The following is a 57,671-nucleotide window of genomic DNA, read 5'->3' as shown; positions in this document are numbered from 1 at the left end:
CGTGATAAGTCGACTCGACGTCGCATCACCAGATGGTCAGGCGCCCCGGACCGAGATTCAGAAGACACTTGGTTGTGGCGGGGCCCGAGCGGCGCGCCTCGCCGGCCTGGCTCGTCAGCCGGCGGCCGAACAGCCGCGCGCGTAGCTGGCACCACGGCCGAGTCACCCACGCATCCCCACATGCCGCCGACGCTGCGGGGGCGAAGGGATTTTGGGAGGCACCCGAGCCGAATAGCCCATCGTTTTGCCGCGTGACACCACCATCCGGGACGGTTCCATGCCCCGGACGCGGCCGCTCCTGCCGAGCACACCGATCGCCGACGCGTCGCCACACAGCGGCGTTCGTAGCAAGTACGAATCCCTCTCCGGGCGGTCATGAGGACTCCAGTTCTCCACCGGCCTCAGAGCTCAGATCATGTGGCCAATCGATTCACGAGGAGCGGTAACGATGAGTAAGCCGAGTGCGGAACGCAGGAGCGTCGCGGACGAGTTCGCAGCGGACATCACCGACACCGATGCCGCGGTCGTCATCGATCCGGCCACCGAGAAGGCGGTTGCCGCATACCGGATCGCGACGGAGGCCGACGTGGACTCTGCCGTGCGGCGGGCGTCAGCGGCCGCTGCCGGGTGGGCAAACACCCCGCCGGGCGAGCGGGCGGAGATCCTCCTCAAGATCGCTGACGCGGTGCAGAAGCGGGCCGAGGAGTTCGCGCAGCTGGAGAGTGTGAACGTCGGCAAGCCCATCGCCCACGCGCGCGAGGACATGGCCTGGGTGTGGGACGTCATCCGCTTCAACGCCGGTGCGGCCCGCGCCTCGGTGGTGCCCGCTGCCGGCGAGTACGCCAACGGCAGCACGTCGTGGGTGCGCCGGGAGCCGCTCGGAGTCGTCGGCCTGATCACGCCGTGGAACTACCCCCTCCTGATGGGAGCCTGGAAGATCGCCCCGGCGATCGCGGCCGGAAACACGGTCGTCATCAAGCCTTCGGAACTGACCCCGAGCAGCACGATTCTGCTCGCCGACATCGCCAACCAGTTCCTGCCCGAAGGTGTACTCAACGTCGTCCTCGGCGACTCCAGCACTGGCAGGGCGCTTGTCGCGCACCCCACGATCAGGATGATCGCGCTCACGGGAGATGTCTCGACCGGCAAGGCGGTCGCCGCATCGGCGGCCCAGACGCTCAAGCGGCTGAGTCTCGAACTCGGCGGCAAGGCACCGGTGTTGGTCTTCGCGGACAGCCCTGTGCGGGAGACGGCGCGTGACCTGGTGGCGTTCGGCTACTCCGCCACCGGCCAGGACTGCACCGCCGCCTGTCGCATCATCGTCGAGGACGGGGCGTACGAAGAGTTCGTCGAGGCCTACTGCGACGAGGTGGCGAAGCTCCGCGTGGGCGACCCGAGCGACCCCGAGACCACGGTCGGCCCGCTGATCTCCGAACGACAGCTGGACCGGGTCGCCGGCTTCGTGGATCGCGCGCGGAAGAACGGTGCCAACGTCCGCGTCGGCGGCAAGCGGCTCGACCGGCCGGGCTGGTTCTACGCTCCGACGGTCATCACCGACGCCGACCAGTCGGACGAGATCATCCAGCGCGAGGTGTTCGGGCCGGTCGTCACGATCCAGCGCGGTAGCAGCGACGACGAGATGCTTGCCATGGCGAACGGGGTCGACTACGGCCTGTCGGCGAGCGTGTGGACCACCGACCTCGCCCGGACCATGCGCTTCACCAGAGAGCTGGACTTCGGGACGGTCTGGGTGAACCAACAGATCTTCGTCGCCTCTGAGATGCCCTTCGGCGGCTTCCGTGATTCCGGGTACGGCAAGGAGCTGTCCGCACACGGCATCGACGAGTACTCCAAGTTCAAGCACGTCATGGTCAACCCCGAACTCTCCAACTAGCCGACCGCACAAGCCCCGCAAGGTGACTTCGCCTTGCGGGGCTTGTGCATAGGGACAGGACAGGTGGAACAGCTCAATGATTTTCATGGACAACGACGCTCAGAGGACCTCCCCGTCCGCACCGGCCGATCCGGTGCCGGCGAACATGCGCGCCATGGTCCTGACCGGACACGGCGGTATCGACAAGCTCGTCTTCCGTGACGACCTCCCCACCCCGGCTCCGACCGACGGTGAGGTGCTGGTTCGGGTCGGCGCCTGCGGCATGAACAACACGGACATCAACACGCGCACGGGCTGGTACGACGAGGTCGTCGAGTCCAGCGTCTCCGAAGAGCTGGGGATGCGGGGACGCACAGACGGCGCCGCGTCCTCATGGAATCGCTCCACTGTCGCCTTTCCGCGCATTCAGGGTGCCGCGGTAGTCGGTCACATCGTCGGCGTGGGCCGGGGCGTGGAGGCCGCGCGCATCGGCGAGCGGGTGATCGTCGACCCCTCTGTACGTGACACCTCCTTGCCGCTCCACGCGCAGCTGGTGCAGTACCTGGGCAGCGAGCGGGACGGCGGGTACGCGGACTACGTCGCGGTGCCCGCAGTCAATGCCCATTGGGTCGAATCACCTTTCTCCGACGCGGAGTTGGCTACTTTTCCGTGCTCTTACGACACGGCCGAGGAGATGCTTCAGCGCACCCGGCTCGCGGAGGGCGAGACCCTCGTCATCACCGGAGCCGCAGGCGGCGTCGGGACGGCGCTCGTACAGCTGGCGACCCTTCGAGGCGCCCGTATCGTCGCGGTCGCAAGTGCGGCCAAAGAGGAGCGGCTCCGCTCGCTCGGCGTCCACGAGTTCGTCGCCCGCGAAAGCGACGACGTTCAGCGGGAGATCGAGCGTCTCATCGGTGAGCGCGGCGCTCACGTCGCCGCGGACGTCGTCGGTGGCCCGATGTTCGACAGCCTGCTGAAGGTTCTCCGGCGTGGCGGTCGGTACGCGACCGCAGGCGCGATCGCGGGTCCGGTGACGAGGATCGACCTGCGCGACCTGATCTACAAGGACCTCGAGATGCACGGGATCACCAACCCCACGGCGGCGACCTTCGCCCGCCTGGTGGAGCTGATCGAGACCGGCCGGCTGCGCCCCCTGCTCGAAGAGACGTACCCCCTGCGGGACCTGCCCCGCGGGCAGGCACAGCTGCTGAAGCGTCGGCACATCGGCAAGCTCGTCGTCGTGACGTGAGCCGACGACGGTCAGGTCTTCCGGCCTGACCTCAACGCACGCAGACGGCCCGCCAGTTCGACTGGCGGGCCGTCGCTACCTGTCCACGCGCTTCGGCGCCGGCGGTGTCACCAGCGGATCACACCGTCGGCACCCTGGCTGAGCGCCTCGCGGCCCAGCGCCATGTCATCGATCGGCAGGCTGAGTTCCTCCCCGGAAATTAGCTCGGCCACGAGCTTCCCGGTGATCGGCCCGGCGAGGTTCCCGTACACGTGGCCGGTCGCGAGGACCAGGCCGGGTGCCTCGTCGACCTCGTCCACGATGGGAAGGGAGTCGGCGGTGGCCGGGAGGAGGCCTGCCCAGACACCTTCGATCCCGAGCCCCCGGTACTGCGGGAAGGAGTCGAGAAGGGCGTCGATCGTCATCTTGAGCCCTCCGGCCGGCATACGGTCGTCGAGCTGATCGGGGTAGTCCATCGGGCATCCGACGAACAGGTTTCCGTCCTCGGTCTTGGCGACGCACTCCAGGTGCTCGATCCCGAGGCTCGAGTCCTCGTACGGGGCCGTGAAGTACTCGTCGCGATAGCTCGGCAGGCTGCGGATGTGCCCGTACTGCTTCGCCGCCAGGGGGCCGTTGAGGATCTTGTCCAAGTGCTCCTCAACAGGTGCGAACAGCACGGCGCCCAGCCGCTCCGGCTTGATCGGGACACGGATGCCCTCCGCCTCCAGCGTCTGCGACCAGACGCCCGTGCACCAGACCACCCGGTCCGCGGGGACGTGGCCGCCGAGGGCCCGGACGCCGGTGACCTGCGCGCCGTCTCGCGTCAGTCCGAGTACGGGGGTGTGCTCATGGATGCGCACGCCGAGGCGTCGGCACTCCTGAGCGAGGGCGCGGACGAACTTGGGGGTGCGGATCTGGCCGTCCTCGGGACAGTACGTGGCGCCGATGACATCGCGTGGCAGGATCGGCGCGGCCTCGCGGGCCGCCTGTCCGTCCAGCAGTTCCATGGCGAAGCCGTGCTCGTTGCGGTCCTCGACGAACTCCTTGAAGACCTGGCGCTGGTCATCGGTGAAGAAGTACGTCATCGCGCCGTTGCCGCGATACTCGAATGACGGGCCGAGCAATTCGGAGAAATCGTCGTAGAGTGCGCGGCCGGCCCGGGAGAGCGCCAGCGAGAAATCGCCGTTCCTGTTGTGCATGTGGAGAAAGCCCATATTTCGGCCCGAGGCGCCGTAGGCGATTTCGCGCTGCTCCAGCAGAACAACGTCGTGCCCCTTGACCGCCAGGAAGTAGGCCGTCGACATGCCGACGATTCCGCCACCGACGACGACCACATCGGCCTGGTCGAGTTTCACGTTGCAGTCTCCTTGACGTCGTTCCTTCGGCTGGCATGGATCGCTTTTCCTGACCTTCCCTCGGAACTATCGCGCTGCTGACAACACGCGCACATTGGAACTTCCCAGAGGCTCGGCGAAGTCCGTCAGAAACCCCACAGTTGATGGCTGCCCGTGGGGGCCACGCTGAACGGTGCAGTTACGGGTGACCGGCGCGGCGCTACGGGCCCCGGCAGGCCTCGGAGGCGCCGGAGTATCTACGACACGGGACCTCGACGGCAGTGAGAACTCCCAATTTCCCAGCCGCCGGGCAAGGCCTACGTTATGGCCGGTCAACCACCGAGCGACCACTCGTGCAGGGGGCTCCCGCACGGCCTCTCCGCATCCAGGAACTGGAGCATTTGGATGGAGTTCTCTCCGGCTACGGTACGTGGCGACTGCGTGTCGGCCTTCGAGCGCATCGCTCATGAGCATCCGGACCGCACTGCCGTGATCGACAACGGTGCCGAGTTCAGCTTCCGAGACCTGCAGGCAGCGGTCGAACTCCGCACACGGAGCCTGCTCGAGGCCGGCCTGGCCCCCGGTCACCGGGTGGCGCTGGTCGCCGAGAGTTCGGCGGAGTACCTGATGACGGCCCTTGCCGTCTGGCGCGCATGCGGCGTCCTCGTCACCATCTATCCGTCATCGGGCGCGGGGGATCTCAGCTATGCGGTCGAGACCAGTGACCCCGCATTGATCGTGGTCTCCGACGGGGGCGATCGCCACGCCATCGAGGCCGGGGCGCCCGGCACCCCTGTCGTGGACATCGTGTCGTTCCGCGTCAGCAAGGTCCGGGCGGACTGTTCCCCCAACCCCGACGGTCTGCGGGAGCCGTTGTCGCTGATCTGCTTCTCGTCCGGCACGACGAGCCGCCCGAAGGCGATCATGCTGTCCGCGACCGCGGTCTTCAACTGCGCGGACACCTATGGGGAGGTCTGGCACCTGTCTCCAGAGGACAGGGCGATCGTCTGCCTGCCCATGGCCTGGATGTACGGCCTGGCGAGCACATCGCTCGCGGTTCTGCTCCGCGGCGGCACGGTGATCGTCGTACGGCGGGCCCGTCCCGAGCTCATCGCGCCGGCCATCGAGGAACACGGCGCGACGTTCCTGGCCGGTGTCACGGCCACGTTCGCCAAGCTCGTCCAGCACCTGGGCGAGCCCGGCCCCGGTGAGCGCGTGTTCGCCTCGCTGCGCCTCTGCATCACCGGCGGCGAGCCGCGCAACGAAGCGGTGTTCGACCGGTGGACGGCTCTGACCGGGGTCTCGGTGCTCGACGCGTACTGCGCCTCGGAGTGTCTCCCCCTCGTCACATACGACCCCTTCGCCGACCCGGTTCCCAAGCCGGGCTCGGCCGGCAAGCTCGTGCCCCGGGCGCGGCTCAAAATACTCGGGGCCGATGCGGCCGAGGTCCCGCCGGGTCAGGTCGGCGAAGCATACTCCGGCGGACCGGGACTCATGCTCGGGTACTGGCGGGACGAGGAGCAGACGCGCGAGGCACTGACCGAGGACGGCTGGTACCGGACCAAGGATCTGGTGCGGGTGGACGAGGATGGATACGTGTACGTCGTCGGGCGGTTGTCCGACCTCATCATCCGCGGCGGCACCAACATCTCTCCCTCCGAGGTCGAGCGCGTTCTCAACGACCACCCGGCCATCGTGCAGGCCGCCGTCGTCGGCCTGCCTGACGAGATCTACGGCCAGCGCGTGATCGCCGCCGTCGTCCCCACCTCTCATGCGGCCGTCAGCCAGGCTGACCTGCGGGCGTTCTGCTCGGCGAAACTCTCCGCGTACAAGGTGCCCAGCGCCTTCGTCGTGGTGGACGCCCTCCCCGTCAACTCCACCACCGGCAAGCTCAACCGCAAAGAGGTCGCGTCGCTGCTCGAGAACCTGAGCTGACAGGGCGCCCTCCCCGCATGCCTCCAGGTCCAGACACAACAGCCTCACAAGGAGGACGTCACATGAAGCACGAGAGCTACGACTACATCATCGTTGGCGGTGGTTCGGCCGGCTGTGTCCTCGCCAACCGGCTGACGGCGGACGGGCGCAGCCGAGTCCTGGTCCTGGAAGCCGGTAGACGCCACTCCAGGCTCGACTTCCCCGTCCGCGTACCGGCGGCCTTCCTGTTCGTCATGGGGCACAAGCTCTATGACTGGCAGTACACGTCCGAACCGGAACCCATGCTGGGCAACCGGAGGATCGCGCACTACCGCGGCAAGCTCATGGGCGGCTGCAGCTCCATGAACGGAATGTTCTTCCAGCGCGCCAACCCTCTCGTCTACGAACGCTGGGCCGAGGCACCGGGCATGGAGCACTGGAGCCACGCCCACACCCTGCCCTACTTCAAGCGCCTTGAGCGATTCGTCGGCAGCGATACGACCGGTCAGTACCGCGGTCGCTCCGGCCCCATCCCGGTCCACCGGCACAAGGCGGACAACCCGTTGTTCGGCGCGCTCTTCGAAGCCGCGCGGCAGGCCGGCCACCAGGTCGTGGATGACGTCAACGGCTACCGGCAGGAGGGGTTCGCGCCCTTCGACAGCAACATCGAGAACGGTGAGCGCCACGACGCGGCACGCACGTACGTCGCCCCGATCCGGGCCCGTAAGAACCTGGAGGTCATGACCGGCGCCCTGGTCAGCCGCGTCGTCTTCCAGGGCTCGCGGGCGGTGGGCGTCGAGCTCGCCTCGCGGCGCGACGGCAGGACCGTCGTCCGCGGCAAGGAGATCATCCTCTGCGGCGGCGCGTTCAACTCGCCCCAGCTGCTTCAGCTCTCCGGCGTGGGCAACGGCAAGGAACTGGGCCGACTGGGGATCGGGGTGGTCCAGGACCTGCCGGGTGTCGGCGAGAACATGCAGGACCATCTCGAGGCCTTCGTCATGTACGGCTGTACGCAGCCTGTCTCCATGGCAGGCATTCTCAAGCCGCGGAGCTGGCCGGGCATCGGCGCGAACTGGCTCTTCAAGCGTCAAGGCCCCGCCGCCTCGAACCACTTCGAGGCCGGCGGGTTCGTCCGCTCCAACGACGACGTTCCGATGCCGAACCAGATGCTGACGATGCTCGCCCTGGGCGTGCGCAACGACGGAACTCCGGCGCCTACGGAGCACGCGTACCAGATCAATCTCGGCCCCCAGACACCCCAGTCGAAGGGGCATGTGAAGCTGCGGGCCAACGACCCGTTCCGGGCCCCGGCGCTCACGTTCAACTACCTGTCGACCGAACAGGACCGTCAGGAGTGGATCGAGGGCGTGCACGTCACTCGCGACCTACTCAATCAGCCGGCCTTCGCACCGTTCAACGGCGGTGAGCTGTCGCCGGGTCGCGACGTCCGGACGGACGAGGAAATCCTCGCCTGGGTGGCCAGGGACGCCGAGACCACGTACCACCCCTGCGGCACATGCAAGATGGGCACCGACGACGAGGCCGTCGTCGACCCGCGGACCATGCGCGTGCACGGCCTGGACGGAATTCGCGTCGTGGACGCCTCGGTGATGCCCACCATTCCGAACGCGAATCTCTACGCGCCGGTCATGATGATCGCGGAGAAGGCCGCGGACATGATCCTCGGCAATGAACCGCTGGCTCCCGAGCATGCCGACTTCTACCGGAGCGAGAAGGTTTCCTGACACGGCAAGCCCGGCCGCATGCTGCGGACGAAGTACGTCGATGCCTGGCAAGCGGCCGATGCCCCGGCACCGCTCTCCTGGCCGATGCAGTCGATCCTCAACGGCTATTCGTACAAGCGGGCCGAACAGGCCCGTGACTTGGACTACTGGACGTATGCGGCCAGGTGGTCGGCGACATGAAGGGCCACACCACGGTCAAGTCCGAGATCACACGGCTGCTCACCGAGTACGTGGACGCGCTCGAACGCCTCCAGACGGTCACCGACCTCGACTGACGGGACAGCGGGCGCGTTCCACAACCCCTGTGTACGGCAGCAGTCGGGTCGGGTTCGAGCTGCTTCAGCTCGGACCCGGCCCGGGCGGTCGTCGGCGCAGTTCTCAACCCTCGTTCTCGGAGGCCTCCAACAGGGTGGGCGGCCGTGTGGTCACGGATACCTCCGGGACCGCGTCCAGCCACTTCTCCACCTCCACCAGGGCGTGTTGTGCCGTCGTGGCCTGCGAGAGACGCGAGGCCGGCCGGTCCGCCGTCAGCACGTTCGGGTTGCCGTGACGGCAGAAGGACGGGTCGTCGGGATCCGGGTCGTACCAGGCCCCCGCCGAGAGCTGTACGACGCCCTGCCGGACCGCGTCCGACACCACGAGACCTGCCAAGCAACTCCCCCGTTCGTTGTGGACCCGCACGACGTCGCCGTCTTCCAGGCCACGAGCGGCCGCATCGTCGGGATGCATACGCAGCGGCTCCCGGCCCGCGGTCTTCGCGCTCTGACTCGTCGCACCGACATCGAGTTGGCTGTGCAGCCGGGTCCTGGGCTGGTTCGCGATCAGATGCAGGCCGTGGGCACCGGCCCGGCCCTTCCATTCGTCGGGCTCGATCCAGACGGGGTGGCCGGGGCAGTCGTCGTATCCGAACCCGGCGATCGTCGAACAGTGAATCTCGATCTTTCCGCTGGCTGTGGTCAGCGGATTCTGCCCCGGGTCCTGACGGAACTCCGAGAACAGCACCTGATCCTTGTCGATGACGGGGATCGATATGTTCTCACTGCTCCAGAAGGTGTCGAAGTCGACGACGTCGATCGCACGTTCCGCCAGCCGGGTGCGCCACGCCGCGTACAGATGGCGCAGCCATCCGGCGGTGTCCCGGCCTTCGGTAAAGGTGTCCTCCAGGCCGAGCCGCGTTGCGAGGGCAGCGAAAATGTCGTAGTCGTCGCGGGCTTCGCCGGCGGGCTCCGTGAGGGCGGGCATCGGGAAGAAGGCAGGATCGTTGCGTCCTGCGCCGTAGTCGTCGCGCTCTATGGACATCGTGGCGGGGAGCACGATGTCGGCGTGGCGGGCCGTGCTCGTCCAGAACTGCTCGTGGACAACGACCGTGGCGGGCTTTGTGAACGCCCTGCGCAGACGTGCGAGGTCCTGGTGATGGTGGAAAGGGTTCCCTCCCGCCCAGTAGACGAGCTCGATGTCGGGAAGGGTGATACGGCGACCATCGAAGTCGATCTCGCGGCCCGGCGTCAGGAGCATGTCCGAGATCCTCGCCACCGGGATCCCGGCCGTCTCGGCGTTGCGTCCCTGCGGAAGCGAAGGGGCGCTCGCTACCCGTTTGGGGAGACCCACGTCGGCTGTGGCGCCGTAGCCGTGCTGGAATCCGCCGCCCGGCAGCCCGATCTGGCCGAGCATTGCCGCCAGGGTGACGCCCAGCCACACCGGCTGCTCGCCGTGCTGCTGACGCTGGAGGGACCAGCTCAGATTGATCATCGTGCGTGCGGACGCCATCTCCCGTGCCAGCCGGACGATCCGGTCGGCGGGAACAGTGGTGAGTCGCTCCGCCCAGGCGGGGTTCTTCGGGACGCCGTCGACCGTGCCGCGCAGGTACGGAAGGAAGCGGTCGTACCCGACGCAGTGAGTGGTGAGGAAGGACCTGTCGGCGAGCCCTTCGGCATCCAGTACGAAAGCGAGGGCCAGCATCAAGGCGGCGTCAGTGCCGGGCAGCGGTGCGATCCACTCGGCATTCGCGTCCGCGTACGTATCGTCCGCGAGCGGCGAGATGTCGATGAAGCGGCATCCATTGGCCACCGCGCGCCGGATCGCGGCCCTCGCGGGGTGACGGCCGATGCCGCCGGGGCCGACCCCACTGTTCTTCTCGGACAGACCACCGAAGGCGAGGAACAGCTCGGTGGTCCGGCTGACCACCTCCCAGGAGGTGGCGCCCGCCATGATCGCGTCGGCGCTGCCCACCACGTGCGGCAGCAGGATCCCGGAGGCGCCGTAGCTGTAGTCGCTCCATCCGGCGACGTACCCGCCGAGGGTGTTGAGGAATCGGTGAATCTGGCTCTGCACGTGATGGAAACGCCCCGCACTGGCCCAGCCGTACGAGCCGCCGTACACGGCCGAGGGGCCGAACCCGCTGTACACACGGTCGAGTTCGCCACTCACCAGGTCGAGGGCGTGGTCCCACGACACCTCGACGAAGGGTTCGGCACCGCGGCCCGCCCCGCTGCCGGGGCCATGCTCCAGCCACCCCTGCCGGACGGCCGGCCTGAGCACCCGTGTCGGATGGTGCTGGGCCGTGGACACGTTATGGATGAGGTCACGCGGATCGGGATCGCCGGCCCACGGCCGGACGGATGTCAATGTTCTCCCGTCACTCTCGGCTTCCAAAGCTCCCCAATGTGTCAGATGCGTCGGCATGATCACGCTCCGTTGTCACGGCCTCTGGCCGTTCAGGCTAGGTCTGCCCGCTGGGCGGCAGGCATTGGTCAGATACCGAGTGATCGGCTCACGGCTCGTGCGTCTTCCGAGGGTTCTGGCGGACGGTGCTCTGTAGCGTGCGGGCGAATGACTCGCATGCGGTCGGTCGTGCAACGACCAGCCACACCGCTGCCCAGGAGAAAGGACGGTCTCCCCGTGCTTGACCCGATGGACGTCTTGTCGAGGATCGAGGCGGCCGGCGTGCCGGTGGAGACCTCCGGGCCCCGCCTCGCCGCGTACGCCTACGACGCTTCCAATTACCGAGTTCCCCCCATGGCTGTCGTCTTCCCTACGAGGGCCGATGACGTCATCGCGGTCGTGAAGACATGTGTCGCCACCGGGACTCCCCTGGTGAGCCGGGGCGGCGGCACCTCCATGGCGGGGAACGCGATCGGCCCCGGCGTCGTGCTGGACTTCTCCCGGCACATGAACCGCATCCATACGATCGACGAGACCGCGGGCGTCGCCGACGTCGACGCGGGAGTTGTGCTCGCCGTGCTGAGCCGCGAGGCGGAGCGGGTCACGGAAGGCGTCCTGACTTTCGCGCCGGACCCCTCGTCGAAGACCCGGGCCACCGTCGGGGGCGCGATCGGCAACGACGCCTGCGGCAATCACTCCGTGCGGTACGGGCGTACGTCCGACCACGTCATCGAGCTCGACATCGTCACCTCCGACGCCGCGCGGCTGACCGCGTTCGCCGGTGGCCTGCGCGCCACCGACCCGGACGACGCGCACTCGGTGGCGCGGGCACGGGAACTCGGCGCGCGCCTCAGGGAACTGGCGCGGGCCAACCTCGTTCCCTTCCGGACGGAACTGGGGCGCATCCAGCGGCAGGTGTCCGGTTATCACCTCTCCCACCTGCTGCCCGAGAAGGGCTTCGACGTTGCCCGCGCGCTGGTCGGCTCGGAGGGAACCTGCGCCATCGTCGTACGGGCGCGCATGCGGCTCGTCCCCAAAGCTCCGAGCGCGCTGCTGGTGTGCCTGGGCTATACGGATGTCGTCGACGCGGCGCGCGACATCCCCGCCATCCTCGAATTCTCCCCGGCCGCGGTGGAGGGAATCGACGAAGCCATCGTCGACACGATGCGCGCGCGGCGAGGTGTGGAATCCGTTCTCGGCATGCCCGACGGCAAGGCGTTCCTCTACGTCGACCTCGACGGGGAACGACCGGAGGAGGTGGCTGCCGAGGCCGACCGCCTGATCCAGCGACTCAAGGACGAGGGACGCCTGGTGGACGGCCGCGCGGTTCCCGACCCGGACGAGCGCGCTGCGCTGTGGCGGGTGCGCGAAGACGGAGCCGGGCTGTCGTCGCGGCCTGCGAGCGGCGGAGAGTCCTGGCCCGGCTGGGAGGACTCCGCTGTCGCGCCCGAGCAGCTCGCCGACTACCTGGCCGACTTCCGCCACCTCCTCGACCAGCATGGACTCACCGGCATCATGTACGGGCATTTCGGGGCCGGTTGCCTGCACATCCGCATCACCTACGACTTGCGCAGCGACGAAGGGCGCAAGGTCTACCGGATCTTCACCGCGGCCGCGGCCGAACTGGTCGTACAGCATGGTGGATCACTCTCCGGTGAACACGGGGACGGGCGGGCCCGCTCCGAGTTCCTGCCTGTGATGTACAGCGCGCCCCTGCTCACCGCCTTCGCCGACTACCGCCGCGCATGGGACGACTCGGGGTTGCTCAACCCTGGGTCGATCACCGATCCCGATCCGTTCGACGCACAGCTTGCCCTCGCCGACGTGCCCGACCGCGAATGGCGCACGCACTTCGAACTCAGCCCGTTGGACGCCGGGAAGACGGGTACGGACCCGTGGGTGCACGCGGTGCAGGCGTGCATAGGTGTGGGGCGGTGCCGTTCGGATTCCGGCGGTGTCATGTGCCCGAGCTTCCGGGCCACGCGTGATGAGAAGGACTCCACCCGTGGCCGGGCCCGTGTGCTCCAGGAGATGGTGAGAGGCGCGCGCAGCACAGACGACGGATGGCAATCGGACGACGTCCGTTCGGCACTCGACCTCTGTCTGTCCTGCAAGGCTTGCTCCCACGACTGCCCTGCCGGCGTCGATATGGCGACATACAAATCCGAGTTCTTCTCTCACTACTACTCACGGCGCAGACGGCCCATGTCGCATTTCTCTCTCGGCTGGCTGCCACGCTGGATCAGGCTGACGAGCCGTGTCAGCCCCTTGGTCAACGCGGTGCTGTCCACCCCGCTGAGGAAGCCCGTGGCTCGGCTCGGGGGCCTGACGACGCAACGGCCTCTGCCCCGGTTCGCCTCAAGACGCAGGCTTCTCAGGGAGTTGACCGACATAGCCAGGTCATCGGGCTCCGCCCCGGTCGTGCTGTTCGTGGACTCCTTTACGCAGGGGTTCCGGCCGGAGGTGGCCGGTGCAGCGGCGCGCGTCATGTCGGACGCCGGCCGACGCGCCACCTGCGAAACCGACGCATGCTGCGGCCTGACCTGGATCAGTACGGGCCAGCTCGACAGTGCCAAGAAGGTGCTCTCGAAGGCCGTCTCGAAGCTCGACGACGGTACCGAAACCCCCATCGTCGTCATCGAACCGAGCTGTGCGGCCACCCTCAGGAAGGACGCCCCGGAACTCCTTGGCACAGCGGCGGCGAAGCGCGTGGCGTCTCGCATCCGCAGCTTCGCCGAAGGCGTCACCGAGTGGGTCGAGGACGGTTGGCGGCCGAGCGTGGTGCCATCCTCCGTCACGGTGCAGACGCACTGCCACGAGTACTCGGTATTCGGGGCGTCCGTGCAGCGGAGGGCGCTCGCCGCGCTGCGTGTCCCGAACGTCGTCGAAGCCACCGGATGCTGCGGCGTCGCGGGCAACTTCGGCTTCGAGGCCGAGCATTACGAGACCTCGATGAAGGTGGCCGACCAGGCGCTCGGCCCCGCGCTGCGGAAGGCCGAACCCGGTACACCGGTACTCGCCGACGGATTCAGCTGCTCTCTGCAGATCAGGCAACTCGACCCCGACCGAAGGAGCCTGCACTTGGCCGAACTGATGGACCCGGCAGGCCCTTGACGCCTTCGTTGGCAACAGCTGCTGCTCACGCGCGCACCAGGCCGCCGTCCACATTCAACGTGGCACCAGTGATGAACGCCGCATCGTCCGAGGCCAAGAACTCCACTGCTGCGGCAATTTCGTCGGGTTGCGCTCCGCGAGCAACGGGGATCGCGGAAAGGATCGCTTCTCGTCGTTCCGCAGGCATACCCGCCGTCATGGGCGTTTCCGTCAGCGAGGGGCACACCGCATTACAGGTAACACCATGGCGGGCCAGTTCCCTCGCCGTTCCCTTGGTCAGGGACAGAACGCCTCCCTTGGCGGCCGCGTAAACAGAGTTGCCCAGTAGCCCACCACCGACCTGAGCGGCCACGGAGGCAACGTTGACTATCCGGCCCCATCCCCTGTCACGCATGCCACCGGATACGGACTTCGTCGTCAGGAACACTGCTGTGAGGTCGACGGCGAGCACCTTGTTCCACTGCTCGACACTGACGCTGTCCAGATCGCCGGTGGAGATCACTCCCGCGTTGTTGACCAAGATGTCGACCTTGCCGAACGCGTCCTCAGCCGCGCCCACCAAGGCCGTCACCTCTGCTGCATCCGATACGTCCGCACGGTGGAACACGGCGCTGTACCCCCTTTCCCGGAGGGATTTCGCCGCGGCTTCTCCAGCGGCCTCGTCCAGGTCCGAGAGGACGACCTGAGTGCCTGACGCAGCGAGGCGTTCGGTGATCGCGAGGCCTATCCCGTGCGCCGCACCGGTGACGATGGCGCTACGCCGCCCCGACGCCGTTTTCTCGGTAAAGTCCATCAGGTGTCACCCAACTGATCGGTTTTTGCTGCGCGTTCGAGCAGCTCGAGGATGTGGACGTACGGCTGACCGGTGGCGCGTGCCATGCCGAGCTCGCAGGTGCGGTTGCACGAGGCGAAGGCGCTGAAGTCTCCCCCGGCCAGCTGTGCGGCCTGGGGAGCGGTGGCCGCGGCGGTGAGTTCGGGGTGCAACAGGCCTCGGTCGCCCGCGAAGCCGCAGCAGCCCCAGTCATCGGGCACGGTGACCCGTTCGGCGATCGCTTCGGCGACCCGGTGCAGCGTCGGCGTGAGCCCCATCCGCTGTGCGGAGCAGGTGGGGCGGAGCGCCAGGCTGTCGAACCGGGTGACCGTGAGTTTGTCGAGCAGGTGATCTGCGGTGAATTCCACGGCGTCCAGCACACGGATCGCCTGGTAGCGCGAGTGGGCGCTCTCCAGCATGTGGTGCAATCCCTCGGTGCAGGAAGCCGCGTCGCATACAACGGGCAACCTGCCACCGTCCGTTGCGTCCAGGAGCGCGGGGAGCACCCGCTCAGCCATTGCGGCAAAGCCGTCCCCGTAGCCCTTCGATTTCCAGGGAGTGCCGCAGCACAACGACGGCAGCCGGTCGGGCACCGCGAGGCGAACGCCTGCGCGCGCACAGAGCCGGGCGAAGGCCTCGGCGGCGCCCGTCCCGTCGGGCTGGGTGGGCCCGAACATCGTGCCGGTGCAGGAGCTGAACAGCACGGCGTCCGGCTGACCCTTCGGCAAGGATCGGGGAACTCGTCCTCCTCCAGAGCCCGGCAGGTCAGCGCTCCACTTGGGCACAACGTCCGGGTTGAGTACCCGCCGAGTGAGGACCGCGGCACCTTCGACGGCACGGGCCGGCAACAGGTGTGCCACATCGAGTGCCACTCCGGCGACTCGGGCGGCAGCTCCCCAGTGCTTGGCAGCGGCGGTCCAGCCGGCTGCGGCCACGCGTTGGGGGCGTTCTGCGCGCAACCGCCGGACGAGGTCTCCCGTATTGATCCGGACCGGGCAGGCGGTCTGACACATGCCGTCGACTGCGCAGGTGTCCACACCGGCGTAGGCGTAGTCGATCTCCAGCTCGGCAAGCAGCGCGGTGTCCCCGGACTGCCGGGCCCGTTCGATCTCGCGGCGCAGCACGATCCGCTGTCGCGGCGTGATCGTGAGGTCCCGACTGGGGCAGGCCGGCTCGCAGAAGCCACATTCGACGCATCGGTCCACCTCTTCCTCCACCACTGGAGAAGTCTTGAGGTCTGCGAGGTGCGCCTGCGGGTCGTCGTCGAGGATCACACCGGGATTGAGCAGGCCGCGCGGGTCGCACAGTTGCTTGATCTCCTGCATCACCGCGTACAACTCGTCCCCGTATTGCCGGCGGACGAAAGGCGTCATCATCCGGCCGGTCCCGTGCTCGGCCTTCAAGGTGCCTCCGCGGCCCAGGACCAGGTCCACCATGTCATCGGTGAAGCGGCCGAAGCGGTCACGACCTGAGCCCTCGCCCAGACGTTCGGTGAGCATGAAGTGGATGTTGCCGTCCTTGGCGTGCCCGAAGATGACGCTGTGGTCATAGCCGTGTTTGGCAAACAGTGCGGTCAGCTCCTGGCACGTCGGAAGCAACTCCGGCAGCGGGACGGCAATGTCCTCCAGCAAGGCGGCAGTTCCGGCCGGGCGGGCGTCCGCGACCTTTGCGTACAGCCCCTTGCGCAATTGCCAGAGCGCCGCCCTGGTGGTGTGGTCCGCCGTGATCTTGCGGGGCCCTTCCAGCGGTACCTCCTGCAGCACAGCTGAAGCGGAGCGGGTCAGCTCTTCCACCGCGGTGGCAGTCTCCTCGCGGTATTCGACCAGCAGGGCGGCGTGCTCTCGTACGTCCAGATCGCGCAGTGACGGGATGGCGACGGCTTCGCCCTGCCCGACGCGGAGCGAGGTGGAATCGAGCAGTTCGATGGCGGCCGGCCCGGTATCCACCAGCGCGGGCAGGGCCCGGTTCGCAGCGGCGAGATCGGCGAACACCAACAATCCGGTGCGAGCTTCGGAGGCCACCGGCACGGTGCGCATGGTGATCGATGCGATGAATGCCAGCGTGCCCTCGCTGCCGACGATCAGTCGTGTCAGCAGGTCGACGGGGCGGTCATGGTCGAGGAAGGCGTTGAGTCCGTACCCCATGGTGTTCTTCAGGGCGAACAGTCGCTCGATACGGGCTCGGGATTCAGGGTTGTCGCGCACCCGGTCGCGCAGCCGGGCCAGCCCTCTCCACAGTGCGGGTTCGAGATGGCGTAGTCGCTCGTCGGCGTCGCGGTCGCCCGTGTCCAGCACAGTGCCTGAGGGCAGTACCAGTTCGAGTGACTCGAGCAGCGCGTAGCTGTTGGCCGCGGTCCCACATGACATGCCGCTGGAGTTGTTGGCCACCACACCGCCGAGCGTGCAAGCCACCTCGCTGGCGGGATCGGGACCGAGTACCCGGCCGTACCGCGCCAGCCGGGTGTTCACCTGCCGGACGGTGGCCCCCGGGCCCACCTTCACGCGGGCGCCGGCGTCCAGAATCTCGATGTGCCGAAAGTGCCTCCGCGTGTCGACAAGGAGCCCGTCGGTCACCGCCTGTCCCGACAGGCTTGTGCCGCCGGAGCGGAAGGTGATCGGCAGCCCTGCAGTAGCAGCGGTGGTGAACAGACGCGCAACCTCGCTCGCGTCGCGAACCGTGGCGACAGCCTGTGGGGTGCGTGCGAAGTGCGAAGCGTCGTGCGCGCGAGCGAGCCGGTCAAGTGCCCGGACACTGACGTCGGGCTCGGTCCTGGCCACGTGCTTGCCGGGGGTGGTGTTCATGAGTGTGCCGTCTCCGGGCTCTGTTCGTTGCTCTGGCTGTCGTCGCTGGTCGGCATGATCTGGGCGCTCTCGTGACGGCTCACATGGCGCGCCCAGAAGGCGGTGGCGAGGGGGCAGAGGATGGCGGTGACGACCACGGACGCGGAGACGATGACCGTCGCGGTGCCCGCCGCGTGGGCATAGGCCGGGTTGGCCTCCGCCACGGCTGCCGGAACGATCGCCGCGTTGCCCGCTGTCGTGGCCGCGGCGATTCCCGCGACGCCGTTGCCTCCGGTGAGTTTGTCGGCGAGCAGCAGCACACCACCGCCGACGAACACCACGAAGAGGCCGAGGACGAGGCCGACCAGGCCGGCGGAGGCCACGACCCGCAGGTCGATGGTGAGTCCGAGGGCAAGACCGAGGAACGGGACCAGGCCGGGCACCAGTGGGGCTAGGAAGGCGCGCAGGTTCTTGTCGAGGTTCCCGAGGACGAACCCGAGGATCAGGGGGATGATGGCGCCGAGGAGTGCCTGCCAGGGGAAGGCCGAGAGCCCCACGACACCGAGCGTGACCATGGTGAGGAAGGGCCCTGATTCGACGGACATCAGGGAGTACGCGCCGGCGTCCCGCTTGTTGCCGTACTGGCCCATGAGCGATACGTAGATACCGCCGTTGGTGTCATTGAGCGCGGCGACGATCGCCAGGGTCGAAAGGCCTCCCAACAGCCCGCCCGAGACGGTGTCTTCGCCCAGCAAGTGCCCGGCGACGGCCCCGACCAGCAGCGCGAAGGCGACCTTCGTGCCGAGGAGCACACCGCCCTTGCGCAGGATGTACGGGGTCCCCTTCAGGTCGAGCGTCGCGCCGAGGCAGACGAAGAACACGGCCAGCAGCGGGGAGAGGCCGGTGAAGAAGCCGCCGGTGAACGACCCGAAGTACGTTCCGGCGTGGGGAGCCGCGGTATGGATGACGGCTCCGATGAGCAGCGGGCAGAGCAGCATGCCGCCGGGGACTTTGTTGAGGAACTTCAGGGTGTTCACGGGGGCTCCTGTAAGCGTCGTTGCATCCAGGGGGTGGACGGTCAGGGGCGGGCGGCCCCTGGGCGGGGGGCATCCTCGATGACCAGGACTTCGACGGTGACGGCCACGGGGCTGTTGGCGGTGTCCACGACTCCGCCGTGCACCGCGCCGTCGGAGTCCACCGCGATGGCGTGGAGAGGCGCGTCGGAGTCGACGTCCGGGCCCGCTTCACCGAACAGAGCCATGACTTCGGTGCAGGGCCCTCCGACAACCGTGACGGGTTCCGCGCCAACAGCTGGATACAGACGGTCACTTCGTCGGAACGTCGGCCCCACGAGACTGCCGACGCTGGCTCGAATGACGGCCCGTCGGAAGCCCGCCTCGACGCAGATCGCGTCGGCGGCCGCACGCACGTCCTCGCCGGGCAACAGTCGACTCATCGCCACGCGCCGCCCGGAAGTGGGCGTCTGCGCCGTGCCACGGTGCGGGGTGAAGACCGGCAGCAGGGTCTCCGGATCGTCGGCATTGCGGTTGTGCACACCGGGCAGTGGGTGGATCACCGCATGCGGCGGAACCTGACCGACCGTGGTTTCGGGCCAGAGGTGCCCGGCCCGTACGACGCCGTCGGCGTTGAGCCAGGCCGCGTGGCAATGCATGAAAGGGGCACCGTCGCGTCTCCCCAACGTGGCCGATGCGGCCAGCACACTGACCGGGCCGCTCGAGGTGCGAGTGGCGCTGAAACCGACCGCCTTGCTCCCATCGGGGCATTCGGCCGGGATGCAGTAATGCACCGGTCCCAAGGTTCCGCTGAGGAGCTCTACCTGCGCGGAATCCACACCGAGTCGATGCGCGGCGTCCGCCAGGGCGTCGATCAGCCGTACGCGAGGCGGCAACAGCACAGTGCTTGGTATCGAGCGGGTGGTGACCGTAACGACCCGGCGAAGTGATCGCGTGCCGGGGTGAACCATCGGTACGGCCTGCGAAGACGTGTTCACGAAGCGGCCCCGGGTTCACCGTCGGCCCAACCGGCCGCGAGCAGCTTCTCCCTGATGGCCCGTTTGACGATCTTGCCATACCCGGACTTGGGTATCTCCTCCCACTGCAGGAAGTGCTTCGGCAGCTTGTACCGCGCTACTTGCGGCTCCAGCCAGGCCGAAAGCGCCTCGCTGTCCACGGGCACATGGTGAGCGCTGTCCGCGACCCAGACCGCGACACCGACTTCGCCCCAGAGGGGATGCGGCATACCGAGCACCGCGACCTCGGCCACCCCTGGGTGAGCGACAAGCTTCTCCTCGATGTCCCGTGGGTGCACGTTCGATCCACCCGAGATGTACATGTCCGAGGCCCGTCCGGTGATGTAGAGGTATCCCTCGTCATCGACCATTCCGAGGTCCCCCGTGTGGAACCACCCATCCCTGAACGCGGCAGCGTTCGCTGCGGGGTTGTCCAGGTATCCGTAACAGACCGCGGGCCCGGCGACACAGATCTCACCTGTCGTGCCTGCCGGGACCTCACACCCGTCCGCGTCTCGGATCGCGATCTGCATCCCGGTCCGAGGCCTGCCACACGTGCCGAACTGGACGCCGTCCGGGCGAGGGCGGTCATGTTCGTGAGGGGGAAGGACAGTGATGTTGCCGGTGACTTCGCCAAGGCCGTAGTACTGAACCAGCACATCGCCCAGGACTGCCCGGGCATGGTCCTGGTCGGCCGCGTACATGGGCGCGCCCGCGTAGATCACTTGGCGGAGACTCCGGTGATCCCGGCTGGCCGCGTCCGGATGCTCGGCGATTCTCTTGAGGATCGTCGGCACGGTGAAGAGGTTGGTGATGCGTTCGGTTTCGACCAGGTGCCACACCTCGGCGGCGTCGAGCCCTGGGGAGGTGGGCAACACAGAGCGGACGCCCCTTGCGACCTGGGGCAGCAGATGGATGCCCGCGCCGTGGGACAGCGGTGCCAGGACCAACGACGCGTCTGCCGCCTCGAGCCCTGGCATCAGGTCGGCAATGTGGTTGGTGACCACGAACCCCAGCTGATCATGGGTGAGGATCGCTGTCTTCGGGCTGCCGCTCGTTCCGGAGGTAAAGAAGTACCAGGCCGGGCTGGACTGGGCGACAGCCATGTCCGCGAGCGGCTCCACGCGGCAGTCTCCGCTCAATGGGGCCAAGTGGCCAACGGCGTCCGGGCCGTTCGCGTCAATCCACAGCGGGCTGCCACGTAGTGTGTCCACGGCCTTGGCCACTGCCTCGGCATGCCGTGGCTGGCTGCTGTGACACACCATGAGAGCCGGCTTGCAGGCCTGGGCGATCACCACGATGTCCGAAGGGGTGAGTCGACTGTTGGTCGGTGCCAGCACCGCCCCCAACCGCCAGGTCGCGAACATGGTTTGTACGAGCTCGACGTGGTTGGCGCTGTGCACGAGCACGCAGTCGCCGGCTCGGATGCCTCGTGCCGCCATCTCGTGCGCCAGTGCCGATGCCCCGGCGTCGAGTTGACTCCACGTCCATCGACGCTCCCCGTGCACAAATGCGGTGGCGTCCGGCAGCCGCCGCGCCGTCTGGGTGAGCAGGGTCGCCAGGTTGACAGCGCGCCTCACAGGCGCGGAATGCGCTGCGTTGGTCATCGCTTCGTCGCCTCCAGGACCGATGCGTAGTTGGCGACGGCGGCTCCGCCCATGTTGAATACCGCTGCCCGATCAATACGCGGCAGCTGCATGGCTCCGGCTTCTCCGACGAGCTGCATTGCCGCCATGACGTGCTGGGACACTCCGGTGGCACCGATCGGGTGCCCCTTGGCCTTCAGTCCGCCCGAGACGTTCACCGGAAGTGCTCCGTCGCGCTGGGTGGTCCCCTCCGCCAGCACCGCCGCGCCCTTGCCCGGTTCCGCGAGACCGAAGGCCTCGTACTGCAGGAGCTCCGCGGCGGTGAAGCAGTCGTGGGTCTCCAACAAGCCCAGGTCGGACAGCTCGGTACCCGCCTGGGCCATGGCCGTCCGGAACGCGCGACGCGCACCGTCGAACTCGAGTGCATCGGCGCGGGCGTCGATCGCCATGTGATCATTGGCTTGCGCTCGGCCCAGCCATCCGACCGATCGGCGGGCAGTGCGTGCGACATCAGGTGCCGCAACGATCAGGGCAGCCGCACCGTCGGAGATCATCGAGCAGTCGGTGCGCAGCAACGGATCGGTGACCACGGGGTTCCGGTCAGATGCGACGGAGCAGAACTCGACGCCGAGGTCCTTGCGCACGTGTGCATAAGGATTGTCGACACCGTTGCGGTGGTTCTTCGCGGCGATCTGTGCAAGCGCCTGCCGCGGGTCGCCATAACGCTCGGCGTAGCGACGGGTGAGCTCAGCGAAGATCCCGGGAAAGCTGCCATAGACGGCCTCGCTCAGCAGGTGGCACCCCCCGAGCAGTACCGCACCCGCTTCAGCACTGCTGACTGCGGTCATCTTCTCGGCTCCGATCACCAGAGCCACCCGCGCCCTCCCGGACTGGACAGCGTCGAGCGCGGTGAACAGAGCCGCACTGCCGGTCGCACACGCGTTCTCAGTCCGAATCGCCGCGGTCTTGGCCAGCTCCGGGGTCGCCGAGCCCACGAGCGCCGCCTCGAAGGTCTGCTGCGAGAAGCCGGAGCCAAACACTCCGACCGTGATGTATTCGATGTCATCAGCGCTGAGACCGGCATCAGCCACAGCCGCAGAGGCGACCTCGCTCATCAGGGCCTCGACATCGGGTGCCAAAGAGCGCCCGAAGGGCGTATGGGCCCAGCCGATCAACTGTGGAGAGGATGTCATCGTCGACCTCCAGAAACCTCGTCGCGAGTGCGTGGGTGCGGTGTCGTCGATGGTGTGGCCCGGCGAGCGCCCAGGAAAGCGACGGACGGAGGCAACATTGCCCCCGAGCATCATCGATTTGTAGAAAATGGCAGGTGGAGGTGGCTATGACAGGGCTATGGAGCCAAGGGTCGGCAGCGATCCGGTTGATCGTCGATGAGTTGGCGGAGCGACTGGGGCGTTCCGTGGTGGTCGACGACCCACTGGTGCGACAGCTGTATGCAAGTCGGCACTTCAACGACGAGGATCCAGCCCGGGTGCGCGCTGTCCTGCAGCACGAAGCAGGCCCGGATGTGGTGAGGTACGTCCTGGGCCTCGGCGTGGAGCGCTGGCCGAAACCGGGCCGTATTCCGGCCGAGCCCGGACTGGAACTGCTGCCTCGGTTCTGTGCACCGCTGCGTGCGCGAGGAGAGTTCCTGGGCATGCTCATGGTGATCGATGCCGATGAGAGCTTGGCTCCGTCCGAGGTCCGGGACATCGAGGCGACAGCGGCCGCGCTCGCCGCGCAGCTTTCCGTCATGGCCACCGATCACCACCGCGACGAACGGGCGAGCGCCGTCAGGCGGCTTCTCTCCACGTCCGCCGCCGACCGGGAGTCGGCCGCGGAACAGCTGAGCCTCTGGGGATTCAGGGACCGACCGCATGTGGTGGTGAGTCTCGTAGAGGTATCCAGCCCGCTGCACAGCGAAGCTCAGCTCGAGTTGGCGCTGCGTGCCGCACAAGGACAGATTGAATCCGCAAGTAAGATCCGAGGCTTGGGCACAGTGAGCGGTCAACGGGCGGAATTCGTCCAGCAGTGGCTGTCCCCGCCGGACCCCGACCAGCTCCATGACCAGGGACGTCGACTGCGCGACACCCTCTTGCGTGTCCTTGGCGCCAGCGCACACTGTGTCGTCGGTATCGGTTCAGCGGTGGCCGGTACGACGGAAGCGTTCCTCTCCCGTCGCCAGGCGCGCGTCGCGCTGCGGGCTGCGCGATGCCTGGAACGGACGAACGGCATCGGTGTCTGGGACGATCTCGGCGAATACGCTCCGCTGCTGTGCATCTCGGACGAACTCCCGGCCGGTACGCGGGCCGAACAGGCCCTCCAGGCGATCGAGGCCCACGAGACCGGCTTCAAACTGCGCGAGACCCTCACCGTGTACCTCGATGAGGCAGGCAACGTGCCTCGGGCGGCCAAAGTCCTGAACCTGCACCGGACTTCGCTCTACTACAGACTCAAACAGATCCAGGAGATCACAGGCATGGACCTTGACTCCGGAACCGACCGCCTCGCGCTCCACCTGCAGCTGCGGCTTCGGGACATTTCCACATCGGAGCTGCAGTTTTCGACGGATGAATGAAACTCGCGCCTGAGATCGCAGCAACCAGAGGTATCGGCCCCCTTTCTCGGATTCGCATGCTTTCTCGGGACCAGTAGTGGGTCCCGTGCCGACATCGTGGCCGTCGCCCACCCACTCGTACCTGGACAAACAGAACGCGAGGCGAAGCCATGAGCGGAACCGGCTTGATGTTCACCACTTCCGACGGCGTGAAGCTGTGTTACGACGATGAGGGAACCGGCGCGCCGGTCCTGCTCGTCCACGGATACTCCGCGAACCGCGGCTACTGGCCCTTCCAGCGGCGCGCCCTGCTCGACGCCGGCTACCGCGTCATCAACATCGATCAACGCGGCCACGGCGATTCCGATCGGGTCGCCTTCGGTCAACGGATGTCGCGGCACGGCATGGATCTGCGCGACCTGATGGACGGGCTGCGGTTGACCGATGTCGCCTTGATCGGCCACTCGATGGGGGTGTCTGTATCGCTGGCCCTCTTCAGCCTCTATGGCACGCACAATGTGAGCCGCTTCGTGGCCATCGACCAATCACCGAAGATCATCAATGATGACGGCTGGAAGTGGGGGGTGTTCGGCGTCGAGTGGCCCCTGGCATGGGAGCAGGCAAACTTCCGTCAGCCCTGGGGCGAGCCCGACCGGGAGCCGGCCGTGCCGGAACATGTCGCTGTCGAACTGGCCAAGTTGAGGCATCACCATGACAGCTTCCCGCACGAGCAGGTCACCGAGCTCTTGATGGATCATTTTGCAGCGGACTGGCGAGATGTGCTGTCCCGGATCGACATACCGACCTGGGTAGTGACAGGCCGCCACAATCCGTACTACCACGCCGAAGGCATGGAATGGTTCGCTCAGCACGTCCAGCACGGCAGCTATTCGATCTTCGAGAACAGCGGCCACGAGCCACACATGAACGAAGCGGCGCTGTTCAACAAGCAGCTGCTCCAGTTCTTGAAGAGCACTCCCTAGCCGGCCCGGCCTGACCCGATCGGTGCTGACGCGCGCTGCTCCACGGGACTCCGTACCGCAGCCGAGCAGCAGCTTTCAGCAGATGGATAACGGTCGTCTCCGGGGTCTCGACGCACAGAGGTGGAGATCGTCGTGCCGGCCTCGCAGGCTTTGATCGTCTACGCCGCCGGCATGTCCCTCCCACTGCACCGGCAGCGTTTCCCTCTGGCCTGATCGGCGCGAGTCGTAGCCCGTCTGTCGATCCCACGACACTGGAGTCACCATGGCATCTGCAGCACATGTCGACAGAACTTCCATCCCGTCATCCGGTCGCGTCGCCGTCGTGACCGGGGGCGCAAACGGTATCGGCGCTGCCACTGCCCGCAGCTTGTGTCTTCAAGAAGGTCACACAACGATCGTCGCTGACCTCGACAAGCAGGCAGCCGAGCAGTTCGTCGACGAGTTGCGGTCGGCGGGCGGAGCCGCCGAGGCCATGCACCTGGACGTCTCCTCCCCCGACGCGGTCGACACCTTCTTCGACGAGATCGCTGTCAGCACCGGCCGATGCGATGTGTTGGTGAACAACGCAGGGATCGCCTCGATCCAGGCCCTCGACAGCCTCGACATGCGGACCTGGGAGCGAACCTTCGCGGTGAATGTCACCGGCGCGCTGCTCATGTCTCGACGCGGTGCGCCCCTGATGGCCGAACGAGGCTGGGGGCGCGTCGTGAACACGACCTCGGTGAGTGGGCTGCGCGCCGGATACGGCCGTACGGCATACGGAAGCTCGAAAGCCGCACTCACCGGACTGACCCGCCAGCTCGCTGTCGAACTCGCACCGCGGGGGATCACGGTCAACGCGGTCGCCCCCGGACCCATCGCGACTGGGCTCGCCCAGGAGTCGCACAGTGACGCCACCCGGGAGTCCTACACCCGGATGATTCCCATGGCCCGCTACGGAAGTCCGGAGGAGATCGCCGCAGCGATCGTGTTTCTCTGCTCGGATGCGGCCAGCTTCATCACCGGTCACACGATCCCGGTCGACGGCGGCTACATGGCCGCGGGGATACTCAGCGACTGACCTCTTGGCATGCGTCCGCAGTCGCGGCGCCCGCTCGCCCCCCTGGGCCAGCCGACGCCCATTCCAGTTGACGCCCGGTGCGGATCACGACACAAGAGCGTTCCTCCTTCCAGGCGGGCAGTTCGGTCTGGCCGCATTCGCGGCGGTGCGGGATGACCAGGCCGGTGCCACGGTAGCCGTCGTCGGAAATCACCGTGGTCGCATCGACGGGTTGGTCGAACAGCGGTAGTAGTTCTCAGGGCTCACTGGTGGCCTCATCCACCGTGCAGCGGGCGGTGGGTCACTGGGCGGGCGGGGGTCCGTCGGCTCCTGCTGCCCGGATGAACCCGGTGAGGACGGTCGTGTACTCCTGTGGGTGCGTGACGTGCGGGATGTGGCCCGCGCCCTCGAAGGTCTGGCGCTGTGCTTGCGGCATGACTGCGGCCAGCCGTTCGAGGACCGTCGAGAACCAAGTGGGGCTCGCGCTGCCGCGGCTCAGCAGTACGGGCATGGTGCAGGCGGAGAGCCTGTCGAGGTCCAGTACTGCCCAGGACGGGTCGGTCTGTTCGTCCAGCCATGTCTGGGCATGGGTCACGAACGTCTCACGCAGGGGAGCAGGCAGCTGGTCCCACATGCCAGGGCCCAGGGCTACCTCCTCCACGAACAGGCGTGCGCCCTGCTCGTCCTCATCCTTGCGAAGGTGGTCCATCGCTGCGTCGACGGAGGCCATCGTCGGCTGCAGCTGTGCCAGGGAGTCCGGGTCGTCGGCCACCACTCCCACCAGCGGGGGCTCGTGGACCGTGATGCTGCGAAACAGCTCGGGCCGGCGTGCGGCCAGGCCGAGAACGATCGACGCGCCGAAAGAACTTCCGGCGACGTGCGCGGGGGCGTGCCCGAGCCGTTCGATCAGCGCCGCAAGGTCGTCCTCGTCCTGCCTTCGGGTGCCCTGGCCCGGCACCTTTTCGCTCTGGCCATGGCCGCGGCGGTCGTACGTGATCACGGTGAAGGACGCACGAAGGTCGGCTTCGATCGCGGGCTGCCAGCTCCTGTGGTCGTTCCACGAGCCGTGGACGAGTACGAGCGGTTCGCCTTCACCTACAACCTCGTAGTAGAGATTCACACCGTCGGCGCGCACCTGTGGCATGCCGTGCCTCCTCGGAGGGGAAGGGCGACGGGTCCCGCGCGCCGCCACACAGATTTCTATCAAGACCCTCCAGCGTCAGGCCCGCAGCCGCGCCGCGGCAGCCGGCCTCCGTCAGCGAGTCGAAAAGTTCATGAGTTTCGGCAGCACCGGTACGCGGCTGCATCTGATCGTTCCTCAGGCCGCCCCGAAGCGCGCTCCCATCCGCAGCGGTCAGCCGCTGCGGCGGGAGCGGGCCAGAGCCATCCCGCCGAGGACCGTGGCGATCAGCCCCAGCGCCAGGGCGATGTAGCCAGCGGCGATCCCGTTGCCGGTGCCGATGCGCCCGGTGGAGCGGGCCACAGCCAGCCCGCCGATGACCACGCCGGTCAGCGCCAGCAGCGCGGCAGCGGAGGCCCGGATTCGGTCGGGGGTCGGGCCGTAAACGGTGGTGGCGGCCGACTGGACCGAGGCATGCGCGGCCGCGGGTTCGGCAAGCACGACACCTCGCGTGTGCGGTAGTCGGCCGATCACGCGCGCGCGGGATTCGCCCGCGCGCACATCCGGCTGGGGTGCGCGCATGAATACAGGACGGCCCCCTGTCCGGGCCCGTGTCATGGACTGGGTGATCGCCGTCGGTGTGGCGGCGACGCTGCTGGTCACCGGGCTGTCCGGGCACCATTCCGCCACGGGCCTCGACCTGCTCGGGTACGCGCTACTGGCGGCCGGAGGTCTGGCGCTGGCTGCACGCCGCCGGGCCCCGGTTCCCGTCCTGGCCATCACCGGGCTGTGCGCGGTGGGTTACCAGGCGGCCGGTTTTGACGTACCTGCTGTCGCGTACCTTTTCGCCGTCTACGCGGCCGTGCGGGCGGGACACCGCACTGTCACAATGGCGGCGAGCGTGACCGTGCCGGCCGTTCTCCCGCTCGCGGCTCTGGCCTCGGGCCTGCACGACACGGGCGAGGCATTCGCGCAGGCCAGAGGCGCCCTCGAGGTGGCCTGGCTGATCGCGGCCGGCGCCGCGGGTGAAGCGCTGTGGCAGGCCGAGCGGCGGGCGGACGAAGCCGAGCGCACCAGGGAGGAGACCGCGCGGCGCCGCGCGAATGAGGAGCGGCTGCGCATCGCGCGGGAGCTGCACGATTCGCTCACCCATCAGATCTCGATCATCAAGGTGCAGGCCGAAGTCGCCGTCCACGTGGCCCGCAGGCGTGGCGAGGAGGTGCCGCCGGCCCTGCTGGCGATCCAGGAGGCCGGACGTGAGGCGGCCCGGGAGCTACGCGCGACGCTGGAGGCGCTGCGCGATGACGACAGGACGCCGCCGCGTGGGCTCGACGACGTCCCGGAACTGGTGGAACGCGTCCGTACCATCGGCCTGGACGCGACGCTGACGATCGAGGGGCGACGACACGACGTGCCGGCCGCAGTGGACCGGACCGTCTACCGGATCGTTCAGGAGTCGCTCACCAACATCGCCCGTCACGCGGACGCCGCCACGGCGTCGGTCCGGATCGACTGCCGTCCGGACGCCGTCGCCATACGCATCGACGACGACGGCAAGGCCGCGCCGGACACCGCCCCGACGCCCGGCCTCGGGCTGCTCGGCATGCGCGAACGCGTCACCGCCCTCGGCGGCCGGCTGCGGGCGGAACCGCGCGGCGAGGGCGGCTTCACCGTCCAGGCCGAACTTCCCGTGGACCAGACGTCATGATCCGTGTCCTGCTGGTAGACGACCAGCCGCTTATTCGCAGCGGATTCCGCGCGCTCCTCGACCTCGAAGAGGACATCGAGGTGGTCGCCGAGGCCGCCGACGGGAAGGAGGGCCTGGAGCTGGCCAGGGAGCACCTGCCCGACGTCGCTCTCATCGACATCCAGATGCCGGTCGTCGACGGCATCGAGGCGACCCGGCGCATCGCCGCTGTCCCGGCCCTGGCCGGGGTGCATGTCGTCATTCTGACCAACTACGGCTTGGACGAATACGTCTTCAACGCGCTGCGCGTCGGCGCCGCCGGATTCCTCGTCAAGGACATCGTGCCGGACGACTTCCTGCACGCCGTACGCGTCGCGGCGCGCGGTGACGCCCTGCTGGCACCGTCGATCACCCGCAAGCTGATCAACAGGTACGTCACCCAGCCGCTCGCCCCCAGCACCGGAACGGGGCTGGAAGAGCTGACCAGCCGCGAGCGCGAGGCTGTCGTTCTCGTCGCGCAGGGCCTGTCCAACGACGAGATCGCGGGCCGCATGGTGATCAGCCCGATGACGGCGAAGACCCACATCAACCGGGCCATGGCCAAGCTCCATGCCCGTGGCCGGGCCCAGCTCGTGGTCCTCGCGTACGAATCCGGCCTGGTAGCCCCGCGCAGCTTCTGGCATCCACGGTCCGGGTGCATGCCGAGTCCTCTTACTGAACGCGCTCGGCCCTCCGCCACAACCCGATGGGCTGCCTGGCCTGCGGGGTACCGGTGGAACTTGCTGCCTCGAGCCGCCCGGGGCACGATCTGCGCCCGCACCCTGGCCCGGTGCTCGGTCTTGTGGCCCCAGGCCGCCTTCTTCAACCGGTGCCGCTCGGCGGCGGTCAGGACTATCGGGCGCGCGGTGGCAACAGACCAGGCAGGCAAGCCGATCAGCAGAAGTGGATCACGAACGGCCACAGCCTGCCGATCCGCTTCCCCCTGGGCGCGGCCCGTGCTGGGGCAGCGGGCCCGGGCGCACACGGGGATTCCGGCGGGTGTCGATATCGATCGGGCGGCTCAGGAGAGTTCGTGCCGGGTGCCGTCGGCGACGGCGTGGAGCTTGTCGGGGTTGGCCACGTTGTGGATGGTCGAGATGCGGCCTTCCGGGTCGAAGTCGAAGGTCAGCGTGGCGATCACGCGGTCCGGGCTACGGAAGACCACGCCCGGGCCGCCGTTGATCCAGGAGAGCTCTGCCCGCATCTGCCCGGGCTCGATGCCCTGGTAGGTCACGGTGCCGAGCGCGGCGAACCAATGGGCCACGGTCTCCAAGCCGATGACCGGCTTGAGGGCCTGGCGGACCTTGCCGCCGCCATCGGTCCACAGCGTCACGTCCGGGGAGAGCAGCTCCATGAGGGTGTTGATGTCGCCGCCCGTCGCCGCCGCGAAGAAACGCTCGGTGACGTCGCGTTGGCGGGCACGGTCCGCGGTGAAACGGGGCCGGCGGGCCTGGACGTGCTCGCGGGCCCGGTGCGCGGCCTGCCGGACCGCCGGCTCCGAGCGTTCCACCGCGTCCGCGATCTCCGCGTAGCTGAAGGCGAAGACCTCCTTCAACACAAAGATCGCGCGCTCCAGGGGGCTCAGCGTCTCCAGGACGACCAGCAGGGCCATGGAGACCGAGTCCGCCTTGGCGACGCCGTCGGCGGTGTCCGGGCCGGTGAGGATCGGCTCGGGGAGCCAGGGCCCGACGTAGGTCTCGCGCTGGTGGCGGGTCGAACGTAGCCGCTCCATCGCCAGGTTGGTGACGATCCGGGTCAGGTACGCCTTGGGGTCGGCGACCTGGGAACGGTCGGCCGCCGACCACTTGAGCCAGGCGTCCTGGACCGCGTCCTCGGCGTCGGCGGCGGAGCCGAGGACGCGGTAGGCGACGGAGAAGAGCAGGGTGCGGTACTGCTGGAAGGCGAGCTGGTCGGGGCTGGTCTGCTGCGGCTGGGTCACTTGGCGCTCCGTGTCCGGGTGTAGCGGCCGCCGTGCGGCCAAAGGGCGCCCGAAGCGGGCATCTTCTTCATGCGGGCGAAGGTCGGCCACGGCGCTGCGGTGACCGTCTCCTTGTACTTCGCGGCCCGCTTGCCGGTCAGCACGATCCGGCGCGGGCTGTCGTCGGGGTGGGTGAACTGCACGACGGCGTCGTTCCGGCCCAGGCTGACGGGTGTGTGGTAGTAGCCGAAGCGGAAGGGCTTGGGCTCCTTGCCGGCCAGCACTCGCAGGATCGAGAGAGCCGCGTGCACGCCGGTGGGCATGCCGCCCTGGCAGGTCCCGTGCATCACGCCGTAGCCCTGACGGATCGCCGCCGCGTCACCCACGGCGTAGACATCCCGGTGGGAGACCGAGCGCAGCGCATTGTCAGTGACCACCCGGCCGCGCCCGTCGACGGTCAGGCCCGCGGCGGCAGCCAGCGGCGAGACACGGGTGCCGCTGGTCCACAGCACCGCGGCTGCCGGGATGCTGGAGCCGTCCGCGAGCTCGACGCTGTCCGGCAGCACCTTGACCACCTCGACGCCGCTGCGTACCCGCACGCCGAGCCGGGCGAGCGCCGCGTCCAGGTAGGCCTTGGCCTTCGGGTGCATGCTCGCCCCCGGCTCCCCCCGGCCCAGCAGCACCACCTGGAGCTCTGGGTGCCGCTCGGCGATCTCCGCGGCGGCCTCGACACCGGTGAGGCCGCTGCCGCCGACCACGACGGTCCCACCGTCGAGCCGGGTCAGCCGGCCGGCAAGGACGGCGGCGTCCTCCTGGCTGTTGAGGGTGTAGGCGTGGTCGTCCACGCCGGGAACGGCGACGGTGTCCGCGATGCTGCCCAGGCCGTAGACCAAGGTGTCGTAGCGCAGGACCCGGTCATCGTCGATCCGGACGGTCTTCGCCTCGGCGTCCACGGCGGTGACCCAGCCGCGGATGAAGCCGGCCCCGGTGCCGTCCAACAGCTCCGGGATGTTCATCTCGGCCGTCTCCTGGCCGGTGGCGGTCATGTGCAGTCGGAGCCGCTCGGTGAAGGTGTCGTACGGGTTGACCAGCGTCACTCGCAGGTCACCACGCTTCCTGGTGCGGGCCGCGAGCTGGATCGCGGCGGAGAGCCCAGCGTAACCGGCACCCAGGACCAGGACCTCGTGCTGCTGCGCTGCTGTCGTGTCCATCGCTCTGCTGCCTCTTTCGTGTCGGTCGTTCCCGCCGTGCGGACGACCACCAGACGCAAGCTGTCCTTCCGTTCGTGACATGGGGTCGGTGTGACCCACATCACACTACGGAGAGAGGGCGGGCGCGCGGCGTCAGCACCCCGCGTGCACATCCCTCCGGGACCCCCGGGAATCCGCAGGCAGGCGCGGGACCTGCCGCGCCGCAAAACGGCCCTGACCCGGGCGTAAGCCAAGGTCAGGGCCGCTATAGCGGACGAGTCGGCCGGTACGCCGAGGAGACCGTCCACGGTGGAGGGATGTAGACCGATCGACGGCTCGACCAGTACATACAGAACGCCGGTGGTGCGGTTGCGGACGGCGCGGGACAGCTGACCCGCGGGGTCGGGGCAATGCCAGTGTTCGCACCCCAACTGCGGCCGATACGACAGACCGTGAAAGATGGCGGCGCGATTCCCTACACCCTTCGGTTCCCGGGGCCGTGACCACCCCACAGCATGGTCCGATTCCGTGCGGCATCCGGTGTCGGGCCCAACGCCTGACCCCGGTCCCGCTCGACGTACCACCACTCCCCCAGCTGCGACCGCCGACGCGCGCAGCTGCCGCAATCTGCCCTGGAAATGAGGCACACAGCAGTGGTATCCACGGCTTCACCGACTCAGAGTTCACCGCCACGCCTGCAGGGAAACCTCGGCACCCTCGGGCTGTTCTTCAGCGTCATGTCGTACAACGCACCGCTGGTCGTTGTCGTCGGGGTCATCCCGCTGATGGTGACCAGCGGCAATGGCATCGGCACACCGCTGGTGCTCCTCCTCGCCGGGATCATCCTCGCAGCCTTCGCAGACGGCTTCATTCAGATGTCGAAGACGCTTCCGCGCCCCGGGGCCTTCTACTCCTTTGTCACCGTCGGCCTCGGCAAGACCAGCGGTCTCGGGGCCGGCCTGGTCATGCTCGTCGCGTACTTCTGCGTCACCGTCGGCACCGTCGCCTTCGGCGGGATCGTCCTGCAGTCGCTCGTCACAGACACTCTCGGCGGCCCCGACCTGCCGTGGGCCCTGTGGTCGATGGTCTTCTGGGCGGCCACGGCCGTGCTCGGGTACCTACGCGTCGACCTGTCGGCGAAGGTTCTGACAGGCGTCCTGATCCTGGAGTTGCTGGTCGTCGCCGCTTACGACATAGGCGTCGTGTGGCATGGGGCCGGACACGGCCGGCTGTCCACGCAACCGTGGTCCCCGCATCACCTGATGGACGGGTCCCTCCCGATCGGGCTGCTGTTCGCGATGGGCTTGTTCGGGGGGTTCGAAGTGTCCGTTCTTCTCCGCGACGAGCTGAAGAACCCGCAACGGTCCATCCCGTTGGCCACCTTCGGTGTCATTGCGAGCGCCGCGGCGCTCTACTCGGTCACTTCCTGGCTGCTCGTCAGTTCCGTGGGAGTCGACGACGCGGTCGCCAAAGTCACGGCCGACCCCATCGGGACCATGAACGGGAGCATCGCTCAATTCGCCGGGACATTCGTACTGGACGCGAGCACCGTGCTCGTCAACACGAGCACCTTCGCCGTGCTGTTGTGCGCGCACAACGTGACCTCACGTTACGCCTTCAACCTCGGAGCGGACGGCATCCTTCCGAGCCGGCTGAGTGCGGCTCATCCGCGCCACGGATCGCCCCACGTCGCCTCGCTTGTGGTCAGCGCACTCTCTCTGGTGGCGTTCGGGGTGGTCGTAGCCACCCGTGTTGACCCGCACCAGTTCTACGGCGCCTCGACCGGGATGGCAGCCCTGGGCGGAACGATCGTGTTCCTTCTGACCAGTTGTGCGGTAGTGCGCTACTTGAACCGGCCCGGCAGCCGCGTTCCGCTGCTGCGCCGGGCCGTCCTGCCGGCCATCGCCTGTCTGGGCCTGGGTGTGTCCCTGTTGCTGACTCTCACCCACTTCTCCGTCCTCACGGGCGGTTCGGAGCTTCTGTCGACGGCCCTTATGGGCCTCATCGTGATCCCGTTCGTTGTCGGGGTGGTCTTGGCGAGGAGATACCGCCGTACACGGCCCGATGTCTACCGACGCATCGGGAGGGAGTGACGACCTGACGTTCCCGAAACCCGTTGAGGGGCTGCCCCACACATGGCGTGGGGCAGCCCCTCAACGGGACGAACTACTGACGGCCGATGTGCTGGTAGACATCGGGCCGTGTCCGGCGGAACCGCCGGGCGATCAGCATGCCGGAGCCGAACACAGCGGCCAGGAAGAGGAGCAAGGTGACCGCCAAACCGGTCGAACCGGCAATCATGAGGGGGAAGTTCACTGCAGCCAGGATCAGCGCGGCCACGAGTCCGGTACCTGCCAGAAGGGGACACAGCACCGTCGTCCACATGGAGGCGTGGCCCTTGCCGTGCCGACGCATGTACACGGGGACCGACAAGTTCGTCAGGAACATCGCGAGGATCAGTACAAAGCTGGTAATGCCGAGCATCGCCGCGTAGAAGCCGAGTGGTTCCAGTCCGAGGATGACGACAGGCACGTTGACGGCGAGCGCAGCGAGGCTGGCGACCACAGAAGCCCGGTGAGGGGAGCGGTGGCGCGGATGCACGGCGCCGAGCTGCCGGGGCAGGATGCGGTCGGCGGCGAGGTTGAACAGATAGCGGGAAACGATGTTGTGTCCGGCGACCAGCACGGCGAGTGTGCTGGTGTTCACCAGCACGGTAGCGACATCGAGCAGGATCCTGCTCCCGACGCTTGCGAAGCTCGATGTCATCGCCGCCTCTGGGGCGGCGGTGACAACGGCCACCGCCTTGTCCGCGCCGATGGCGTTGACGAAGGCCCAGGATGTCGTCGCGTACAGCACCATGGCGGTCGCGATGACGGCGAAGGTCGCCCGGGGCACGGTGCGCTCCGGAGATCGGACCTCGTCCCGATAGAGGGCCGTCACCTCGAAGCCGCCGTACATTCCCAGGCCGTAGAGCAGAGCGAGGCCGAAGGAGCCGTCGAACCAGTGCGAAGGCGCGAACGGCGCCGCCGAGAGTCCGCTGCCTCCCGTGTGGGCCGCAACCGCGAGGTCGTAAGCCACGACAACCGCGACCTCGCCGAGCAGTAGCACCGACATCACCTTCGCGGAGAGTTCGATGTGCAGGTAGCCCAGGACCGCGGCGCCGGCCCAGAAGACGGAGGCCCACACGGGCCACGGAAGGCTCGGGCCGTGGACCTGCTCCACGAGCGAGCCGAGCACGACCCCGCCAAAGGCGAAGGTGCCCGCGTACCCGGCGAAATAGCCGAGCAGTGTCACCAGCCCTGCCCCCAGGCCGACTTCCTTGCCGAGGCCGGCCGTGATGTAGGCGTAGAACGCGCCGGGCTTCGGGAGTACGCGCGCCATCCTGGTGAAGCCGACGGCGAAGGCACCGACGACGGCCCCGGCCACGATGAAGGCCACGGGAGTCCCGACGCCGTTGCCGACGGCCACCATCACAGGGATCACGCCCATGACGATGACCAAGGGTGCGTTCCACGCCATGACGCTGAGGACGAGCTGGACGGTGCGGAGATTGCCGCTGAGCCGGGGAGCGCCTGACTGCTCCGCTGTCGTAGCCGGTGATTGCTGGTGTTCGATCGTCATGCTCGGGTTCCTTCCTCGGGGCCGAACCGGTCCGGGCCCGGAAGGTCGCCGGCCGTGTGCTGCGGGAGGCTCCCGGGCGTGGCGAAACTAGGCCGCAGCCGATGCGCACACCATTGGAGAAGTCACGACTCCAAGGCCGCCCGCTGTGCGTTCACATGAGTCGCAACGGGGACCGCCAGGGCGTCGCCCGGAACACAACGCCGGAGTGCACCGCACGGCCTGATCGCCCTCGACCGGCGCTGTCCGCGGCCACGGCGCGCCGACCCACTGGAAATCGGCCGAGCTCCTGGCAGAACGTTCGTCACTTCGCCAATGGGCCCCGATTCCCTCTGCGGCGATCGTGGTTCCCGAGGGACCTGGCTCCCGCTCGCACACCACCGGCGCGCATCCGCCCCTTCGACAAGATCAGGAAGTACCGGCATGACTTCAAGCACCGTGGCCATCACCGGAGCCGGATCCGGGATCGGACAGGCCATTGCCACGGCCTTCGCGGAACAGGGCTGGGCCGTCTTCGCCAGCGACATCTCCAAGGACCGGATGGCTGCCACCGAAGCCGCGGCCGGCCACCCCGACTCTCTGTTCACCAGCGCCGTCGACGTCAGCGACCACGAGGCGGTGCAGGCCTTCGTCGCGCAGGCCGCGGCGCACACCGGCACGCTTGACGCGCTGGTGCACTGTGCAGGCGTATTCGACGGCTACGCCGACGTCGTGGAGACCACCCCCGATCTCTGGAACAAGGTCATCGGCATCAACCTAACCGGCGCATTCCACAGCAGCAGGGCCGCGGCCCAGCGCATGATCGGCCAGAAGAAGGGCCGCATCATCGTGATCGGGTCCGTGGCGGGACGACGGGGCGCCGCCGACGGCATTTCCTATGTCACCTCCAAGGCCGGGATCGAAGGAATGGTCCGCCGGCTCGCCATCGATGTCGGCCCGCACAACGTCACCGCCAACGTGGTCGCCCCTGGCGTGACCCGCACCGGGCTGCGAGCCACCTCGGAGGAGGTCCTCGGCGACCTCGTCTCCACTCAACAGCGTGGCATCGGCGTCTCTCCCGAGATCATGGACTTCCTCATTCCGGCCAAGCGCTCCGCCGCCCCGGCCGAGATCGCCGACGTCGTGCTGTTCCTCGCCTCCGACGCGGCCGGTTACGTCAACGGGCAGTCGCTGGCTGTCGATGGCGGCTGGACCGCCACCTGACCCGGGCGGCTCCGCTCCGCTCCAACCGAGTCCTCACGGAAGAGAGCTACACATGATCCGCACTGCGCTGACCTCCCTGCTCGGTATCGAGCACCCCGTCTGCTCGGCCGGTATGGCTCGGGTGGCCCAGGCCGAACTCGCCGTCGCCGTCAGCGCGGCGGGCGGCCTCGGCTGCCTGGGGGGCGCCAGCTTCATGCCGGACGATCTGCGCGCCCAGATCGAGAAGATCAAGGCCGGCACCGACAAGCCGTACGCCGTCAACCTCCTGCTGCCGGACTCTCTCACCACGGAGGACGAGGCGCAGTGGGCACCGGTACGCCGATTGCTCGATGAACTTCCCGCGGCTGAGCGGGCCAAGCTCACCGACGGGATCGAGGCGTTCCTGACCCCCGGCGTCACGGCCCGCCAGGTGGAAATTGTTCTGGACGCGGCGCCGAAGGCCGTGGTCCTCACCTTCGGGACACCCGAGTGGTTCGTCCGCGCCTGCCACGAGCGCGGCATCGTCGTGATCGCGCTGGTCGGGTCCGTGGGCAAGGCGAAGGCGGCTGCAGCAGCCGGTGTCGACGTGGTCGTCGCCCAAGGGACGGAAGGTGGCGGCCACACCGGTCATGTGTCCACCATGGCCTTGGTACCCGCCGTACTCGACGCCGTCGACATTCCGGTTCTCGCCGCCGGCGGCATTGCCGACGGGCGCGGCCTGGCCGCCTCCCTGGGACTCGGCGCCTCCGGCGTCTGGGTGGGCACTCGGTTTGTCGCCACGCCGGAAGCCTACGGCCACCAGGCGTTCAAGAACCGGGTGGTGGCCGGCCGGTTCCAGGACACCACCATCACCTACTCGTACAGCGGCAAGCGCATGCGTGCCTTCAGTAACGACTGGACCGCCCGCTGGGAGGGCTCCGAGCAGCAGCCGCAGGCATTCCCCGCGCAGTACGCGCTGGCCGGCGCCCGGGTGGAGACCGGATACCAGGACGGCGATACGGCGACCGGGATGATGCCCGTGGGACACACCACGCAACTCGTCCACGACATAAGGCCCGCAGGCGAGATCGTCACCTCCATGGTCGCCCAGGCCGAGTCCATCCTCGCCGGCCTCTCCCCGCAGTCCTGATGGAGCGGAGAACAACCATGCCCACCACTGACGACAGCGCTCATCCGCGCCCTCCCTACTGGACGACCAGGGTGAGCACCCTCACCGACGACAAGGTGTTCGTGCGCGGATACGACCAGCCGAGCCTGATCGGCGCGCTCCCTTTCACCGCCGCGTCCCATCTCCTGATCCGCGGTGAACTGCCCACGCCGGCGCAGGCCCGGGTACTGGACGGCGTGCTCGCCGCGGTCCTCGACTACGGCCTGGAAAAGCCCGGCACCGCCGCTGCTCGCTACGCCGTCTCGGCCAATCCGAGCATGCCGGCGGGGCTCGCCACTGCCTGCCTGTCCGTCGGAAAGCACACGCTTGCCACCGAGGACACCGCTCGCTTCCTTCTCGACAGTCACCGGAAGTATCTGGACTCCGACCTGAGTATCGAGGAGTTCGCCGAGACGGAAGTCGCCCGGCTTCGCGCAGCCCGGCAACGCATTCCGGGGCTTGGGCACCCTGTCTTCAAACGAGTCGACCCGCGCGCCGCGGCCCTGCGCAGGCTCGCCGTGGAGGAGGACTGCTGGCCGGCCGAAGGCACGGTGTACGAGGCACTGCACGCCGCGTTCACCAGGCTGCCCGGCAAGTCGGACATCGCGATCAATGACGTCGGGATGATGGCCGTGCTCCTGGTCGGGCTCGGCTACACACCCGAGGAGGGCACGGGCTTGGCGATCCTGTCGACCCTGCCCGGAGTGATCGCGCACGTCTCCGAGGAACTGGCCGCCGGCAGACCGATCCGCGTGATCCCACGGTCGGACGTCGATTACCAGGCCCTGCGCGACAGAGACGTGGCCGCCGATCTGGCTGCTGCGGGCTGGCTCCCCGAACGGGCCCCGGCAACGGCGGAGGCCGGATCGTGACACTGCGCATGCCCGAGGGCAAACGGATCGCCGTCTCCCTCAGCCCTGACTTCGACGCGCAGAGCGTTTGGATGGCGACGTTTCGCACCCGCTCCCAAACCCAGATGTCCCGAGGCGAGTTCGGAGCCGAGACAGGCGCCCCGCGCCTGCTGGAGACGTTCCGCCGATACGGCATCACCACCACTTGGTGCGTCCCGGTCCACACCATGCTGACCTTCCCCGAGGCGGTGCGGGCCATCGCTGAGGACGGCCACGAGATCGCCGCACACGGCGTCTACCACGAGTACATCCCCAAGCTGGAAATCGACGAGGAACGTCGGCTGCTGGAACTTCAACTGAAGGAGCACGAACGCGTTCTCGGCCGTCGACCGCGGGGATACCGCTCCCCCGCCCTCGACGTAACGGACAACACTCTCGCACTCCTCGCGGAATTCGGATTCGCGTGGGACTCCTCGCTCATGGGGCGGGATTTCACTCCGTACCGCCCACGCATGGTCGTCGAGTTCGACCTGGAACGCGGCAATCGGTTCGGCCCGCCCAGCGAGGTGCTGGAAATCCCCGTGTCCTGGGCCCTGGACGACTTCCCCGAGTTGGAGAGTTTCAAGGGGAACGCCCTTATGCAGAGCAATGAGGCTGTCCTGGCACGCTGGAAGGGCAGCTTCGATTTCGCCCACGAGCGTTGCCCCGGAGCTGTACTCACCTGGACATTGCACCCGCAGTGCATCGGGCGGGCGCACAACCTGATCATGCTGGAGCGATTCCTGGAGCACATCACGGCGAAGCCGGATGTCTGGTTCCCCACGCTCTCCGAGGTGCACGCCGCTTGGTGTGACGACTGACTCGAACGACGCGAGCGCGCCCCCGTCACTCGACCCCGATCGTGCCCTCAGGCACGGTCGGGGTCGAAGACGACACCGAGTCCGCCGGAGTGCGGGGATGCCTCGCCGACCGGCTGCTGGGGCGCATCGATGTCGGTGGGTCTGCACCCCTCGTCAAACCGGGGGCTTTGCAGTCGGGTGCGGGGGGCGCGTGCCAGATCGAGTGCGGTCAGCGCGAGAAAGACGGAGGCCGTGGCAGCCGGATCGCGCAGCGATATGTCAAGGGTCTCCTCCACCTTGGCGAGCCGGTAACGCAGCGAGTTGTGGTGGATATTGAGCGAGCGGGCCGCGCCGTTCATGCTCTGTTTGTGCTCGAAGTAGGCTCGCAGCCCCTCGATCATCGGCGGCCGGTCGGCGAGGGGGCGCAGAAACTCCCGGGCCCAGTCGATGAGCCGGTCGACACCGACGTCGGAGAACAGCCAGGTGGCGAAGTCGAAGTCGTCGTAGGTCAGGACGCGTCGTCCTCGTTCGTCGCGCAGAAGGGTGTGCACGGCGAGCTGCGCGTCGTGCAGGGAACGGGCGAGCTCGCCCGTGCTGCGTGCGTCTCGCCCCACTCCGATATAGGCGTCCGGAATACTGCCATCGGCACCGGAAATGAGCCGCTTCAGCGTGGACGGGGAGCACTGGACAGCGGCCACCAGTTGTCGGTCGCGCACACTGAGCAGAAACGGAACATTGGCGTCCTTGAGGGCCTGTTCCAGCCCGTCGGCCGCCTGTCTGAGTACGGGGACACCGCGGGAGGTCAAGGACGAACGGACGGGGCGCAGCACAATGGTCCGGATCTCGTGGCCGAAATCCAGGCCGAGTCCGGCGATGCGTCCCGTCAGTTCGGGGTCGTCGGGAAACGGCTCCAGGGCAAGTGCCTCCTCCAGCACGGCAGCGCGGACAGCGTTCTCCTGCCGGCGGGACACCTGGGTCATCTGGTGACACACCTCGACCAAGGAGGCCGCGACGTGCACGGCCGAGACGAGATAGGGGTCCGCGAAGTCGCCCCGGCGGTTCACTACGACCAGCCAACCCAGGTAGTCGCCCGGTACGTCCGGATCACGCACCCGGTCGGCCACTCCGGTCCAGCCGTCGACGTCGAGGAATTGTGTTTCGGCATCGGTGCGCCGGACCGTGTCGACAAGCAAGGTCAGTGGTGCCGGGCCGGTCGAGTGGAGGGCTTGCCCGCGCTTGTCGACCAGCGCCACGGTGGCGTTGCAGGTGCTCTTGAGGCGGGCGAGCAGGTCGGGCAACGGGGTGGATGAGCCCAGCGTCTGAGTGAGCGAACGCTGGAGCGAGGCCAGGCGCCTGGCCATGTTCTCCTCCGGCCGCCCGCAGACCCGGCCGATGGCCAGTACGGCCTCAGCTGGATCAATGGTGCCGCCGGCCTCGACGAGCAGGTGGTCCCCGGCCAGCGCGGCCGCTTCGGCGGCCGGGACCGGGCAGGGCGCGGTGAGTACCAGGATCCGCGCGGGCCCGCCGTCCAGGGCGCGCACGGCCTTGGTGAGCTCATCCCTGCTGATCAGGGGCGGACAGACGAGCACGGCCGCACAGTCAGTGGTGCCGGTTGTTGCCGTCAGTACGCTGGCGGAGCGCACCGGCAGGAGGGTGGCGTCCTCCTCGCCGTTCAAGAGGCGTGCCTGGGGGCCGAGCTCAGCGATCAGCATCCCCAGAGTGGGGCCGGCAGAACGGTCCATACAGGTGCCTCCAGCCGACGGGTCTCCTCGTGGGTTCGCCATCCTAGAAAGCAGCCGGAGGCCCCACATCGGAAGTCTCACGAACAATTGCACGGCCCGTTGTGATGGTTCCAGTGCCGAGGGGGCCACGGCTCTCTACCGTGGGGCACAGTCCGGAGCTACACCGAAGGGGAAGAAGCACTCATGAGCAACGGGGAAGTCCTGGCAACAGCCGACATCGTCGTCGTCGGTGCGGGCATCGTGGGTCTGTGCACGGCGTGGGAGCTCAAGCAACGCGGATTCGGCGTGCTCGTCGTCGATCAACGCTTCCCGGCGTACGGGGCGTCGGGACGCAATCCCGGTGCCCTTTGGGTGCAGACCCGACGAACGGGAACGGAGCTGTCGCTGGCGCGCGCAGGCAAGAAGAAGTACCAGGAATACCGCGACACACTCGGTGACGTTTTCGACCTCCGCACCGACGGCGGCCTGTTCTTCTTCGAGACGGACGAACAGGCCGAGGTCATGGCCGGCTATGTCAAGGACCGCCGGGCCAGCGGTGTCGAGCTGGAGCTCATCGGCCGGGCAGAGGCCGCCAAGCTGAGTCCGATTCTTCCCGGCACGGCAATCGGCGCAGTCTTCAGCCCGGAGGACGCTCAGATCGATCCGCAGCAGTTCCTCTCCGCCCTGGAGGCCGCTTGCACCCGGGCAAAGGTACGAATCTTCCGCAACACAGCCGTGCTCTCGGCGCTGCGCGACGGAGACCGTGTGGTCGGGGTCCGCAGCGTGCGCGGGGAGATCCATGCCTCGGGCGTGGTGTGGGCGACGGGCGCCTGGGCCTCCGCTCTGCCCACCGAGGGCGTGCCCTCCGCTCTCAGCACGGTGCGTATCGGTCAGTTGATGATGCAGCCGGTCGAGTCGGCATCGAGTCCGGTCCTGCACGGCCCGCGCGGGGTGCACGGCTGTGGCGCCCTCACGGACCTGCCGCAGTTCGCCCCGGAGGCGTTCGCGACCCCGCTCGCCTCCGCTGAGGGCGACGCCCGCGGATTCTTCAACGACACGGCGATGCTCAACCAAGGGGGCTCGCTGTACATCGGTCACAGCATCGACGGGCACGGCTCGCTCAACCCCCACATCAGCCTTGCCGCGACCCAGGTGATGGCGAAGGTGGGCGCAGAGCGCTACCCGCAGTACGCCGAATTCGGGGTCACGGGCCTCTGGGCCGGCCTGGGCAGCGAGACGCCCGACCAGCTTCCCATCGTCGGTCCCGCCGACGGCGCCTATGTCAATGTGGGCCACGACTGGGGAATCTCCAGTGGCCCGGCGTGCGGCCAGGTCCTTGCCGAGATCATCGCCGGTGAGCACACCCCGTACGCGAAGGCGCTGCGCGCCGACCGTGCCGCGCTGCGGACACCGCGCGATTGAGCGGGACCCACGGTCTCGGAATTCTCCCCAACGGCGGTCCGGATTAAGGGAATTGCGCCAATGGGGCCGTGGGTCGAGGCGCGTTAGCTTTTCCGCGAGAGCCGACGGAAGGAAAAGCCGATGTCCACACTCACGGTCGCGGCGGTGCAGTTCGAACTGCGCCCGGAGAAAGACGCGGAGAGCCTCCTCGGGCATATGGAGTCCCTGGTGGGGCAGGCCGCCGCAGAGGGCGCCGAACTGGTGCTCTTCCCGGAACTTGTCAGCACAGGTCTGCTGGCGGCGATCACCGACCACGAGGTGACGCGGGCGACCGTCTCCGACGACTACTGGAATGTCCTCACGTCGTTCACCGACCGGCTCGTCGAGGGCATGTCCGCGATGGCCCGCCAGTACGCCATCGTCATCGCAGGCGGCAGCCACAACCGACTTTCCGCCGACGGCTCCCTGCGTAACACCGCCTACCTGGTACACCCTGACGGCCGTGTGGAGACTCAGGACAAGACCCACCTGACGCCTCAGGAGCACGAGCTGGGTGCCCGCGGCGGCGACGATCTCCTCATCACGCATGTCGGACCATTCACCGTCGGCGTACTGGTCTGCGCCGACATCCAGTTTCCCGAGCTCTCCCGCCACCTGGTGGACAGCGGCGTGGACCTCATTCTCTGCCCCTCGCTCACCTGGAACCGCCGCGGCGTCCACCGCGTGCGCACCGGTTGCCAGGCGCGCGCCATGGAGAACCAGCTCTACGTCGTCATGTCCCCGCTGATCGGCACCTCGGGCCTGCCGCTGGACGGACCGATGCACGCGGTCGGCCGAGCCCTCGTGGCCGCCCCCGTCGACCGGACGGTGGGCCACAACGACGGGCTGCTGGCCATCGCCGACGGGCCCGCGGAACAACTCGTGCTCGCCACCCTCGACCACGACCTTCTCCTTGCCTCCCGTGCCCGACCAGAGGCACCCGGCCTCGCCCTGCGCCGCCCGGACCTGTACGCCGCTCTCGCCCGGAACGACGCCTGACAGCGCTACCTCACGGTGCCCACCGACCGCCTCTCCGCCTGGAGTATCCGATGACCTTCGCCCCGGTCGTGCTGCCCCAACGCAGCGCCACGAACGAGAAGCCGCACGGCCCCGCCACTATCGAGCACCTCACCGCCGACTGCGGACTGAGTGAACTCGGTACTTACATCATGGAGTTCCACGCCGCAGGACACACCGATCCGTGGACCGTCCGCTACGAGGAGACGATCTACGTCCTCGAAGGCTGCGCACGACTGATCGTCCACGAGAACGGCGGGACACGTGAGGTCACCGCGCACACCGGCGCGCTGATCGTGCTGCCCAAGGGGAGCACAGTCCAGTACGGGGCCCTCATCGGTACCCGCCTGCTGCTGTCGATCTCCCCGGTGAACTGGCAGGAACGGTCATGACCCTGCGCCGCGTCATCGACGCAACTCCCGGTACCCACACCATGATTGGACGACGACAGTGACCACCACTCCCCTTTCCTCCGCACACCCTGCTGTGCGCTACCTCGACGATTTGTCCGTCGGCACATTCTGGGAGACCGGCGGACGCACGGTCACCGAATCCGACGTCGTCACGTTCGGAACGTGGTCGGGCGACATGCACCCCCTCCACACCGACGAGGAGTACGCGCGCCGGAGCGAGTTCGGCGGGCGCGTCTTCCACGGCCCCGGCGCGCTCGCCATGGCCTTCGGCCTGGAAATGCGGCTCGGCTGGAAGGATGGCTCGGCTGTGGCCTTCCTCGGCATCCGTGACTGGAACATGCTGCTTCCTGTGCGTATCGGTGACACCCTTCGGGTCCGCGAGGAGGTGGTGGAGACACGCCCGTCACGCTCCCGGCCGGACCGCGGCATCGTGACCACTCGCATCGATCTCCTCAACCAGCACGGAGACATCTGCCAATCCGGACTGTGGACCGTGATGCTGCTCCGCCGCCCCCAGTAGCCCGCTGATTCTCACCCGAGGGCGTCCACCACACCGGTGGGCGCCCTCTCGGCATCCCTGCCCCGGTCAGCCATGGGCTTCAGCACGACGCTCCACCCTCACCTCTGGTCCTTTTCCTAATGCCTGTTCCGCACAGCCGTCGCTAACGTCCATGGCCATCAACCGGCCAATGGCAGGAGAAGAGTCGATGACGACCTACCGGCACCGCGTCAGATATCACGAAGCGGACGCGCAAGGGTTCCTCTTCAACGGGCGCTATCTGGAGATCGCCGATGTCGCCATGACCGAGTTCTTTCGCGCGCACGGCTACCCCTATCGCGACCTGGTCGCCTCCGGCGTCGACCCGTCCGTCGTCAGCGCCCGGCTCAGCTTCCGAGCACCCGCGCATTTCGACGAGGAACTGGAAGCCCATGTCACCTGCACACGAGTCGGCACATCGAGCTTCACCTTGGTCACTCGCGTCACCCGCGACAGCACAGTCCTCACTGACATGGAGCTCGTCTACGTCAACGTCGACCCGGCCACCGGCAGCGCACGCCCGCTCACTGGCGACGTAGCCACCGCACTGCGCGCGGCGGTCCCCGCTCAGCATGCGGCCCCCACTCCGTCGTGACCTCACCGCACCAGAGGGAGATACCCAATGAAGGCTGAACAACCATAGCGCGGCCCGGAGCAGCGCATCGAGTTCCGCAAACGATGTCTGCGAGTCGACGACATCAGTGTCGTGGACCGGCCCATGCTCCGACGTTCCCTGCTCGGAACCTCCGTGGGGACCGTGATGGAGTGGTTCGACATCGGGGTCTTCGGCTACCTCATCACCACTATGGGACCTGTCTTCCTCCCTGGCACCGATCCCACAACTCAGACGCTGTTCCTCTTCGGTACCTTTGCCTCGACCTTCGTCGCCCGCCCGGTCGGCGGGATGTTCTACGGATGGCTCGGCGACCGGATCGGCCGCCGCGCGGCACTGGCTTCCACGCTCAGTCTCATCGCAGCATCCACCTTTCTCATCGGCCTACTGCCGGGCCACGACCGGATCGGCGCCTGGGCCGCTGTTCTGCTGGTCGTACTCAAGATCACGCAGGGTTTCTCTGCCGGCGGCGAGTACGCCGGTGGTGCCACCTTCGTCTGCGAGTACGCGCCTGACCGCCACCGAGGCTTCTACAGCGGGTTCATGGGCAGCAGCTATCTCGGCTTCGCACTCGGCGCCGGCGTCGTCACCGGCCTCGAACTGCTCCTCGGCCACGCGGCGATGGAGTCCTACGGCTGGCGCATTCCCTTCCTCCTGGCGGGGCCACTCGGCCTGATCGCGCTTTACCTGCGTTTCCGAGTCGAGGAGTCTCCGGCATTCCGCGCCGTCCGCGTCGCGCAGGAACACGTCGACCCGGCGCACCCGACCAAGGTCGGCCCGTTGCACGTCCTCCGCTCCCACGGCTACCTGGTACTCGCCGGCATCGGCGTCGTGGCCGCGGAGAACATCGTCGCGTACGCCCTCACCTCGTACATGCCGACGTATCTGACCACGTCACTGGAGTTCAGTCAGGCCCAGGGAACCCTGCTCACCTTCCCGCTGCTGCTGGCCACCGGTCTGTTCGTACCGCTCGGTGGAGCCATCTCCGACCGAGTGGGCCGACGGCCGATCCTGTGGGCCGCATCCACGATCGCCTTCCTCTCCGCCGTCCCAGCCTTCTACCTGATGCGTCTCGGAGGTGTGTGGACCGCTGTGCCCGGGCTCGCTCTGCTCGCTCTCGCCGCAGGGTTGAGCTCGGCGGGCCTGGCCTCCGCCCTCCCCGCACAGTTCCCCACTGCATCGCGAGCAAGTGGCATGGGGCTCTCGTACAACATCGCCGCCGCAGCCTTCGGGGGAACGACACCGTTCGTGCTCGACGCCCTTGTGTCAGGGACGGGCAGCGCCATGATGCCGGCCTATTACGTCATGGCTGCCGCCGCCGTCGGCTGCGTCTCGGTCTGCTTCCTCAAGGAAACGGCGCGCCGCCCCCTTCCCGGCTCAATGCCACGAGTAGGCACGAGCGCCGAGGCACATATGCTCGTCGAGGGGCACCCGCGAGACTCCCTGCTGGACTTCGACGCTTTGCCCCTTCCGACCGTCCCCTTCCTCGTAACAGAGGAGGGCCACGCCACCGAACTGGTCCCCGAGGACCCGCGCGTCGTAGAAGCCATCCAGAAACAGCGGATTTCAACGGCCCCGACTCAGCTCCAGACCCGATGGGAGCGCGGGGAGCAGAAGAGCGCTCCCAAGTTGCTCCCAAACACGCGCCAGGGGCCATCCGAAGATGGCCCCTGAGCTGCGGGAAAACCCGACATTGCTGTCGGGACGACAGGATTTGAACCTGCGACCCCTTGACCCCCAGTCAAGTGCGCTACCAAGCTGCGCCACGTCCCGGTGCCGGGCCGGCTCGGGAATCCCCGGGCGGCCGTGCACGAGAACAATACCCCATGTCAGAGGGTGCGCGCTGCGGGATAGCGGGAGGGGTGGGTGGGGCGGCCGGGGCGGGATGAGTAGGCGTACTCATGTGGCGCGGGTCACCGGGCGGCACGCTACTGCTCATGAGCACACCATCCATTCAGCGTCCGACGACGACCGCCTTCTTCGTGCAGGCGGCCGTTTCCTTCGGGCTGTCGCTCGTGGCCCTGGTCATCGGGATCGCCAAGCTGCCCGTCGGGGCGTGGGAGCGCGGCTTTCTCGCGCTCGGGCTCGTCTTCGTGGTGTCGTCGGCCTTCACGCTGGCGAAGTGCATCCGTGACCGGCAGGAGGTCGTGGAGGTGACCAACCGGGTGGACAAGGCCCGGATCGACAAGCTGCTGATCGAGCAGGATGTGTTCAAGCCCGGTGTCTGATCGATCGACCTTGTACGCACGCTCAATGCCCCTCGGTACCAGACGCCTCACGGGTGATGCTCATCGTCCTTGACCTCAAGTTTGGTTGAGGTTGCAGAGTGGTCGGCATGACAGATGTGATGACCGACCTCACGACGGAACGGGCCGGGTACGCGCCGCTTCCGTACGACCGGCTTGCGTACCTCATGGGCCTGATGACGGGCGACGAGAAGCACGGGCCCGCGGCGACCTCCACGCTCGACGCGCTCTGGGTGCTCTACGACCGGGTGCTGCGGGTGACCCCGGAGACGGCCGGGGCGCAGGACCGGGACCGGTTCCTGTTGTCCAAGGGGCACGGGCCGATGGCGTACTACGCGGTGCTCGCCGCGAAGGGGTTCTTCCCGGTGGAGTGGCTGCCCGGGTTCGGTGGGTACGACTCGCCGCTGGGACACCACCCGGACCGGCTGCTCGTACCGGGCGCGGAGATCGGCAGCGGGTCGCTGGGGCACGGGCTGCCGCTCGCGGTGGGTACCGCGCTCGGGCTGCGGGCGCAGGGGCTGACCGGGCCCGCGGTATGGGTGCTGATCGGCGACGCCGAGCTGGACGAGGGCAGTAACCACGAGGCGATTGCTTACGCGGGGCCGGCCGGACTGGACCGGCTGCACACGATCGTGCTGGACAACTCGTCGGCGTCGTACCCGAGGGACGGTGGCATCGCCGCGCGGTTCGAGGCGGCGGGGTGGTCCACGCGTACGGTCGACGGGCGGGACCACGACGCGCTGTACGCGGCGTACACCGCGCCGCATCCGGGACGGCCGCACGCCGTCGTCGCCCGCGTCGAGTCGAAGGAGGCATGAGCCATGGACACCATGCGGGAACGCTTCGCCACGGTCGCCTCACGGCTGCTGGACGACGATCCGCGGCTGGCCGTCGTGCTCGCCGAGATCGGCAAGGACGGCTTCCGAGCGGCGCTGGACCGGCACCCGGACCGGGTGCTGAATGTGGGGATCAGGGAGCAGCTGCTGGTCGGCGTGGGCGGCGGGCTGGCGCTGACCGGTATGCGGCCGATCGTGCACACCTTTGCCAGTTTTCTGGTCGAGCGGCCCTTCGAGCAGGTGAAGCTGGACTTCGGGCATCAGGGGGTGGGTGGCGTACTGGTCAGCGCCGGTGGGTCGTACGACTGGCCGGCGGGTGGCTTCACCCATATGGCGCCCGGTGATGTGGCACTGATGGACACGCTGGACGGGTGGACCGTGCATGTGCCGGGGCATCCGGACGAGGCGGAGGCGCTGCTGCGGCACGCCGCGGCGGCCGGTGACGACAAGGTGTACGTACGGCTGTCCGTGCAGACCAACGAGGCGGCGCGGGCGGTGGACGGGCAGCGGTTCCTGACGGTGCGCGAGGGGCGGGCGGGGACCGTCGTCGCGGTCGGGCCGATGCTGGACAATGTGCTGGCGGCGACCGAGGGGCTGGACGTCACGGTGCTGTACGCCACGACCGTACGGCCCTTCGACGGCGCGGCGCTGCGGGCGGCGGTCGGGGCGGGGGACGCGGCGAACGTCGTACTGGTCGAGCCGTATCTGGCGGGCACGTCGGCGGCGGCCGCGGGCGAGGCGCTGCAGGACATCCCGCACCGGGTGCTGGGCCTCGGTGTACGGCGCCAGGAGCTGCGCCGATACGGGGACATGGCGGCGCATCTGGCGGCGCATGGGCTGGATGCGGGGGCGCTGCGGGGGCGGATCGCTGGCTTCGTCGGCGGCTGAGGAGGCAGGGCCCCTCCCTCTCCCCAATGCCGGGAGAGACGATGACGACGGCCCCTCCCCCACCCCCGCCACTCAGTCACGCACTCACGAACTTGCGCACTCACGAACGTAGCGCTCCCCACTGACAATCGGCCCCCAGCGCCCGCCCGCCGCCGTCACACGTGCTTGCCGAGCCACGCCAGCAGGTCCTGCCGCACCTCCTCCCGGTTCGTCTCGTTGAGGATCTCGTGGCGGGCGTTCGGGTACGCCTTCCAGGTCAGGTCCTCGGTGCCCAGGTAGCGGAAGTCCTCCAGGAGTTCGTAGACCAGCGTCATCCGCTGGTTGCAGGGGTCCTGGTCGCCGACCGCGAGGTGGACGGGCAGGTCGCGGGGCGTGCGGGCCAGGTTGGCCGGGTCGTTGACCTTGCGGGCCGCGCGTACCCAGTCCAGCGCGAGCCCGGCGCAGAAGGGGAAGCCGCAGTCCTCGTCGGCCACGTAGGCGTCGACCTCGGCCTCGTCCCGAGAGAGCCATTCGAAGCCGGTGCGGTGCGGATAAGGATCGTTGAACGAGCCGAAGAGGCGCGGGATGAAGTCGGAGAGCGCGGTGCGCCCGCGCTCCGCCGCCTCGGCCTCCAGCGCGGCGATCGAGCCCTCGATCTCGGCGCCGGGCAGCGTGCGGAAGGTGCCCGAGAGGATGAGTCCGGAGAGCCCGTCGGCGTACTCCTGGGCGTAGTCGCGGGCGAGCATCGAGCCCATGCTGTGGCCGAGCAGCACGAGGGGCACTCCGGGGTGCAGCCCGCGCGCCGTGTCGCCGACGGCCTTGAGGTCGTCGACGATGCGGCGCCAGGCGTCCTCGCCGACGACGCCGCGGCCGCCGGTGGACAGGGCGGTGGCGCCGTGCCCGCGGTGGTCGGAGGCGACGACGCCGTAGCCGTGCCCGGCCAGGAAGCGGGCGAAGCGGTCGTAGCGGCGGGCGTGTTCGGCGGCGCCGTGCGCGATCTGCACCAGGGCGTGCGGCCGGCCCGTTTCGGGGAGCCAGGTGTAGGTGGCCACTCGGGTGCCGTCGGGCGCCTCGTGGAAGTCCTGCTGCATGGCGTCGTCTCCTGACTGCTGACGCGGGTGGGCTGAGCGGTCCGGGATACCTTCTCGTCCAGGGACGGGACGCGCCAAGAGGCGACGCGACGCGGTGTTGACCTTTCGGGTCCGGTGCGTGGAAAGATCGGCGGGTTCCTGACCGGTTGTGCACCACACGTATCCCCTGTCGTAGGAGGACCGTTGGACACCACGGACAGTTCCCCGGGCGCCACCGCCGCCCCCTTCCCCTTCTCCCGCCGCCGTTTCCTGCAGAGCACCGCGACGGCCGCGGCCGCGGTGGGCCTGGTGGGCGTGCCCGTGCCGGCCACCGCCCGGGCCGCCGACCCCCTCTCCTTCACCGCCGCCACCAACGGCGCCGCCACCCTCGCCCCCGATGGCGAGCGGCTGATCGCGGAGATCCAGAACGTGCTGTGGTCCGTGCCGCGCTCGGGCGGTACGGCGACGGCGCTCACCCCGCCCCTCCTGGAGCCGACCCGCCCGGTCTTCTCTCCCGACGGCTCCCGGCTGGCGGTCTGCGCGTATCAGGGCGGCGGCTTCCACCTCTGGACGCTCGCCCCGGACGGCTCGGCGCTGCGCCAGGTGACCGAGGGGCCGTGGGACGACCGGGGGCCCGCCTGGTCGCCGGACGGCACCCGGATCGCCTTCGCCTCGGAGCGCGGCGGTGACCCGGTGGCCGGCAGCCCGTACCGGATCTGGGTACTGGAGCTCGCGAGCGGGAAGCTGACGCGGGTCACGGGGGTGCCGGGCCAGGAGGGTCCGCACCAGGGCGGTGCGTGGGAGGACTTCGACCCGGTGTGGGCGCCGGACGGCGCGCGCCTCTGGTTCGTCCGCGGCCGGGTGGCGGGGACCGCGCTGGAGTCCCGTACGGTCGCGTCCGTGCCGGCGGACGGGCGCGGCCCAGTGGTCACCGAGCACACGGAGACGGCCGCCGCGCAGGTCATGGTGCCGGCGCTGTCGCCCGCCGGGCGGCTCGCCTACGTGCGCACCACCGCGGCCCCGGGGCCCACGTGCACGCTCGTCGTGGACGGCGCCGCGGTGCCGGTCGACGGGGACGTGATGCCCGTACCGCCGCGCTGGGTCTCGCGCGAGGAGCTGCTGGTGACCGTGGGCGGGCAGTTCACCCTCGTACGGCCGGAGCGGCCGGACGCCGCCGAGACCATCCCGTTCGCCGCGGCGATGCCGGTGGAGCGGCCGCGGTACCGGGTCAAGGACTACGGCTTCGAGCGGGACGGCGCGCGCCCGGTGCGCGGCGTCCACCTGCCGGCGCTCTCCCCCGACGGCCGCCGCTTCGCCTTCGCCGCGCTCAACGGGCTGTGGGTGGCACCCACTTCGGGTGGCGCGCCGCGCCGCGTCGTGAAGACGGGTCCGACGCGGTACCTCCTGGCGCCGTCCTGGACCCGGGACGGCCGGGCACTGGTGTACGCGGACGACCGGGACGGGCTGTACGCGGTGCGCCGCCGGGAGGTGGCCACGGGTGAGGAGCGCGTGCTCACGGAGGGCGGCCGGGTGCATCCGGCGCTCTCCCCCGACGGGCGGCGGCTGGCCGCGCTGGACATGGCGGGGAACCTCGTGGTGCGGGACCTCGACGCCGGTACGGAGCGGAAGCTGGCGGCGCCGCTCGGCGGGGGCGGACTGCCGGGGCGGCCCAGCTGGTCGCCGGACGGCCGGTACCTCGCGCTCTGCGACCGCAACCGGCTCAACCAGCGCTTCCGCGAGGGCTACAACCTCATCCGGGTGGTGGACACCGCCTCGGGAGCGAGCCGGCTGCACGCGGCCGGGGAGCATGTGTCGCTCTCCGACCGCTACGGCTCCGGGCCTGTGTGGTCGCCCGATGGGCGGTGGCTGGCGCTGGTCGCCGAGTCCGCGCTGTGGCTGCTGCCGGTGCGGCCCGACGGCACCCCGGACGGCGCGCCGCGGCAGCTCACGGAGGAGCCGGCGGACCATCCGTCCTGGTCGGGCGATTCCCGTACGCTGCTCTATCTCTCGGCCGGGCGGCTGCGGCTGGTCGACGCGGCCGGTGGGGCGCCGCGTACGGTACCGCTGCGGCTGGACCACCGGCGCGCGCCGACGGCGGACACGGTCGTGCACGCGGGCCGGTTCTGGGACGGCGTGGGCGAAGGCGTACGGGACGACGTGGACGTGGTGATCCGGGACGGGCGGATCGCGGCGGTGTCGCCGCACCGTGCCGGGCGCCGCGCGGCCCACCGGGTGGACGCCTCCGAGCGCACGGTGATCCCCGGCCTGTGGGACTCCCACACCCACCCCTGGCAGCTGACGTACGGAGGGCGGCAGACCGCGCTGCAGCTGGCGTACGGGATCACCACGGCGGTGTCGTTCGGCGGCTTCTCGTACGAGCAGGCGCGGCTGCGCGAGGCGGTCGCCGCCGGGGTGCTCGCCGGGCCGCGGCTGATCAGCTGCGGGGAGCTGCTGGACGGGGCGCGAGTGGCGTACAGCATGGGGCGCGCCCACCGGACGCGCGCGGGGCTGCGCCGGTCGCTGGCTCGGGGTGCGGCGCTGGACTGGGACTTCGTGAAGACGTATGTCCGGGCGCCGGGCTGGATCATGCAGGAGGCGGCGGAGTTCGCGCACGAGCGGCTGGGCGTGCGGTCCGGCAGCCATCTGCTGACGCCGGGTGTGCAGTTGGGGCAGGATCTGACGACTCATCTGCAGGCGACGCAGCGGCTGGAGTTCGGGCACGCGACGTCTGCTGCGGCCCGTACGTACAGCGATGTGCTGGAGGTGTACACCGGGACCGACTTCCATCTGGTCGCCACGCCCTTCACGGCGGGGGTGCTGCTGGGCGCCGATCCGGGGCTCGCGGACGATCCGCGGGTGACGACGCTGATGCCGCCGTGGGACGTGGCGCTGGTCGAGGAGGACGCGGCGCACCGGCCGACGGAGACGCAGCTGGCGGACGTTGCCCGGGAGACGGCCTTTTACCGGCGGGTGCTGGCGAAGGGCGGGCTGGTCGCGCTGGGTACGGACGCGCCGTTGATGCCGATCGGGCTGTCGCTGCACCTGGCGCTGCGCGCGCTGCACGGCTCGGGGCTGACCGTCGCGCAGACGCTGCGCACGGCGACGGCGCTGCCGGCCCGGGTGTTCGGGTGCGAGCGGGATCTGGGGACGCTGGAGGTGGGCAGGCTCGCGGATCTGACTCTCGTGGACGGCGATCCGTTCCGCGATTTCGACTCGCTGGTCCGCACGACGGGTGTGCTGCGGGGCGGTCGGCTGTACGAACAGGCCGACTTGGTGGGCGCGTTCGCGGCGGCCCGGCCGCATACGGCCCGGACGGCCGGAGCGGAGGACTGGCGGGCGGTGGGCCGGCAGCTCCGGCGGGACTCCTGCTGCGGGCCCGACCACTGACCGTACGAAGGACCACCGGGCGTACGAGGGGGGGGAGGCGTCGGGTGGCGCGGGCGGCGTGCGCAGGCGTACGGCACCGGCAGAACGTCGCCCGCCGCCACCTGTCCCGCCCTCGATCCGCCGGGGCGAGTGGCGTACGTGCGTGCGCTACGCCTTCAACGGGTGACGAGACCACGATGAAATTCGGTCACACGTACCCACTCGACGAGCAACTCTGATCACTCCTGCCTCAGTTCTGCATTTCCGCATGTGACACCCCCTCGGGGTGGTGAAGGATCAATGCGCACTCCATTGTCTTCGCATAAATGCGGTGAGTAGAGGTTTTATGCGTCCTGTGCCAGGTATGCCAACGGGTATTGCACTCGGGGTAACCGCAGAACAACTGTCCGGATTCGATCGAGGAATGACACGTACCGGATGACGCAGAGCTACTAGCACGGACGCATCGCGGAGGAGGGCTCGTCTTGCATCGCTACTTCACCGACCAGCGGCATGAGGCACTCCGGCACAGGGTGCGCGACTTCGCCGAGCGCGAAGTGCGCCCCCTCATAGCAGAGATGGAGGCAAGCCGTTCCGTTTGCCATGCCCTGTCGCGCCGGATCGCCCGCCAGGGGTGGATAGGCGCGACCGTCGAGCGCGGTTATGGCGGCATGGGGGCCGGGCACGTGGCCAAGACGGTGATCATCGAGGAGCTGTCCCGGGTCAGCGCCGCCATGGGCGCGATGGTGCAGGCGTCCCAGCTCGGCGTCGCGAAGATCATCCATTTCGGCAGCGAGGAGCAGAAGAAGACCTGGCTGCCCGCCATCGCCGCGGGCGAGTGCCTGCCGACCATCGCGGTTACCGAGCCGCACTCCGGCGGTCATGTGCTCGGCATGACCAGCAGCGCGGTCCGCGACGGCGACGACTACATCCTCAACGGCCGCAAAATATACGTCGGCAACAGCCACGTCGGCGATCTGCACGGCGTCGTCGTGCGCACCGGCGAGGGCTCGCACGGCCTCTCGGCCTTCCTCGTGGAGCACGACCGCCCCGGCTTCCGGGTCGGCCCACAGGCGGCCACGATGGGCCTGCACGGCTTCAGCTTCGGCGAGCTGTTCTTCGACAACTGCCGGGTCCCAGCGGCGAATCTCCTCGGCCGGGAGGGCGACGGACTGGCCGTCGCCTACTCCTCGAGCGTGCTGTACGGCCGGCCGAACCTCACCGCCGTCTCCCTCGGCATCCACCAGGCGGTCCTGGAGGAGACCGCACGGTTCTGCGCGGAGCGGCACCGGTACGGCAAGCCGCTGCACGCGCTGACCAACATCAAGCTCAAGCTGGGCCGGATCCAGTCCCGGCTGCTGACCGCGCGGCTCGCGGCCTACCACGCGGTGCATCTGCTGGACCGGGGTGAGAGCTGCGACGCGGAGCTGATGAACGCGAAGCTCGTCAACGTCGAGTCGGCGATCGAGTCGGCGCGCGACGCGATGGACATCCACGCCGCGTGCGGGCTGTTCACCGACCGCCCGGTGGAGCGCTATCTGCGGGACGCGCACCACATCTTCGCGCCGGCCGGCACCTCCGACATCCAGCTGCTGCGGCTGGGCGAGCTGGCCCTGGGCACGGCGCACGGCGAATGGTCCACGAGGCTGGCGGACCGGGTCCGTACGGAGGACCGCATGGAGGAGTACGACCACCACCACGCGTACGCGGGAGCGGGCCTGCTTACCGGGTGACCCAACAGGACTTACCGCGGGAGAGCCCACGCAACGGGCCGGTGGGGCCTCGCTGTCACAGCGAGGCCCCACCGGCCCGTCGGCCTGTCAGCGCGATTGTTCACAGCCCGTCCGCCCGCTCCCGCTCCATCCGGTGGATCTGGTCGACCAGCCGGGACGCCATGGACTTGATGGTGTCCAGGCCCTCGCGGCCCCACGGGCGCGGTTCGAGGTCCACGACGCACACGGTGCCGAGCGCCATGCCCGTACGGTCGATCAGCGGCGCGCCGAGGTAGGAGCGGATGCCGATCTCGTCGACGACCGGATTGCCGGCGAACCGCGGGTAGTCACAGACGTCCTCCAGGACCAGGGCCTTGCGGCGGACGATGACGTGCGGGCAGTAGCCGTGGTCGCGGGCCATCACCCGGCCCGGCTGCGCGCTGGCCGGCGCGGGCCCCAGCTCGACCGGCGCCTGCTCCTCGGCGGGGGTGTAGAGGCCGGCGAAGTACTGCCGGTGCTCGTCGATGAAGTTGACCATAGCGTACGGGGCCTGGGTGGTCCGGGCGAGGTTGCGCGCGAAGTCGTCGAAGGCGGGCAGCGGGGCCTCGCCGATGCCGAGCGTACGCAGCCGGGCGACCCGCGCCGGCGCCTCGTCGTCGTCGGGCGTCAGCAGCAGATGCCGGGTGGGGTCATAAGTGGGTGCGGGCAGGCGGGACGCGGGCCGGTTCATGGCAGCTCCGTTGCGAAAGCGGGGGTCAGTAGGTGCTGGACGAGGGAGACCAGGACGTTGGTCGCGGAACTGCAGTGCCGGGCGTCGCACAGCACGACCGGGGTGCTGGGCGAGAGGTCTATGGCGGCGCGCACCTCGTCCGGTTCGTAGTGGAAAGAGCCGTCGAACTGGTTGACCGCGACGATGAATTCGATGCCGCGGCGCTCGAAGAAGTCGACGGCGGCGAAGCAGTCCTCCAGGCGCCGGGTGTCGGCGAGGACCACGGCGCCGAGCGCGCCGGCCGACAGCTCGTCCCACATGAACCAGAAGCGCTGCTGGCCGGGCGTGCCGAAGAGGTACAGCACGTGGTCGGTGCTGACGGTGATCCGCCCGAAGTCCATCGCGACGGTGGTGGTGGTCTTCTGCTCGACCCCGTCCAGGCAGTCGGTGCCGACGCTGACCTGGGTGAGGAGTTCTTCCGTGCACAGCGGTTCGATCTCGCTGACGGCGCCGACGAAGGTGGTCTTGCCGACCCCGAAGCCGCCCGCGACGAGGATCTTCAGGGCGGACGGGAAGGGGTCGCCCTCGGGGGTGGTCTCCGGGGCGTACGGATTCACAGTACTGGTCGTTTCAAAGACGCTGTCGGAGTCCATGCAGCACCGCCTCCAGGAGGGCTCGGTCGGTACGGGGCGACGGGCCTTGCGGAGTCTGCGCGGGGGCCCGGGCGGTGAGGGCTCCGCAGTCCACGAGGTCGGCGAGGAGCACCTTGGTGACCACCGCCGGCAGCCGTATGTGCGCGGCGACCTCGGCCACCGAGACCGGGCCGCCGCACAGACCGAGGACCTGCATGTGGTCCGGGCCCTGACACGTCACCGGCCGCTTGCCGGTGGCCATCACCATCGTCAGCAGATCGAAGTGCGCGGTCGGGCGGGTCCGTCCGTTGCTGACGGTGTACGGACGGACCAGGCGGCCGGCCTCGTCGTCGATCCAGAGCGGCTCCGACCCCTGCCGTCGCCGGCGACGTACCGCCATGTTCAGTGCCTGCCCGCCTGCGCCTGGTGCCGCGCGGGCGTGGCGAGGTACGGCTTGACGCTCTTGACCAGCATGCCCATCTCGTAGCCGAGGACGGCGACGTCGGCCTCACGGGAGGCGAGCACGGCGAGGTTGGCGCCGGAGCCCGCGGTGGAGACGAAGAGCAGGGTGGACTCCAGCTCGACGACGACCTGGAGGACGTCGTCGCCGTCACCGAAGCGGACGCCGGCGCTGCGGGCCAGGCTGTACAGGCCGGAGGCGAGCGCGGCCATGTGGTCGGCGCTGTCGGGCTCGAAGCCGTGTGCGGCCTTGACCAGCCCGTCGGAGGAGAGCAGCAGGGCGCTGCGGGCGTGCGGTACGCGCTGGACGAGTCCGGTCAGCAGCCAGGACAGGTCCGTAGTCGGCCGGCCGCCGTGTCGCTGGGGCTGTACGTGAACGTCACTCACCATGGTTCTGGTCGTCTCCTCGGTGGCGGCTCGGGGATGGGCCGTTGCCGGTGTTGTCGTACGGGGCGCCGCTGTCGTAAGCGGCGCTGTCGTAGGCGCTGTTGCTGTCGTAGGCGGTGCCCCGGTCCGCGGCCGCGTCGTAGGTGTCGTCGGCGCGGGTGATGCCGCGCCGGAAGGCGGCCATCAGGTTCGGGTCGTGCTCGGGCTCGGGGCGCCCCGCAGTGCGGGTGCCGCCGGGCGGGGTGGGGTCGGCGCGCAGTTCGGGGACGAGGTGCTCCTGCTTGCGGCGGCGCGGCAGCCGGGGGCGGTCGCCGGTGGTCACGGGCGGGGCGGGGGGCAGGACGACGGGGCCGGGGGCGGTCTCGGGCCCCGGGGCCGCGGCGGCGGTGGGAGCGTCCGCTGC

45 protein-coding genes, 1 tRNA gene and 3 pseudogenes are annotated in these 57,671 nt (G+C 68.7%); 27 read left to right on the top strand and 22 right to left on the bottom strand.

Features of this window, described 5'->3' with window-relative positions:
- The first annotated feature begins 448 nt into the window (after positions 1–448).
- On the top strand, positions 449–1,894 hold the full coding sequence (locus ABT381_RS07135) for an aminobutyraldehyde dehydrogenase (protein WP_351588968.1): 1,446 nt from the start codon (positions 449–451) through the stop codon (positions 1,892–1,894).
- A gap of 85 nt (positions 1,895–1,979) precedes the next feature.
- Complete coding sequence (locus ABT381_RS07130) at positions 1,980–3,122, top strand: alcohol dehydrogenase family protein (protein ID WP_351588965.1); 1,143 nt, start codon at positions 1,980–1,982, stop codon at positions 3,120–3,122.
- A 107-nt stretch (positions 3,123–3,229) separates the two neighbouring features.
- On the opposite strand, the gene ABT381_RS07125 is transcribed toward ABT381_RS07130, so the two are convergent.
- Positions 3,230–4,456 carry an NAD(P)/FAD-dependent oxidoreductase gene (locus ABT381_RS07125; protein WP_351588963.1) on the bottom strand — a complete coding sequence of 409 codons (1,227 nt, stop codon included), beginning with the start codon at positions 4,454–4,456 and terminating at the stop codon, positions 3,230–3,232.
- 303 nt (positions 4,457–4,759) lie between these two features.
- On the opposite strand from ABT381_RS07125, the gene ABT381_RS07120 reads away from it, so the two are divergent.
- From ABT381_RS07120 to ABT381_RS07110, 3 genes are all read left to right on the top strand, one after another.
- Positions 4,760–6,370 (top strand): class I adenylate-forming enzyme family protein, encoded by a 1,611-nt coding sequence (locus ABT381_RS07120; protein ID WP_351588961.1) that lies wholly within the window; start codon positions 4,760–4,762, stop codon positions 6,368–6,370.
- A 62-nt stretch (positions 6,371–6,432) separates the two neighbouring features.
- The gene (locus ABT381_RS07115; RefSeq protein WP_351588958.1) at positions 6,433–8,094 is read left to right on the top strand and encodes a choline dehydrogenase; all 1,662 of its coding nucleotides are present in this window, start codon (positions 6,433–6,435) and stop codon (positions 8,092–8,094) included.
- Between the two features lie 18 nt (positions 8,095–8,112).
- Positions 8,113–8,274, top strand: coding sequence for a hypothetical protein (locus tag ABT381_RS07110; protein WP_351588955.1), 162 nt, complete (start codon positions 8,113–8,115; stop codon positions 8,272–8,274).
- A gap of 198 nt (positions 8,275–8,472) precedes the next feature.
- On the opposite strand, the gene ABT381_RS07105 is transcribed toward ABT381_RS07110, so the two are convergent.
- A complete protein-coding gene (locus tag ABT381_RS07105; RefSeq protein ID WP_351588952.1) occupies positions 8,473–10,776 on the bottom strand; it encodes a molybdopterin-dependent oxidoreductase in 2,304 nt (767 codons plus the stop codon).
- Between the two features lie 216 nt (positions 10,777–10,992).
- Here ABT381_RS07105 and ABT381_RS07100 point away from each other — a divergent pair, with 216 nt between their 5' ends.
- A complete protein-coding gene (locus ABT381_RS07100; protein WP_351588949.1) occupies positions 10,993–13,869 on the top strand; it encodes an FAD-binding and (Fe-S)-binding domain-containing protein in 2,877 nt (958 codons plus the stop codon).
- A gap of 25 nt (positions 13,870–13,894) precedes the next feature.
- On the opposite strand, the gene ABT381_RS07095 is transcribed toward ABT381_RS07100, so the two are convergent.
- From ABT381_RS07095 to ABT381_RS07070, 6 genes are all read right to left on the bottom strand, one after another.
- Positions 13,895–14,662 carry an SDR family NAD(P)-dependent oxidoreductase gene (locus ABT381_RS07095; RefSeq protein WP_351588946.1) on the bottom strand — a complete coding sequence of 256 codons (768 nt, stop codon included), beginning with the start codon at positions 14,660–14,662 and terminating at the stop codon, positions 13,895–13,897.
- Positions 14,662–17,481: an FAD-binding and (Fe-S)-binding domain-containing protein gene (locus ABT381_RS07090; protein WP_351588943.1), complete on the bottom strand. Its 2,820-nt coding sequence runs from the start codon at positions 17,479–17,481 to the stop codon at positions 14,662–14,664. The genes ABT381_RS07095 and ABT381_RS07090 overlap by 1 nt, the downstream gene beginning before the upstream one ends.
- Positions 17,478–18,497, bottom strand: a complete 1,020-nt coding sequence (locus ABT381_RS07085; protein WP_351588940.1) for a 2-keto-3-deoxygluconate permease — start codon at positions 18,495–18,497, stop codon at positions 17,478–17,480. Before ABT381_RS07085 ends, ABT381_RS07090 begins: the two co-directional genes overlap by 4 nt.
- A 41-nt stretch (positions 18,498–18,538) precedes the next feature.
- Positions 18,539–19,375, bottom strand: coding sequence for a PCC domain-containing protein (locus ABT381_RS07080; RefSeq protein ID WP_351588937.1), 837 nt, complete (start codon positions 19,373–19,375; stop codon positions 18,539–18,541).
- Between the two features lie 92 nt (positions 19,376–19,467).
- Entirely contained in the window at positions 19,468–21,096 is a 1,629-nt protein-coding gene (locus ABT381_RS07075; RefSeq protein WP_351588934.1) for an AMP-binding protein, read from the bottom strand.
- The gene (locus tag ABT381_RS07070) at positions 21,093–22,268 is read right to left on the bottom strand and encodes a thiolase domain-containing protein (RefSeq protein WP_351588931.1); all 1,176 of its coding nucleotides are present in this window, start codon (positions 22,266–22,268) and stop codon (positions 21,093–21,095) included. Before ABT381_RS07070 ends, ABT381_RS07075 begins: the two co-directional genes overlap by 4 nt.
- Positions 22,269–22,414: 146 nt before the next feature.
- On the opposite strand from ABT381_RS07070, the gene ABT381_RS07065 reads away from it, so the two are divergent.
- From ABT381_RS07065 to ABT381_RS07055, 3 genes are all read left to right on the top strand, one after another.
- Entirely contained in the window at positions 22,415–23,650 is a 1,236-nt protein-coding gene (locus tag ABT381_RS07065) for a PucR family transcriptional regulator (RefSeq protein WP_351588928.1), read from the top strand.
- A 149-nt stretch (positions 23,651–23,799) separates the two neighbouring features.
- Positions 23,800–24,612 (top strand): alpha/beta fold hydrolase, encoded by an 813-nt coding sequence (locus ABT381_RS07060; protein WP_351588925.1) that lies wholly within the window; start codon positions 23,800–23,802, stop codon positions 24,610–24,612.
- 262 nt (positions 24,613–24,874) lie between these two features.
- Positions 24,875–25,672 carry an SDR family NAD(P)-dependent oxidoreductase gene (locus tag ABT381_RS07055; protein ID WP_351588922.1) on the top strand — a complete coding sequence of 266 codons (798 nt, stop codon included), beginning with the start codon at positions 24,875–24,877 and terminating at the stop codon, positions 25,670–25,672.
- 94 nt (positions 25,673–25,766) lie between these two features.
- Here the strand turns inward: ABT381_RS07055 and ABT381_RS07050 are convergent.
- The 3 genes and pseudogenes from ABT381_RS07050 to ABT381_RS07040 form a co-directional block, all read right to left on the bottom strand.
- A pseudogene (locus ABT381_RS07050) lies at positions 25,767–25,865 on the bottom strand (IS5/IS1182 family transposase); the annotation flags it as partial.
- Positions 25,866–25,952: 87 nt separating this feature from the next.
- A complete protein-coding gene (locus tag ABT381_RS07045) occupies positions 25,953–26,795 on the bottom strand; it encodes an alpha/beta fold hydrolase (RefSeq protein ID WP_351588919.1) in 843 nt (280 codons plus the stop codon).
- A 210-nt stretch (positions 26,796–27,005) separates the two neighbouring features.
- Positions 27,006–27,272 carry a DUF6223 family protein gene (locus ABT381_RS07040; RefSeq protein WP_351588916.1) on the bottom strand — a complete coding sequence of 89 codons (267 nt, stop codon included), beginning with the start codon at positions 27,270–27,272 and terminating at the stop codon, positions 27,006–27,008.
- Between the two features lie 79 nt (positions 27,273–27,351).
- Between ABT381_RS07040 and ABT381_RS07035 the strand changes: the two genes are divergently transcribed.
- Both ABT381_RS07035 and ABT381_RS07030 read left to right on the top strand, forming a co-directional pair.
- Entirely contained in the window at positions 27,352–28,479 is a 1,128-nt protein-coding gene (locus ABT381_RS07035; protein ID WP_351588913.1) for a sensor histidine kinase, read from the top strand.
- Positions 28,476–29,129: pseudogene (locus ABT381_RS07030) on the top strand (response regulator); the annotation flags it as partial. The gene ABT381_RS07035 and the pseudogene ABT381_RS07030, both read left to right, overlap by 4 nt.
- A gap of 389 nt (positions 29,130–29,518) precedes the next feature.
- Here the strand turns inward: ABT381_RS07030 and ABT381_RS07025 are convergent.
- On the bottom strand, positions 29,519–30,436 hold the full coding sequence (locus ABT381_RS07025; RefSeq protein WP_351588910.1) for an RNA polymerase sigma-70 factor: 918 nt from the start codon (positions 30,434–30,436) through the stop codon (positions 29,519–29,521).
- Positions 30,433–31,626, bottom strand: coding sequence for an NAD(P)/FAD-dependent oxidoreductase (locus tag ABT381_RS07020; protein ID WP_351588907.1), 1,194 nt, complete (start codon positions 31,624–31,626; stop codon positions 30,433–30,435). Before ABT381_RS07020 ends, ABT381_RS07025 begins: the two co-directional genes overlap by 4 nt.
- A 716-nt stretch (positions 31,627–32,342) precedes the next feature.
- Between ABT381_RS07020 and ABT381_RS07015 the strand changes: the two genes are divergently transcribed.
- Positions 32,343–33,698 carry an APC family permease gene (locus ABT381_RS07015; RefSeq protein ID WP_502965698.1) on the top strand — a complete coding sequence of 452 codons (1,356 nt, stop codon included), beginning with the start codon at positions 32,343–32,345 and terminating at the stop codon, positions 33,696–33,698.
- Between the two features lie 73 nt (positions 33,699–33,771).
- On the opposite strand, the gene ABT381_RS07010 is transcribed toward ABT381_RS07015, so the two are convergent.
- Positions 33,772–35,226, bottom strand: a complete 1,455-nt coding sequence (locus tag ABT381_RS07010; protein ID WP_351588901.1) for an APC family permease — start codon at positions 35,224–35,226, stop codon at positions 33,772–33,774.
- 420 nt (positions 35,227–35,646) lie between these two features.
- On the opposite strand from ABT381_RS07010, the gene ABT381_RS07005 reads away from it, so the two are divergent.
- Genes ABT381_RS07005 through ABT381_RS06990 form a run of 4 tightly spaced genes read left to right on the top strand, consistent with a single transcriptional unit; the run spans position 35,647 to position 39,263 of the window.
- Positions 35,647–36,426, top strand: a complete 780-nt coding sequence (locus ABT381_RS07005) for an SDR family NAD(P)-dependent oxidoreductase (RefSeq protein WP_351588898.1) — start codon at positions 35,647–35,649, stop codon at positions 36,424–36,426.
- A 52-nt stretch (positions 36,427–36,478) separates the two neighbouring features.
- Positions 36,479–37,534, top strand: a complete 1,056-nt coding sequence (locus ABT381_RS07000; protein WP_351588895.1) for an NAD(P)H-dependent flavin oxidoreductase — start codon at positions 36,479–36,481, stop codon at positions 37,532–37,534.
- Positions 37,535–37,551: 17 nt separating this feature from the next.
- Positions 37,552–38,424 (top strand): citryl-CoA lyase, encoded by an 873-nt coding sequence (locus ABT381_RS06995; RefSeq protein ID WP_351588893.1) that lies wholly within the window; start codon positions 37,552–37,554, stop codon positions 38,422–38,424.
- The gene (locus tag ABT381_RS06990; RefSeq protein ID WP_351588890.1) at positions 38,421–39,263 is read left to right on the top strand and encodes a polysaccharide deacetylase family protein; all 843 of its coding nucleotides are present in this window, start codon (positions 38,421–38,423) and stop codon (positions 39,261–39,263) included. Before ABT381_RS06995 ends, ABT381_RS06990 begins: the two co-directional genes overlap by 4 nt.
- A 47-nt stretch (positions 39,264–39,310) precedes the next feature.
- On the opposite strand, the gene ABT381_RS06985 is transcribed toward ABT381_RS06990, so the two are convergent.
- On the bottom strand, positions 39,311–40,954 hold the full coding sequence (locus ABT381_RS06985; RefSeq protein ID WP_351588887.1) for a PucR family transcriptional regulator: 1,644 nt from the start codon (positions 40,952–40,954) through the stop codon (positions 39,311–39,313).
- A gap of 213 nt (positions 40,955–41,167) precedes the next feature.
- Here ABT381_RS06985 and ABT381_RS06980 point away from each other — a divergent pair, with 213 nt between their 5' ends.
- The 6 genes from ABT381_RS06980 to ABT381_RS06955 all read left to right on the top strand — a co-directional run bounded on the left by ABT381_RS06980 (position 41,168) and on the right by ABT381_RS06955 (position 46,658).
- Positions 41,168–42,385, top strand: coding sequence for an NAD(P)/FAD-dependent oxidoreductase (locus tag ABT381_RS06980; RefSeq protein WP_351588885.1), 1,218 nt, complete (start codon positions 41,168–41,170; stop codon positions 42,383–42,385).
- Positions 42,386–42,505: 120 nt separating this feature from the next.
- Positions 42,506–43,402, top strand: a complete 897-nt coding sequence (locus ABT381_RS06975; protein WP_351588882.1) for a nitrilase-related carbon-nitrogen hydrolase — start codon at positions 42,506–42,508, stop codon at positions 43,400–43,402.
- Positions 43,403–43,452: 50 nt separating this feature from the next.
- Positions 43,453–43,812 (top strand): EutQ-related cupin domain-containing protein, encoded by a 360-nt coding sequence (locus ABT381_RS06970; RefSeq protein ID WP_351588879.1) that lies wholly within the window; start codon positions 43,453–43,455, stop codon positions 43,810–43,812.
- Positions 43,813–43,906: 94 nt separating this feature from the next.
- Positions 43,907–44,353, top strand: a complete 447-nt coding sequence (locus ABT381_RS06965) for a MaoC/PaaZ C-terminal domain-containing protein (protein ID WP_351588876.1) — start codon at positions 43,907–43,909, stop codon at positions 44,351–44,353.
- Between the two features lie 187 nt (positions 44,354–44,540).
- Positions 44,541–44,966: an acyl-CoA thioesterase gene (locus ABT381_RS06960; protein ID WP_351588873.1), complete on the top strand. Its 426-nt coding sequence runs from the start codon at positions 44,541–44,543 to the stop codon at positions 44,964–44,966.
- Between the two features lie 123 nt (positions 44,967–45,089).
- Positions 45,090–46,658 carry an MFS transporter gene (locus ABT381_RS06955; RefSeq protein ID WP_351588870.1) on the top strand — a complete coding sequence of 523 codons (1,569 nt, stop codon included), beginning with the start codon at positions 45,090–45,092 and terminating at the stop codon, positions 46,656–46,658.
- A gap of 25 nt (positions 46,659–46,683) precedes the next feature.
- Here ABT381_RS06955 and ABT381_RS06950 read toward each other — a convergent pair.
- Positions 46,684–46,757, bottom strand: a tRNA-Pro gene (locus ABT381_RS06950).
- A gap of 164 nt (positions 46,758–46,921) precedes the next feature.
- Between ABT381_RS06950 and ABT381_RS06945 the strand changes: the two genes are divergently transcribed.
- From ABT381_RS06945 to ABT381_RS06935, 3 genes are all read left to right on the top strand, one after another.
- Entirely contained in the window at positions 46,922–47,212 is a 291-nt protein-coding gene (locus tag ABT381_RS06945) for a YiaA/YiaB family inner membrane protein (RefSeq protein WP_351588867.1), read from the top strand.
- 119 nt (positions 47,213–47,331) lie between these two features.
- The gene (locus ABT381_RS06940) at positions 47,332–48,048 is read left to right on the top strand and encodes a thiamine pyrophosphate-binding protein (RefSeq protein WP_502965699.1); all 717 of its coding nucleotides are present in this window, start codon (positions 47,332–47,334) and stop codon (positions 48,046–48,048) included.
- A gap of 3 nt (positions 48,049–48,051) precedes the next feature.
- Entirely contained in the window at positions 48,052–48,954 is a 903-nt protein-coding gene (locus ABT381_RS06935; RefSeq protein WP_351588861.1) for a transketolase family protein, read from the top strand.
- A gap of 155 nt (positions 48,955–49,109) precedes the next feature.
- On the opposite strand, the gene ABT381_RS06930 is transcribed toward ABT381_RS06935, so the two are convergent.
- Complete coding sequence (locus tag ABT381_RS06930) at positions 49,110–50,024, bottom strand: alpha/beta fold hydrolase (RefSeq protein ID WP_351588858.1); 915 nt, start codon at positions 50,022–50,024, stop codon at positions 49,110–49,112.
- A 183-nt stretch (positions 50,025–50,207) separates the two neighbouring features.
- On the opposite strand from ABT381_RS06930, the gene ABT381_RS06925 reads away from it, so the two are divergent.
- On the top strand, positions 50,208–53,390 hold the full coding sequence (locus ABT381_RS06925; RefSeq protein ID WP_351588855.1) for an amidohydrolase family protein: 3,183 nt from the start codon (positions 50,208–50,210) through the stop codon (positions 53,388–53,390).
- 464 nt (positions 53,391–53,854) lie between these two features.
- Positions 53,855–55,102: an acyl-CoA dehydrogenase family protein gene (locus ABT381_RS06920; protein WP_351588852.1), complete on the top strand. Its 1,248-nt coding sequence runs from the start codon at positions 53,855–53,857 to the stop codon at positions 55,100–55,102.
- Between the two features lie 100 nt (positions 55,103–55,202).
- Here ABT381_RS06920 and ABT381_RS06915 read toward each other — a convergent pair whose 3' ends face one another.
- From ABT381_RS06915 to ABT381_RS06895, 5 genes and pseudogenes are all read right to left on the bottom strand, one after another.
- Positions 55,203–55,811, bottom strand: a complete 609-nt coding sequence (locus tag ABT381_RS06915) for a GAF domain-containing protein (RefSeq protein WP_351588849.1) — start codon at positions 55,809–55,811, stop codon at positions 55,203–55,205.
- Positions 55,808–56,443 carry a GTP-binding protein gene (locus ABT381_RS06910; RefSeq protein WP_351588846.1) on the bottom strand — a complete coding sequence of 212 codons (636 nt, stop codon included), beginning with the start codon at positions 56,441–56,443 and terminating at the stop codon, positions 55,808–55,810. The genes ABT381_RS06915 and ABT381_RS06910 overlap by 4 nt, the downstream gene beginning before the upstream one ends.
- A complete protein-coding gene (locus tag ABT381_RS06905; protein WP_351588843.1) occupies positions 56,421–56,822 on the bottom strand; it encodes a DUF742 domain-containing protein in 402 nt (133 codons plus the stop codon). The genes ABT381_RS06910 and ABT381_RS06905 overlap by 23 nt, the downstream gene beginning before the upstream one ends.
- A 2-nt stretch (positions 56,823–56,824) precedes the next feature.
- Positions 56,825–57,271 carry a roadblock/LC7 domain-containing protein gene (locus ABT381_RS06900; protein WP_351588840.1) on the bottom strand — a complete coding sequence of 149 codons (447 nt, stop codon included), beginning with the start codon at positions 57,269–57,271 and terminating at the stop codon, positions 56,825–56,827.
- Positions 57,261–57,671 (bottom strand): annotated as a pseudogene (locus tag ABT381_RS06895) (ATP-binding protein); the annotation flags it as partial. The pseudogene ABT381_RS06895 and the gene ABT381_RS06900, both read right to left, overlap by 11 nt.

Origin of the sequence: Streptomyces sp. NPDC000151 (assembly GCF_040301705.1) — a bacterium.
In the GTDB taxonomy this organism is placed as follows: domain Bacteria; phylum Actinomycetota; class Actinomycetes; order Streptomycetales; family Streptomycetaceae; genus Streptomyces.
This window is presented reverse-complemented; position numbering and strand designations above follow the sequence as displayed.

Bases quoted from the DNA above. Each gene is read 5' to 3' on its own strand.
- ABT381_RS07060 (WP_351588925.1), top strand. From the start codon at position 23,800: ATGAGCGGAACCGGCTTGATGTTCACCACTTCCGACGGCGTGAAGCTG.
- ABT381_RS07110 (WP_351588955.1), top strand. From the start codon at position 8,113: ATGCTGCGGACGAAGTACGTCGATGCCTGGCAAGCGGCCGATGCCCCG.
- ABT381_RS06915 (WP_351588849.1), bottom strand. From the start codon at position 55,811: ATGAACCGGCCCGCGTCCCGCCTGCCCGCACCCACTTATGACCCCACC.
- ABT381_RS06900 (WP_351588840.1), bottom strand. From the start codon at position 57,271: ATGGTGAGTGACGTTCACGTACAGCCCCAGCGACACGGCGGCCGGCCG.
- ABT381_RS07115 (WP_351588958.1), top strand. From the start codon at position 6,433: ATGAAGCACGAGAGCTACGACTACATCATCGTTGGCGGTGGTTCGGCC.
- ABT381_RS07075 (WP_351588934.1), bottom strand. From the start codon at position 21,096: ATGACCAACGCAGCGCATTCCGCGCCTGTGAGGCGCGCTGTCAACCTG.
- ABT381_RS07035 (WP_351588913.1), top strand. From the start codon at position 27,352: ATGAATACAGGACGGCCCCCTGTCCGGGCCCGTGTCATGGACTGGGTG.
- ABT381_RS07005 (WP_351588898.1), top strand. From the start codon at position 35,647: ATGACTTCAAGCACCGTGGCCATCACCGGAGCCGGATCCGGGATCGGA.
- ABT381_RS06945 (WP_351588867.1), top strand. From the start codon at position 46,922: ATGAGCACACCATCCATTCAGCGTCCGACGACGACCGCCTTCTTCGTG.
- ABT381_RS07020 (WP_351588907.1), bottom strand. From the start codon at position 31,626: ATGGACACGACAGCAGCGCAGCAGCACGAGGTCCTGGTCCTGGGTGCC.
- ABT381_RS07105 (WP_351588952.1), bottom strand. From the start codon at position 10,776: ATGCCGACGCATCTGACACATTGGGGAGCTTTGGAAGCCGAGAGTGAC.
- ABT381_RS06930 (WP_351588858.1), bottom strand. From the start codon at position 50,024: ATGCAGCAGGACTTCCACGAGGCGCCCGACGGCACCCGAGTGGCCACC.
- ABT381_RS06975 (WP_351588882.1), top strand. From the start codon at position 42,506: ATGTCCACACTCACGGTCGCGGCGGTGCAGTTCGAACTGCGCCCGGAG.
- ABT381_RS06980 (WP_351588885.1), top strand. From the start codon at position 41,168: ATGAGCAACGGGGAAGTCCTGGCAACAGCCGACATCGTCGTCGTCGGT.
- ABT381_RS07055 (WP_351588922.1), top strand. From the start codon at position 24,875: ATGGCATCTGCAGCACATGTCGACAGAACTTCCATCCCGTCATCCGGT.
- ABT381_RS06910 (WP_351588846.1), bottom strand. From the start codon at position 56,443: ATGGACTCCGACAGCGTCTTTGAAACGACCAGTACTGTGAATCCGTAC.
- ABT381_RS06935 (WP_351588861.1), top strand. From the start codon at position 48,052: ATGGACACCATGCGGGAACGCTTCGCCACGGTCGCCTCACGGCTGCTG.
- ABT381_RS07120 (WP_351588961.1), top strand. From the start codon at position 4,760: ATGGCCGGTCAACCACCGAGCGACCACTCGTGCAGGGGGCTCCCGCAC.
- ABT381_RS06995 (WP_351588893.1), top strand. From the start codon at position 37,552: ATGCCCACCACTGACGACAGCGCTCATCCGCGCCCTCCCTACTGGACG.
- ABT381_RS06940 (WP_502965699.1), top strand. From the start codon at position 47,332: ATGACCGACCTCACGACGGAACGGGCCGGGTACGCGCCGCTTCCGTAC.
- ABT381_RS07130 (WP_351588965.1), top strand. From the start codon at position 1,980: ATGGACAACGACGCTCAGAGGACCTCCCCGTCCGCACCGGCCGATCCG.
- ABT381_RS06960 (WP_351588873.1), top strand. From the start codon at position 44,541: ATGACGACCTACCGGCACCGCGTCAGATATCACGAAGCGGACGCGCAA.
- ABT381_RS07095 (WP_351588946.1), bottom strand. From the start codon at position 14,662: ATGGACTTTACCGAGAAAACGGCGTCGGGGCGGCGTAGCGCCATCGTC.
- ABT381_RS07010 (WP_351588901.1), bottom strand. From the start codon at position 35,226: ATGACGATCGAACACCAGCAATCACCGGCTACGACAGCGGAGCAGTCA.
- ABT381_RS07135 (WP_351588968.1), top strand. From the start codon at position 449: ATGAGTAAGCCGAGTGCGGAACGCAGGAGCGTCGCGGACGAGTTCGCA.
- ABT381_RS06905 (WP_351588843.1), bottom strand. From the start codon at position 56,822: ATGGCGGTACGTCGCCGGCGACGGCAGGGGTCGGAGCCGCTCTGGATC.
- ABT381_RS06955 (WP_351588870.1), top strand. From the start codon at position 45,090: ATGCTCCGACGTTCCCTGCTCGGAACCTCCGTGGGGACCGTGATGGAG.
- ABT381_RS06970 (WP_351588879.1), top strand. From the start codon at position 43,453: ATGACCTTCGCCCCGGTCGTGCTGCCCCAACGCAGCGCCACGAACGAG.
- ABT381_RS07045 (WP_351588919.1), bottom strand. From the start codon at position 26,795: ATGCCACAGGTGCGCGCCGACGGTGTGAATCTCTACTACGAGGTTGTA.
- ABT381_RS07065 (WP_351588928.1), top strand. From the start codon at position 22,415: ATGACAGGGCTATGGAGCCAAGGGTCGGCAGCGATCCGGTTGATCGTC.
- ABT381_RS07090 (WP_351588943.1), bottom strand. From the start codon at position 17,481: ATGAACACCACCCCCGGCAAGCACGTGGCCAGGACCGAGCCCGACGTC.
- ABT381_RS07000 (WP_351588895.1), top strand. From the start codon at position 36,479: ATGATCCGCACTGCGCTGACCTCCCTGCTCGGTATCGAGCACCCCGTC.
- ABT381_RS07015 (WP_502965698.1), top strand. From the start codon at position 32,343: ATGTCGTACAACGCACCGCTGGTCGTTGTCGTCGGGGTCATCCCGCTG.
- ABT381_RS06985 (WP_351588887.1), bottom strand. From the start codon at position 40,954: ATGCTGATCGCTGAGCTCGGCCCCCAGGCACGCCTCTTGAACGGCGAG.
- ABT381_RS07070 (WP_351588931.1), bottom strand. From the start codon at position 22,268: ATGACATCCTCTCCACAGTTGATCGGCTGGGCCCATACGCCCTTCGGG.